The sequence below is a fragment of the Raoultella sp. T31 genome (assembly GCF_002806725.1).
Taxonomy (GTDB): Bacteria; Pseudomonadota; Gammaproteobacteria; order Enterobacterales; family Enterobacteriaceae; genus Klebsiella; species Klebsiella electrica.
On the sequence record NZ_PIBO01000004.1, the window covers coordinates 1 to 56,740 of the forward strand.

General features: G+C 52.8%; 52 protein-coding genes, 1 tRNA gene and 2 pseudogenes (1 of these 55 cut by a window edge). 27 read left to right on the forward strand and 28 right to left on the reverse strand.

What is annotated here, in order from left to right; translation table 11 throughout:
• Positions 1-210 precede the first annotated feature (210 nt).
• The 5 genes from CWM52_RS03720 to CWM52_RS03740 form a co-directional block, all read right to left on the reverse strand.
• Positions 211-741: a hypothetical protein gene (locus CWM52_RS03720; protein ID WP_100682855.1), complete on the reverse strand. Its 531-nt coding sequence runs from the start codon at positions 739-741 to the stop codon at positions 211-213.
• Positions 742-865: 124 nt separating this feature from the next.
• The gene (locus CWM52_RS03725; RefSeq protein ID WP_100682856.1) at positions 866-2,590 is read right to left on the reverse strand and encodes a hypothetical protein; all 1,725 of its coding nucleotides are present in this window, start codon (positions 2,588-2,590) and stop codon (positions 866-868) included.
• Entirely contained in the window at positions 2,574-4,319 is a 1,746-nt protein-coding gene (locus tag CWM52_RS03730) for a phage head-tail adapter protein (RefSeq protein ID WP_100682857.1), read from the reverse strand. Before CWM52_RS03730 ends, CWM52_RS03725 begins: the two co-directional genes overlap by 17 nt.
• A 97-nt stretch (positions 4,320-4,416) precedes the next feature.
• Entirely contained in the window at positions 4,417-5,601 is a 1,185-nt protein-coding gene (locus CWM52_RS03735) for a tyrosine-type recombinase/integrase (RefSeq protein WP_100682858.1), read from the reverse strand.
• A gap of 160 nt (positions 5,602-5,761) precedes the next feature.
• A tRNA-Sec gene (locus CWM52_RS03740) sits at positions 5,762-5,856 on the reverse strand.
• A 192-nt stretch (positions 5,857-6,048) separates the two neighbouring features.
• On the opposite strand from CWM52_RS03740, the gene CWM52_RS26245 reads away from it, so the two are divergent.
• From CWM52_RS26245 to CWM52_RS03785, 10 genes are all read left to right on the forward strand, one after another.
• The gene (locus CWM52_RS26245) at positions 6,049-6,210 is read left to right on the forward strand and encodes a hypothetical protein (RefSeq protein WP_165785336.1); all 162 of its coding nucleotides are present in this window, start codon (positions 6,049-6,051) and stop codon (positions 6,208-6,210) included.
• Positions 6,211-6,548: 338 nt separating this feature from the next.
• On the forward strand, positions 6,549-8,120 hold the full coding sequence (locus CWM52_RS03745; protein ID WP_100682859.1) for a BglG family transcription antiterminator: 1,572 nt from the start codon (positions 6,549-6,551) through the stop codon (positions 8,118-8,120).
• A 10-nt stretch (positions 8,121-8,130) separates the two neighbouring features.
• Entirely contained in the window at positions 8,131-8,601 is a 471-nt protein-coding gene (locus CWM52_RS03750) for a PTS sugar transporter subunit IIA (RefSeq protein WP_100682860.1), read from the forward strand.
• 21 nt (positions 8,602-8,622) lie between these two features.
• The gene (locus tag CWM52_RS03755) at positions 8,623-8,937 is read left to right on the forward strand and encodes a PTS fructose transporter subunit IIB (protein ID WP_100682861.1); all 315 of its coding nucleotides are present in this window, start codon (positions 8,623-8,625) and stop codon (positions 8,935-8,937) included.
• Between the two features lie 23 nt (positions 8,938-8,960).
• Positions 8,961-10,052 (forward strand): PTS fructose transporter subunit IIC, encoded by a 1,092-nt coding sequence (locus CWM52_RS03760; protein WP_100682862.1) that lies wholly within the window; start codon positions 8,961-8,963, stop codon positions 10,050-10,052.
• A gap of 11 nt (positions 10,053-10,063) precedes the next feature.
• Entirely contained in the window at positions 10,064-10,915 is an 852-nt protein-coding gene (locus CWM52_RS03765; RefSeq protein ID WP_100682863.1) for a class II fructose-bisphosphate aldolase, read from the forward strand.
• An 80-nt stretch (positions 10,916-10,995) separates the two neighbouring features.
• Positions 10,996-11,856, forward strand: coding sequence for a ketose-bisphosphate aldolase (locus tag CWM52_RS03770; RefSeq protein ID WP_100682864.1), 861 nt, complete (start codon positions 10,996-10,998; stop codon positions 11,854-11,856).
• A gap of 48 nt (positions 11,857-11,904) precedes the next feature.
• A complete protein-coding gene (locus CWM52_RS03775; RefSeq protein WP_100682865.1) occupies positions 11,905-12,822 on the forward strand; it encodes an ROK family protein in 918 nt (305 codons plus the stop codon).
• On the forward strand, positions 12,819-13,499 hold the full coding sequence (locus tag CWM52_RS03780) for a D-lyxose/D-mannose family sugar isomerase (protein ID WP_100682866.1): 681 nt from the start codon (positions 12,819-12,821) through the stop codon (positions 13,497-13,499). The genes CWM52_RS03775 and CWM52_RS03780 overlap by 4 nt, the downstream gene beginning before the upstream one ends.
• Positions 13,500-13,584: 85 nt before the next feature.
• On the forward strand, positions 13,585-14,316 hold the full coding sequence (locus CWM52_RS03785) for a MurR/RpiR family transcriptional regulator (protein ID WP_100682867.1): 732 nt from the start codon (positions 13,585-13,587) through the stop codon (positions 14,314-14,316).
• Positions 14,317-14,408: 92 nt separating this feature from the next.
• On the opposite strand, the gene CWM52_RS03790 is transcribed toward CWM52_RS03785, so the two are convergent.
• The 4 genes from CWM52_RS03790 to CWM52_RS03805 all read right to left on the reverse strand — a co-directional run bounded on the left by CWM52_RS03790 (position 14,409) and on the right by CWM52_RS03805 (position 20,863).
• Positions 14,409-15,788, reverse strand: coding sequence for a glycoside hydrolase (locus CWM52_RS03790; RefSeq protein WP_100682868.1), 1,380 nt, complete (start codon positions 15,786-15,788; stop codon positions 14,409-14,411).
• A gap of 13 nt (positions 15,789-15,801) precedes the next feature.
• Positions 15,802-17,361 carry a PTS transporter subunit EIIC gene (locus CWM52_RS03795; RefSeq protein WP_100682869.1) on the reverse strand — a complete coding sequence of 520 codons (1,560 nt, stop codon included), beginning with the start codon at positions 17,359-17,361 and terminating at the stop codon, positions 15,802-15,804.
• 240 nt (positions 17,362-17,601) lie between these two features.
• A complete protein-coding gene (locus CWM52_RS03800) occupies positions 17,602-19,314 on the reverse strand; it encodes an AsmA family protein (protein WP_100682870.1) in 1,713 nt (570 codons plus the stop codon).
• 157 nt (positions 19,315-19,471) lie between these two features.
• Positions 19,472-20,863 carry a nucleobase:cation symporter-2 family protein gene (locus tag CWM52_RS03805; RefSeq protein WP_100682871.1) on the reverse strand — a complete coding sequence of 464 codons (1,392 nt, stop codon included), beginning with the start codon at positions 20,861-20,863 and terminating at the stop codon, positions 19,472-19,474.
• 187 nt (positions 20,864-21,050) lie between these two features.
• On the opposite strand from CWM52_RS03805, the pseudogene CWM52_RS26650 reads away from it, so the two are divergent.
• A pseudogene (locus CWM52_RS26650) lies at positions 21,051-21,152 on the forward strand (hypothetical protein); the annotation flags it as partial.
• A gap of 272 nt (positions 21,153-21,424) precedes the next feature.
• Here CWM52_RS26650 and glpK read toward each other — a convergent pair.
• Positions 21,425-22,936, reverse strand: coding sequence for a glycerol kinase GlpK (glpK, locus tag CWM52_RS03810; protein ID WP_100682872.1), 1,512 nt, complete (start codon positions 22,934-22,936; stop codon positions 21,425-21,427).
• Between the two features lie 21 nt (positions 22,937-22,957).
• Positions 22,958-23,803 carry an MIP/aquaporin family protein gene (locus CWM52_RS03815; protein WP_100682873.1) on the reverse strand — a complete coding sequence of 282 codons (846 nt, stop codon included), beginning with the start codon at positions 23,801-23,803 and terminating at the stop codon, positions 22,958-22,960.
• 557 nt (positions 23,804-24,360) lie between these two features.
• On the opposite strand from CWM52_RS03815, the gene zapB reads away from it, so the two are divergent.
• The 4 genes from zapB (at position 24,361) to CWM52_RS03840 (ending at position 28,018) form a co-directional block, all read left to right on the forward strand.
• A complete protein-coding gene (gene zapB / locus CWM52_RS03825; RefSeq protein WP_086815662.1) occupies positions 24,361-24,606 on the forward strand; it encodes a septal ring assembly protein ZapB in 246 nt (81 codons plus the stop codon).
• 161 nt (positions 24,607-24,767) lie between these two features.
• On the forward strand, positions 24,768-25,757 hold the full coding sequence (locus tag CWM52_RS03830; RefSeq protein WP_100682875.1) for a sulfate ABC transporter substrate-binding protein: 990 nt from the start codon (positions 24,768-24,770) through the stop codon (positions 25,755-25,757).
• 91 nt (positions 25,758-25,848) lie between these two features.
• The gene (locus CWM52_RS03835; RefSeq protein WP_100682876.1) at positions 25,849-26,604 is read left to right on the forward strand and encodes a CDP-diacylglycerol diphosphatase; all 756 of its coding nucleotides are present in this window, start codon (positions 25,849-25,851) and stop codon (positions 26,602-26,604) included.
• Positions 26,605-26,713: 109 nt separating this feature from the next.
• Positions 26,714-28,018, forward strand: a complete 1,305-nt coding sequence (locus CWM52_RS03840; protein ID WP_100682877.1) for an SLC13 family permease — start codon at positions 26,714-26,716, stop codon at positions 28,016-28,018.
• Between the two features lie 108 nt (positions 28,019-28,126).
• Here the strand turns inward: CWM52_RS03840 and tpiA are convergent, their stop codons facing one another.
• Both tpiA and CWM52_RS03850 read right to left on the reverse strand, forming a co-directional pair.
• Positions 28,127-28,894 carry a triose-phosphate isomerase gene (gene tpiA / locus CWM52_RS03845; RefSeq protein WP_100682878.1) on the reverse strand — a complete coding sequence of 256 codons (768 nt, stop codon included), beginning with the start codon at positions 28,892-28,894 and terminating at the stop codon, positions 28,127-28,129.
• Positions 28,895-29,004: 110 nt separating this feature from the next.
• Positions 29,005-29,604, reverse strand: a complete 600-nt coding sequence (locus CWM52_RS03850) for a DUF1454 family protein (protein ID WP_100682879.1) — start codon at positions 29,602-29,604, stop codon at positions 29,005-29,007.
• Between the two features lie 112 nt (positions 29,605-29,716).
• Between CWM52_RS03850 and CWM52_RS03855 the strand changes: the two genes are divergently transcribed.
• A complete protein-coding gene (locus CWM52_RS03855; protein ID WP_100682880.1) occupies positions 29,717-30,145 on the forward strand; it encodes a DUF805 domain-containing protein in 429 nt (142 codons plus the stop codon).
• Here CWM52_RS03855 and fpr read toward each other — a convergent pair whose 3' ends face one another.
• From fpr to gmk, 7 genes are all read right to left on the reverse strand, one after another.
• The gene (fpr, locus tag CWM52_RS03860; RefSeq protein ID WP_100682881.1) at positions 30,146-30,892 is read right to left on the reverse strand and encodes a ferredoxin--NADP(+) reductase; all 747 of its coding nucleotides are present in this window, start codon (positions 30,890-30,892) and stop codon (positions 30,146-30,148) included.
• Positions 30,893-31,065: 173 nt separating this feature from the next.
• Positions 31,066-32,076, reverse strand: coding sequence for a class II fructose-bisphosphatase (glpX, locus tag CWM52_RS03865; RefSeq protein ID WP_100682882.1), 1,011 nt, complete (start codon positions 32,074-32,076; stop codon positions 31,066-31,068).
• A gap of 67 nt (positions 32,077-32,143) precedes the next feature.
• Positions 32,144-34,225, reverse strand: coding sequence for an ATP-dependent DNA helicase RecG (gene recG, locus CWM52_RS03870; RefSeq protein ID WP_100682883.1), 2,082 nt, complete (start codon positions 34,223-34,225; stop codon positions 32,144-32,146).
• Entirely contained in the window at positions 34,226-34,987 is a 762-nt protein-coding gene (gene trmH / locus CWM52_RS03875; protein WP_100682884.1) for a tRNA (guanosine(18)-2'-O)-methyltransferase TrmH, read from the reverse strand.
• Between the two features lie 163 nt (positions 34,988-35,150).
• Positions 35,151-37,271, reverse strand: a complete 2,121-nt coding sequence (gene spoT / locus CWM52_RS03880) for a bifunctional GTP diphosphokinase/guanosine-3',5'-bis pyrophosphate 3'-pyrophosphohydrolase (protein WP_100682885.1) — start codon at positions 37,269-37,271, stop codon at positions 35,151-35,153.
• 18 nt (positions 37,272-37,289) lie between these two features.
• Positions 37,290-37,565 carry a DNA-directed RNA polymerase subunit omega gene (rpoZ, locus tag CWM52_RS03885; RefSeq protein WP_006817787.1) on the reverse strand — a complete coding sequence of 92 codons (276 nt, stop codon included), beginning with the start codon at positions 37,563-37,565 and terminating at the stop codon, positions 37,290-37,292.
• 54 nt (positions 37,566-37,619) lie between these two features.
• Positions 37,620-38,243: a guanylate kinase gene (gene gmk / locus CWM52_RS03890; protein WP_032690256.1), complete on the reverse strand. Its 624-nt coding sequence runs from the start codon at positions 38,241-38,243 to the stop codon at positions 37,620-37,622.
• A gap of 256 nt (positions 38,244-38,499) precedes the next feature.
• On the opposite strand from gmk, the gene ligB reads away from it, so the two are divergent.
• On the forward strand, positions 38,500-40,179 hold the full coding sequence (gene ligB / locus CWM52_RS03895; protein ID WP_100682886.1) for an NAD-dependent DNA ligase LigB: 1,680 nt from the start codon (positions 38,500-38,502) through the stop codon (positions 40,177-40,179).
• A gap of 5 nt (positions 40,180-40,184) precedes the next feature.
• Here ligB and CWM52_RS03900 read toward each other — a convergent pair whose 3' ends face one another.
• Positions 40,185-40,802, reverse strand: coding sequence for a trimeric intracellular cation channel family protein (locus CWM52_RS03900; protein WP_100682887.1), 618 nt, complete (start codon positions 40,800-40,802; stop codon positions 40,185-40,187).
• Between the two features lie 230 nt (positions 40,803-41,032).
• Between CWM52_RS03900 and CWM52_RS26655 the strand changes: the two are divergent.
• Positions 41,033-41,178 (forward strand): annotated as a pseudogene (locus CWM52_RS26655) (chloride channel protein); the annotation flags it as partial.
• Positions 41,179-41,442: 264 nt separating this feature from the next.
• The gene (locus CWM52_RS03910; RefSeq protein WP_100682888.1) at positions 41,443-42,606 is read left to right on the forward strand and encodes a lipase family protein; all 1,164 of its coding nucleotides are present in this window, start codon (positions 41,443-41,445) and stop codon (positions 42,604-42,606) included.
• A 735-nt stretch (positions 42,607-43,341) separates the two neighbouring features.
• Here the strand turns inward: CWM52_RS03910 and CWM52_RS03915 are convergent.
• The gene (locus CWM52_RS03915; protein ID WP_100682889.1) at positions 43,342-45,156 is read right to left on the reverse strand and encodes an SgrR family transcriptional regulator; all 1,815 of its coding nucleotides are present in this window, start codon (positions 45,154-45,156) and stop codon (positions 43,342-43,344) included.
• Positions 45,157-45,409: 253 nt separating this feature from the next.
• Here CWM52_RS03915 and CWM52_RS03920 point away from each other — a divergent pair, with 253 nt between their 5' ends.
• Both CWM52_RS03920 and CWM52_RS03925 read left to right on the forward strand, forming a co-directional pair.
• Positions 45,410-46,228: a shikimate 5-dehydrogenase gene (locus CWM52_RS03920; protein ID WP_100682890.1), complete on the forward strand. Its 819-nt coding sequence runs from the start codon at positions 45,410-45,412 to the stop codon at positions 46,226-46,228.
• A gap of 89 nt (positions 46,229-46,317) precedes the next feature.
• Positions 46,318-47,700 (forward strand): fructose-specific PTS transporter subunit EIIC, encoded by a 1,383-nt coding sequence (locus tag CWM52_RS03925; RefSeq protein ID WP_100682891.1) that lies wholly within the window; start codon positions 46,318-46,320, stop codon positions 47,698-47,700.
• 248 nt (positions 47,701-47,948) lie between these two features.
• Here CWM52_RS03925 and CWM52_RS03930 read toward each other — a convergent pair whose 3' ends face one another.
• Positions 47,949-48,812, reverse strand: coding sequence for a YicC/YloC family endoribonuclease (locus CWM52_RS03930; RefSeq protein WP_100682892.1), 864 nt, complete (start codon positions 48,810-48,812; stop codon positions 47,949-47,951).
• Positions 48,813-49,051: 239 nt separating this feature from the next.
• Here CWM52_RS03930 and rph point away from each other — a divergent pair, with 239 nt between their 5' ends.
• Positions 49,052-49,768: a ribonuclease PH gene (gene rph, locus CWM52_RS03935; RefSeq protein WP_004868954.1), complete on the forward strand. Its 717-nt coding sequence runs from the start codon at positions 49,052-49,054 to the stop codon at positions 49,766-49,768.
• Positions 49,769-49,943: 175 nt separating this feature from the next.
• The gene (gene pyrE, locus CWM52_RS03940; protein WP_100682893.1) at positions 49,944-50,585 is read left to right on the forward strand and encodes an orotate phosphoribosyltransferase; all 642 of its coding nucleotides are present in this window, start codon (positions 49,944-49,946) and stop codon (positions 50,583-50,585) included.
• A gap of 38 nt (positions 50,586-50,623) precedes the next feature.
• Here pyrE and slmA read toward each other — a convergent pair whose 3' ends face one another.
• The 3 genes from slmA to coaBC form a co-directional block, all read right to left on the reverse strand.
• The gene (gene slmA / locus CWM52_RS03945) at positions 50,624-51,220 is read right to left on the reverse strand and encodes a nucleoid occlusion factor SlmA (RefSeq protein WP_004868952.1); all 597 of its coding nucleotides are present in this window, start codon (positions 51,218-51,220) and stop codon (positions 50,624-50,626) included.
• A 125-nt stretch (positions 51,221-51,345) separates the two neighbouring features.
• A complete protein-coding gene (dut, locus tag CWM52_RS03950) occupies positions 51,346-51,804 on the reverse strand; it encodes a dUTP diphosphatase (RefSeq protein WP_004868951.1) in 459 nt (152 codons plus the stop codon).
• Positions 51,782-52,993, reverse strand: a complete 1,212-nt coding sequence (gene coaBC / locus CWM52_RS03955; RefSeq protein WP_100683040.1) for a bifunctional phosphopantothenoylcysteine decarboxylase/phosphopantothenate--cysteine ligase CoaBC — start codon at positions 52,991-52,993, stop codon at positions 51,782-51,784. The genes dut and coaBC overlap by 23 nt, the downstream gene beginning before the upstream one ends.
• Before the next feature lie 173 nt (positions 52,994-53,166).
• Between coaBC and radC the strand changes: the two genes are divergently transcribed.
• The 4 genes from radC to mutM all read left to right on the forward strand — a co-directional run bounded on the left by radC (position 53,167) and on the right by mutM (position 55,429).
• The gene (gene radC / locus CWM52_RS03960) at positions 53,167-53,832 is read left to right on the forward strand and encodes a RadC family protein (RefSeq protein ID WP_100682894.1); all 666 of its coding nucleotides are present in this window, start codon (positions 53,167-53,169) and stop codon (positions 53,830-53,832) included.
• Positions 53,833-54,048: 216 nt separating this feature from the next.
• Entirely contained in the window at positions 54,049-54,285 is a 237-nt protein-coding gene (gene rpmB, locus CWM52_RS03965; RefSeq protein WP_002436699.1) for a 50S ribosomal protein L28, read from the forward strand.
• A gap of 20 nt (positions 54,286-54,305) precedes the next feature.
• Complete coding sequence (gene rpmG / locus CWM52_RS03970) at positions 54,306-54,473, forward strand: 50S ribosomal protein L33 (protein WP_003024094.1); 168 nt, start codon at positions 54,306-54,308, stop codon at positions 54,471-54,473.
• A 146-nt stretch (positions 54,474-54,619) separates the two neighbouring features.
• The gene (gene mutM / locus CWM52_RS03975) at positions 54,620-55,429 is read left to right on the forward strand and encodes a bifunctional DNA-formamidopyrimidine glycosylase/DNA-(apurinic or apyrimidinic site) lyase (RefSeq protein WP_100682895.1); all 810 of its coding nucleotides are present in this window, start codon (positions 54,620-54,622) and stop codon (positions 55,427-55,429) included.
• A 120-nt stretch (positions 55,430-55,549) separates the two neighbouring features.
• On the opposite strand, the gene coaD is transcribed toward mutM, so the two are convergent.
• Both coaD and CWM52_RS03985 read right to left on the reverse strand, forming a co-directional pair.
• Complete coding sequence (gene coaD / locus CWM52_RS03980) at positions 55,550-56,026, reverse strand: pantetheine-phosphate adenylyltransferase (RefSeq protein WP_100682896.1); 477 nt, start codon at positions 56,024-56,026, stop codon at positions 55,550-55,552.
• 2 nt (positions 56,027-56,028) lie between these two features.
• A protein-coding gene (locus CWM52_RS03985) for a glycosyltransferase family 2 protein (RefSeq protein WP_100682897.1) crosses the window boundary here: on the reverse strand, positions 56,029-56,740 show its 3' portion. Its footprint extends 59 nt past the window's final position; the window shows 712 of its 771 coding nt (coding positions 60-771); the start codon falls outside the window, past its right edge; it ends in the stop codon at positions 56,029-56,031.

Genomic DNA, 56,740 nt, shown 5'->3' on the forward strand with positions numbered 1-56,740 from the left:
TTGTTGGAGTGAACATATCAAAAACAGGCAATTACACAATTTAAATTACAGTCTCGTCGATATTCATAAAGTACCGATCATTAAGTATCTAAAAGAAATTTGCGATCATTAAATCATCAGTTATCACCTTTCTTGTTGAAATATAGCCTGTAAATTTTGCTTTTCAGGCTATAGTACACCTATTCAACTTATCACTCACTATTAACTCATTCATTCTATTTCAGTGATGATTTTTCCATTTTGAGTGCGCATAACATGCATTGATGACGGATAATTTTTCCCTACACTTCTAAAAATATCTACAATGTCAAACAAAGTTATAAAATATAGACCTGTTGCCCGTTTATAGTCAGAGCAGAAGAATACACCAATGAAATTTTTTCCGTTAGGAATAAATGGTACGAAGTGATAACTGTGAATAAATTGATTGCATAATGATGCTATACTTATTTTTGTTGTGTTTGCTTTATTGAAAGAATAATCTGTTAATTTATAAGGATCAATAATAGAGTCATGATTTCCACTATATGGAAATTCTTTAAGTTCATATGTCTTTGATTTTATAGAGTCAGATACTTTTTGGGATTCTATCAATTTGCGGATGGAATAAAAACCAATAAATATTTCTTTTTCTATTGTATAAAAATTCTTTTCCCCCCATCTGGTCTGAATCAATCTTAGCTCTAATCGATTGGCTAGTTTTAAAAGATCATTCTTCCAATAACTTGACTCGTGGATCATAAACTCTCCTTATCATTCAGTTCGGAACAGATCTATCAATATAAGTTTAATTTTATATAGTTTGAGTGTTAAAAGCCGCCAACGTATGACAATTGTGCGGCTTACTAAAGTGAAAATGAGTCTGTTACAATTTATTGGAATCCAGAGAATCTTCAATAATAGCGGTAAAAAAATGAAGTGGAACAGGGTATCGATAATGTCTGGAGGCGACGAGTAATAGTGGGGCATACCCATGCTTTATTGCAGATAAGTTATCAATTGAACTGTTTTTACATTCCACTAGGATGTCTGGGATGGAAAAATACTGTGTTTCCGTAATCTCTGAAAAGGCGGAGCCATGTATTTCTTTATTATTATAATAATAGCTTTCTGAGGTGTGATTTGGAAACCAATATTGTAACGTGCAATGTTTAAGGTTTTCAGTACAAAACTCAACTAAGTCTGCTTTGAGTTCTGAATTTTCTAATGTTTCGGCAAGAATCATCAATGTGGGATATAGGATACTTCCCTGCGTATATTTCTCACGTAGTAACTCATGGTTATCATCATTTTTATATTCTAAAATTTCTTCATAATTTCTAAGTGTAGTTGTGTGCATATAAATTGATGGTATATGGGTTTTGTATGCAAACATTATTCTGTCAGCCAGGTTTTTTATCCAATCTTGCAGGAACACATCATTATTTGAATTCTGTAATAAAATGTGCGCTGCCAGACTTATATCTATAGCTTGATCATCTTTGTAGGGTGATAACAATAAAGGATTGTTAGAAACAAGTTCTTGAATTGTTTTTGAAATCCTTTCAATTTGATTTCTAATCTCAAGTTGCTCTTGATTTTCACCTTCAGAAGGAGGAAATTCAATATGAGATTTCTGTAATCTATAGAGTAACCATTCAGCATGCATAGCAACTCTACCAAGAATGTCGAATAGTTTTATGTTTAGATCGATAGAACATCGGGTATTAATGGCTCTGGATATGGCATGCAGATTTTTGCAAAATGGTAGTATGCATTTTTGTACATACTCTTCTGATATTTTTTGATATGTTGAGATTAATTCATCGAAAGAATTTTTTTGCTTTAAAGTAAAATTTTTATTGATCGCATCCCAAACATAAAGTATTGCAGACTCGGCAGATATATATGCGGACTCAATATTATTTTCATCTCTGCACCATGAATATAAAATCCATAAACAAATATTGATCGTATTAATAAACCTTACTTGTGATTTATCATCTTCTCCGATAGTTTTAGATATTTCTAAAACTAACTTCCTAAAATTCTGATGAGATGAAGTAGGTTCATCAAGCAATGCTATTGATTTTCTAAGTAACGATTGCCAATTTTTGGGTAATAAGTCCTCATTCAAGAGATATTCTATAATCAGGTCTGATAATTTGTCGCCATTCCATTCTTCAAAAAAAATATTATCAGTAGTATATTTATTGGTAAATCCAGTTACTTCTTTCCTAACATTTGTTTGGATATCACCACCAAAGCACAAACAGATTACGACAGGTTTGTTTTTATGTTCAGGGGGAAGACGGTGTGGAATGTACGAATCTAAAATACTTTCTAATGAGGGGCGCAAAGTTTGATCAGTTGCACCACTATGCCAAGTAGATCGTGTTAAATTACCTGATTTCACAGAGAATAAATAAACGCATTCTTTATCCTGATTAATTTTACCAACGGCAGCAATATCAACTCCATATTCATTAGTGCCGCGAATTGGCCTTGCAAAGACATTAAGCCCCATTTGGCTCAATAGACTTGGTAGTATAACGTCAAGTTCACTGCGTTCTTTTAGTGAAGAAAGATATTGTTTAATTATTAATTTCATCTTCGATCCTTTCAATTCTGAATCTAAGCAAACGATAATTAAAGTTAAATGGATCGATTATATCCATATTTGGCATTTCAGATGAATAAGAGAACGTGTGCATAGGGGCTTCTGCCCTATGCGGTTTTTCATCTGGTGAGCTATACATATAGTAAATTGAGCTATTTCCATAAAGAATGTGTATGGTGTTAAACATATCTTCAAATATTGATTTAGGACCATTTTCTTTTGCCTTCTGCATTACTCTATCTGACATTTTCCAGTATAGATGTCTATTAATATCCGTGGTTTTAAATTCTTTTATAGAGTAAACTTGATCAAAGCCACTGACATAGTTCTTCATTCTAATTTCTAGATTGTGGATCAAGGTTATCAAAGAATTATCACCCTCTTTTTCTTTCCTGATTTCTAAATATTCTCCTAAATCACTTGGATAATTAATAAATAAGGGGTCGAATAAAAGATCCTCAAGTTTATTTTTTAATTGATTTGATGAGGTTAAGTAAATAGATGATATAAGTGTAAACACATCAATTGGTCTGGTAATTAACCAGCCAGTAATTTTTCTTGCAAGGAAAAGTTTGATATTTTCAGATAGATCGGCACATGATTCTTTATCTACATGTGATTCTAGTATTTCATCATGAATACTATTAAATAAATCTAATACGCTTCGACATAAATGATTGTTTCCTGATAACAACCATTTAGTTATCAACTTACAAAAAATATTATTGTTTTCTTTGATAAGATAATGTACAAAGGAGTCAAATTTTGTAATTTTGATATTGTCATTTTTCTCTAAAATATCTTCCAATAAGGTTATTGCTAAATCGTGCTCATTATTTTTAATTAAATCGATGAATACCAAGTCGATGCTATCTAATGCTCCAGATTTTAGTGATGATTTTTTGACAGCATCAAGCAATAAGTGAAAGATATCTTTAGGGATTTTTTGAAATTCCCAATGACATTGTTGTGCTGCAATAGTTATGATGTCATCATCATTTTTATCTAAAATATGTGAAATGCTATTCTTTATATCAGGCCAAGATTGGCTATGGTTTTTACCAAAATTAATCAATGCTCTGAATAAGTTTGTATTGGCAATGTTGTTACCTCCGTTCTCACTTGAGGAGTTAAGTAACGATTTGGCCAAAATAATATCACATTCATTTGTTAACTGTAGTCTGCCTATTGTCCAATACGCTTGAGATCTAATAGAGTGGTCACTACTGCTTATCAATTGTTCTGTCTGAGAAAGACACCATGTTGGATCATGGCTATTTGCTGAGGAGATGACCGATGAGATGTACGATATTAAATTCTCAGGGTTTTTTTTAATATAAAAGAGTCCCTGTTGAGCATGGAGCAAATCATGTCTACAAAAGTTGTAAATGCCATCGTGAATATCAATGGGAGATTTCTTTCCCTTACTTAATTTTTCTGTTGTTATTAATATATCTTCAATTGAGCATGACATCATTGGTAATGCTAATGAATAAACATTGAATAAAATAAAAAGATCCCGTTCATTGCTTTCAATATCTAGATGTTTATACAATTCATTTAAATCGAATAATTTTTCATTATGTATCTCAGCTAGTATGGTTGGTAGATTTTTAGGGTTTGATCTAATTTCATCTAAGTATATCTGGGTAATTTTTTTCCAGAGTGATTTAGACTTATATGCTTGGATTAGTTCTTCTCTATAGTTATTTTTCTCCATATGGTCATCCTATTTTTTAATGGTTTTCAATAATGGAATGTACATTTTTTCATGGCCTGTTGATCTTATAATAAATGCTGTTTTTGAATATAAAATATTAGTTAACTTTATCTTTTTGACTGCCTAGGAAATCCGCATACCATTGCATCATCTCCCGGCGTTTCTCCAGATACTGCGCATGATTATACGTTCCGCGAATCGCATTCTTATCAATATGTGCGAGCTGTGTTTCAATCCATGCGCTATCAAAGTCATGTTCATGCAAGATTGTAGACATGGTATGCCGGAAACCATGCCCTGTAGCGCGTCCCTTATAACCCAGTAGCTCGATAACCTGATTTACGCTTTCCTTGCTGATTGGCTTCTTACGGCTATTGCGGCCAATAAAGATGTACGGGAAATTTTTGGTGATCGGTTCCAGTTGTTTGAGGAGTTCAATCACCTGATGTGAGAGAGGTACAAGGTGAGGACGACGCATTTTCATTCGCTCTGGTGGGATCTCCCAGAGGGCATTCTCAAAATCAATTTCATCCCATGTTGCGAAACGCATCTCTTGGGTTCTGACACCTGTAAGCATGACCAGTTTTGTTGCGTTTCTGGTAATAAGGCTCCCGGTGTACCCTTCCAAATCGCGGATAAAATAAGGCATCTCGTTCGCGGGTAGCCAGGCATAGTTTTGTTTTTTCGGTGTAGCCAGTGCCATCGCAAGATCTGGGGCTGGATTGTATTTGGCACGACCTGTGATGATGGCATAACGAAAAACTTCACCACAGCGCTGGCGTACTTTCCGCGTTTTCTCCAGTGCACCACGTTGCTCAATGCGTTTGAGAACCTGTAGCAATTCTTGCGGCGTAATGTCCCCCATAGGGCGCTGGCCGATAAAAGGAAACACGTCTTGTTCGAAGGTTTTGATGATTTCATCACGGTAGCCCAGCGTCCAGCGATCGGCTTTACTACGATGCCACTCCCTACTGACTACCTCAAAAGTCATGGCTTTAGCCTGCTCTCGCAGCGCTTTTTGTGTACGACGTTCGGCCATTGGATCTACACCAGATATGACAAGTTTGCGCGATTTGTCGCGCATTTCTCTGGCTTCGGAGAGGGAGACTAGTGGATAAGAGCCAAAGGACATCAAGCGGGCTTTGTTATCAAAACGATAGCGAAAGCGCCAACCCTTGCTCCCGTTGGGTTCAATCAGCAGCGCCAGGCCCAAACCATCGCTTAGCGAATATGCTTTTTCTTTTGGCTGAGCCCGCTTTATCTCAAGATTTGTGAGTGCCATATGTATAGCCCTGTCTTAGCCACGAAATCCTATACAGATTACTATACATTTTTTGAGCGGATTTCAGAAACCGACTATGGTCACATATGGACGATAATTATTTTAACTTGTTGTTTTTGTAATTATAAATGGACGGATATGGACTGCTATGGAAGGATTTTGGCGGAAGATCACAGGAGTTGAACCTGCCCGGGACCGCTGGCGGCCCCAACTGGATTTGAAGTCCAGCCACCTCACCGGAGATGACGATCTTCCGCGCCTCGATTGCTACATGGAGGCGGGGCGCATTATAGCTACTTTCAGGGATTTACCACATACCTAAACGCACTTTTTTACTGTTAAAACTGGACTTTGCAGAACAGTCTGAAACAATTCCGTTCAAAATCCATGGGTTACACTTTTTTACACCCTTTCAGGCAACCGCAATCGTAGAAAACAAGACAGATAATGTGTGTCACGGAAGCAGGCGGACCGGTACGCCACTGCCTGGTCGCTGAAATGTCGTACTACCCTGAAGCGGTGGATAATCACGCTTGCCAGGTGGATTACGTCAGAAACGAGGATATCGCTGCCAGCAGCGCCTGCCCGACGATGGCCGCGAGGCGGTGAGTCAGGTTCCGGCAGCGGATGACGCTGTGGCCTGCGTTTTGAAGGCGGTGATGATGAGGCTTCAGGAGATAAATCGCAGCACCAGCGGGACATCGCCAGAGTTATTCTTTCTGCGAATTGAGATCGTTATCACGTATATTTATTGCTGAAATGTGATCTGACTTATAAATATTTTTTCTTTCTCCATCCTGTTTTATTTCTGTCCGGATATCCGGACACGATTTAGTATTGTTGTTTACACCGTGCCTCCCTATATTTATCCTCAATGATTTCCGTAGAGATCGTGTCGTATAGCGATGTCTTATTGGCATTAATCTGCTATGCAAAAAGGGTAAATAATGCAAATGGTTACCTCGCGACAGAACAGATTATTAAAATTTCTCCTGCCGAAACGAGAATACGTTACGTTATTAAAAATAGCTGAACAGCTAAATGTTTCAGAAAAAACGGTTCAGCGTGACTTACGTTTTCTCGAACAATGGCTCTCTGACTGGAAAATCAGTATTGATAAACGGGCCGGTACTGGTGTGATGCTGCTGGCCGAAAATGTCACCGACCTGTTGCAACTAGACCAGTTGCTGGGTACCGAAGGTGATGATACCGATGCGATGATGAATAATTCACGGCGCGTGAAAATTGCTTCTCAGCTATTAAGTGAAACGCCACGAGAAACCTCGATCAATAAATTATCTGAACGCTACTTTATCAGCAGTGCCTCGATTGTTAATGATTTAAAAGTAATTGAATCATGGATTACCCCACTCGGGCTGGTATTAATTCGCAGCCAGAGTGGGACCCATATTGAAGGCAGTGAATCGCATGTCCGTCAGGCAATGGCCTCATTAATTAACGGCGTTATTAATCATAATGAGCCCGGGAGTATTATCCATTCTCGTCTCGACAGCGGCAGCTATAAAGCGCTGGTGCACTATTTTGGCGAAGAGGATGTGCTATTTGTTCAGTCACTTCTGGAAGAGATGGAACGTAAACTGAGCTGGTCGTTGGGTGAGCCTTATTACGTCAATATCTTCACCCATATCCTGATTATGATGTACCGGATCACCCGCGGAAATGCGTTACCGCGCCGGGAACAGGGCCACCCGCTGTTTGATGAGTCTGTTTTTAGTATCGCGCAAAACATGCTGCAAAAAATAGAGGCGCGCATTGCCCATCCGTTACCGGAAGATGAAAGCTGGTTTATTTATCAATACATTATCTCATCGGGCGTGGTGGTGGAGGAACGTGATGATGTCAGCATGCTGCGTAATCTCCACTCCAGCGATGAGGCCAGGAAAATAACCTCCCGGCTGATCGCGCTTTTTTCCACGTTGGTTGATATCGACCTTGCGCATGACACCGCGTTATATGAAGGGTTGCTCATTCATATAAAACCACTGCTTAACCGATTGAATTATCATATTTATATCCGTAATCCGCTGCTGGAGGATATCAAAGGCGAACTTACGGATGTGTGGCCGCTAACCCTCCGGGTGGTGAATCAGGTATTTGCTGCCTGGGGTGATAAGGCGGTCTCGGAAGATGAAGTCGGTTATTTAACCGTCCATTTTCAGGCGGCGATGGAGAGGCAGGTTGCCAGAAAGCGGGTGCTGCTGGTGTGTTCTACGGGAATCGGCACCTCGCATCTGTTGAAAAGCCGGGTGCTCAGAGCTTTTCCCGACTGGACCATCGTTGGCGTGTTGCCCGCAGGAAGTCTGCATACGTTTCAGGACCAGGACAATATTGAGCTGGTGATCTCGACGATTCATTTGCCGGAAATTGCGCTACCGGTGGTTTATGTCAGCGCATTTTTTAACGATGCCGATATCAAGCGGGTTACTGAAAAAGTGATTACTGAGAAATTACACCACGCGGCAGCGTCAACTGCCAGCAATGAAATTTTATATCCATGAGGTAAATAATATGGACATCACCCGAATTTTAAATACTAAACGTGTTTTGCTGGATATGCAGGCCCGGAATAAAGCGGAAGCTATCGAAGAGTTAACCGATCTGCTTCAGAAAGATGGTGCGATTAGCTGTCGTGAAACTTTTATTCGGGATGTCTGGCAGCGCGAATCGGAAGGTTCGACGGGGTTTGAGAATCATATTGCCATTCCTCATGGAAAATCATCCGCCGTTGTCAATACCACGCTGGCGATTGGCCGCACCCGTCAGGATATTGCCTGGGAAACGCTGGATGGGAGTCATGTTCGCTGTATTATTTTATTTGCCGTTCGCCTGGAAGACCAAAATACCACCCATATTCGCTTGTTGTCCCAGGTCGCCGGGGCGCTGGCTGATGATGACATCATTGCGCAATTGCTCGAAGAAACCAGTCCGCAGAAGATTATTGATTTATTTAGTCAGTATGCTGAGTCGGATGTTTACTAACTATAAATATTGGAGTCTGAGATGAATATTGTCTGTGTTGCCGCTTGTACCGCAGGTATTGCTCATACTTATATCGCACGTGAGAAGTTAATTAAAGGCGCCAGGGCGCTGGGCCACAATGTTAAAGTTGAAACTCAAGGCACGATTGGTACTGAGAATGAGCTTGCAGCAGAAGATATCGCTGCTGCTGACGTTGTTATTCTCGCTATAGATGTAAAAATCAAAGGTGAAGAACGCTTTAAAAACAAACGGATTGTTCGCGTGAAAACGGAAGTCGTTATTAAGTCACCGATTCAGTTTATCGAAAAGGTTGAGAAATCCTTAGCTAATGCCTGATCCTTATTCTGGAGGGATCTACCATGAGTGAAAATAAAACGCCTGTCTCGCAGGAAATTAAAAAACATTTATTAACCGGTATTTCATGGATGATACCGCTGATTGTTGCCGCCGGGATTTGTATTGCCCTCGGTCAGGTATTGGGCGGTACTGATGTCGCGGAGAAAGTGGGGACCATCCCCTGGATGCTAAACCAAATCGGCGGCTGGGGTATGGGGCTTATTGTCCCGCTGATCTGCGCGGCAATCGCCTACTCGATTGCTGACAGGCCGGGTTTTGCGCCAGGGCTTATTGTTGGGTTCGTCTGCGGACAGATTCATACCGGCTTTATCGGTGGGATGCTTGGCGGTTTCCTGGTGGGCTACACGGTACTGCTTTTGAAGCATTACATACGTTTGCCAAAGTCGATGCAGGGGCTGATGCCAATCATGGTGCTACCGGTATTAAGCACCATTATCAGCGGCCTGTTGATGATGACCTTAATAGGCAAGCCCATCGCCTGGCTGCAGGAGGCATTGATTCACATGCTGGAGTCGATGCAGGGCGGCTCGCGATTTTTGCTGGGGGCTATCCTGGGAGCGATGGCCACCTTCGACTTCGGCGGACCCGTCAATAAAACCATGTCGCTCTTTGCCGACGGCTTGCTGGTCAGCGGGGTTTATGGTCCGGAGGCCGTGAAGTTCGTCGGATCGATGATTCCTCCCTTCGGCATTACGCTGTCTTTCCTGTTAACCCGCCACAAATATACCCGCGCCGAAACCGAAGCGCTGAAGGCCGCTTTCCCGATGGGCATTTGCATGATTACGGAGGGCGTGATCCCTATTGCGGCGCGCGATCTCCTTCGCGTGGTGGGCTCCTGTGTGGTGGCCTCGGCGGTGGCGGGCGGATTGATTATGACCTGGGGTGTGGAAAGCCCGGTTCCACACGGCGGGATGTTTGTCGTACCGCTGTTCACCCATCCGCTGCTGTTTTGCCTGGCGCTGGCGATTGGGACGGTTATCTGCGGCGTGATGCTGTCGCTGTGGAAAAAGCCGGTCACCGAACGCGACGAAGAGTTTGATGAACTGAGCGACCAAAAGGTCGCCGACGATGAAATCACCTTCACCCTTGAGTAAACGGAGGCCCTATGTTTGCTGATATGAAGCAGATGGTAGCGAAAGCCTGGCGTGAACAATATGCCCTGCTGGCGATTAACTGTATGAATCTGGAGAGCGCTCGTGCCGCAGTACGCATGGCGGAAAAATATCGGGCGCCGATTATTCTCAATCTGTACCAGGGGCATCTGTCGCATTTCCCGCCAGCAATGGCGCTGGCGGTGGCCAGAACGTTGGCCGAAGCGGCCAGCGTTCCCGTCACGCTAAGCCTCGATCACGGTAAAGACCCGGTGAAGATCCGCCAGGCCTTCCGCGCCGGATTTAGCGGGTTGATGATTGACGCCTCGGCGTTCCCGCTCGCGGAGAATATTCGCCAGACCCGTGAGGTCACCGTGCTGGCCGCCAGCGTCGGGCTTTGTGTGGAAGGCGAATTGGGTCATCTGGCGGATGCCCCGCGCTATGACCATATGACTAATGCCGATCTGATGACGCAGCCGGCGGATGTTGCCCCTTTTATTGCCCAAACCGGCATTGACCTGCTGGCGGTTTCCGTCGGCACAGCCCATGGGATGTATGCTCCGGGGGTCACGCCAGCGCTGGATTTTGACCGCCTGGCGGAGGTGCAACGAGCCTCTTCGGTGCCATTAGCCCTGCACGGCGGCAGCGGTACGCCATTCGAACAGCTTGCACGCTGCCCGGCGTTTGGCGTTGCGAAAATCAACGTCGGCGCGGCGGTATTTGAAGCCGGGAAGGCCGCGCTACTGCATACCTTGTGTCACGACAGCACCCTCGAGCTGGCCGATGCCATGGCCGTGATGGAGCATGCCAGCGCTGAAGCTATCGTCCCTTACTTACACGCGTCCGGCGCAATAGACCGGGCCTGATTCACTTATCAGTCATGCCTTTCATGCCAGCGCATATCCGCCCTGGCAGGGCTAACTACACCCTGAAACTGGAGAAAACCATGTTAGTTTCCATGCAAGAGTTACTGAAACCGACCCGTGAGCATGGCTTTGCCATTGGCGCGTTTAATGTTGCCGATAGCTGCTTTATTCGCGCTGTTGTGGAAGAAGCGGAAGCCACCAATACGCCAGCCATTATTTCCATTCACCCTAGCGAGCATGATTTTGTCGGTGATTCCTTTTTTAGCTACGTGCGCGACATTACGCGGCGTAGCCGGGTGCCCTTTACTTTGCATCTCGATCATGGTGCCTCTGTCGAGCATGTACTGCGCGCGATTCAGTGTGGCTTTACCTCGGTGATGATCGATGGATCTCTGCTGCCCTATGAGGAGAACGTCGCCTTAACCGAGGAAGTGGTCAGGTTGGCGCATGCGGTCGGTGTCTCCGTCGAAGGGGAATTAGGAACTATTGGCCAGACGGGGACCTCCGTGGAGGGCGGGGTGTCGAAAGTTACCTATACCGACCCGGCGCAGGCGCAGGATTTCGTTGCCCGGACAGGCGTCGACACTCTGGCGGTGGCGATTGGTACCGCGCACGGCATCTATCCAAAAGGGATGCAGCCTGAACTACAGATGAACATTCTGCGTGATATCGCCGGACGTGTATCGATTCCGCTGGTGCTGCACGGCGGCTCCGCCAATCCGGATGCGGAAATTGCCGAGTCGGTGACCCTTGGCGTCGGGAAAATCAATATTTCCAGCGATATGAAATATGCCTACTTCCGGAAGGTGCGTGAAATTTTGGCTAAAGAGAGCTGGTGGGATCCGAACGTGATTTATCCGGAGCCGATCAACGCCGCGCGCGAAGTGATTCGCCACAAAATGAAGCTGTTTGGTTCCACCGGTAAAGCAAACCTGTATTAACGGGGTAAAAGGCGGGGGAACCCGCCTTCTGACGGGCAGGAGGCAACGATGAATTACCTTGGTCTGGATGTCGGCGGGACGAAAATCGCCGCCGTCGTTATGGATGAGCGGGGAGAGGAAGTCGGGCGTTTTCGCTGCGCCACGCGTAAAGAAAGTCGTCAGGCATTTGTGTCGGCAATGGTGGAGTTCATTGCCGCTATCCGCGCGGAGACAGGGGCGCCGATGGCTATTGGCATCGCGCTGCCGGGCAGCGTTTCGCCGCAGCATGGCGCCATTCGTAATGCCAATATCCAGGTGATTAACGGTTATCGTTTACAAGATGCGCTCGAGCAGCAACTCGGACAACCGGTGGTGTTAGCTAACGATGGCAACTGCTTCGCCTTATCAGAGGCATGCGATGGCGCAGGGGCGGGCGTTTCGTTGGTTTTCGGGATGACGTTGGGCACCGGATGCGGCGGCGGTATTGCCTTCGAACGCCAGCCTGTCGTGGGATCTTCGGGAATTGCCGCAGAGTGTGGGCACATCACGCTGCCGGGTTATTCCGGCGCCGAGGATGGGCCTCCGACACGCTGTTACTGCGGCAGGCTCAACTGCGTGGAGTCTTTTATTTCCGCAACGGGGCTGAGCGAGCGCTACCGCCTGCTGACCGGCGACAGCCTGTCGAGTGAGCAGATTATCGCCCGTGCGCAGGCGGGAGAATCCGCTGCCTGCCAGCAGGTCTACCGTTTTCGTCAACAGCTCGCGCGGACGCTGGCGACTATCGTCAATATCCTTGACCCCGGCGTGATTGTACTGGGCGGCGGTTTATCCAATGCGACGTTGCTGGTAGCGGATTTACAACTGGAGGTCGCGCCACACGTCTTCACTGACCATTTTATCACCCCCATTATTTCTGCGCGGCATGGCGACAGTAGCGGCATGCGTGGCGCCGCCTGGCTGGCCGTGCGAAGCGGAGTCCGATCATGAAACGTTCACAGATTAACTATGCGATAGATAAAGCGCTGGCGATGGCCGAAACCTTCCGCATTAGCCTGCCGGAATTTGCCCGCGTTACGGCGCCGTGCTGGCCGCAAAAGCGGAAAGAAGGTTGGCAAGAGATCCACGATTTGCGGCTCGGATGGGATATCACGGATTTCGGCAGCGGCTGTTTTAACGACACCGGCCTGACGCTGCTGACGTTGCGCAACGGCTCGCTATCCGATCCGCGTTATGCTAAACCTTATGCGGAAAAAATGTTGCAGATTCAACAAGATCAGCAAACTCCCTGGCATTTCCACTACCACAAGATGGAAGACATCATCAACCGCGGCGGCGGCAACCTGTGTATGCAGCTGGCCTGGGCGACGGAAGACCAACAGCTGGATAATCAGCGCCGCGTCAGCGTGGCTGTTGATGGTTGCCCACGCACGCTGAAACCCGGCGAGACGCTGGTACTGCATCCTGGGCAGAGCGTCTGCCTGCCTGTGCGCCTTTATCACCGTTTCTGGGCCGAAAAGAGGGGCGTAATGGGTTGGGAAATCTCGATGGTCAATGACGATCGTACGGATAACCGCTTTCTCGATGCGGACGGGCGCTTCCCGTCGATTGAGGAGGATGAACCCGCAAGATGGTTGTTATGCAGTGAATATGAACAAATGCGCTGAGAGCCTGAGCGGCACACAGTGATTCGTCCTACAGACATATTTTCCCTCCGGTGGTAGCGTAATCTGCCGCTGAGAGGTGCCCGCCATGGACTTAGAAAATATCTTTCGTGACGTCAAGCTGAGCAAAACGGAAATGACCGTGCTGCGCTTTATCCAGAATGACCCTGAGCAGTGTGTGCGGGAAGGTATCCGCAGCGTCGCTGAGCGCTGCTATAGCAACCCCTCCTCGCTGGTGCGGCTGGCGAAGAAGCTGAAGTTCAGCGGCTGGCTGGAGCTGGTCTATTTTATTAAATTCAATATCACCATGCCGAAACTCGATGTCACCAACGACATCGACTATATGAGTATTCAGCCGACAGAGCGGCTGACGCCGCTGCTGGAAAGCCTGCGGCATCAGCGGATCCTGATCCACGGCAGCGGCTTTTCGCAGCTGATTGCGCAATATATTTATAATAAGTTCCTGGTGACCGGCGTTAACGCCAGTCTCGCGCTGTGGCCAGATTACGAAATCCTGGAGCAGAAGAACACGGCGAAATTCGACTCCATCTGGATAGTCTCAAAATCCGGGCGCAGCAGCTCGGCCCTGAACTGGGTGAAGGCGCTGGAAGGGAAGGCGATTAATCTGGTCTGCTTTACCGGCGATTATCAAAGCCCGCTGGCGCAGGCGGCGGATACCGCATTTATTATTCATGACCCGCAGAAGTTCGACGATGATATTTACTGGAGTAACCCGTTTTTCGGTTACTGCATACTCGGGTTTGAGCGGCTGTTGAAGATGTGGTTTATACAGACGCAGAACCCCGGAGGCGGCGTGTGACGCGCCTGTCCGGGCGACAAAACCGGCCAATCATGCCTTATCCGGTAGCCCGGATGAGGCGTTAGCCGCCATCCGGGGATCGAACCGGGCGTTTATTGCCAGTCGGCGAACTGCGCGTCGTCGAGATAGGCCTCGACCAGGGTTTTAGCCAGCGAAAAAGAGCCGATCAGCGGATGCGCCATCAATGCGCGTATCGCCAGGGATTTGTCACGCTGTAAAATGGCCGCCACCGCCAGCCGCTCATACTCTTTCACGCTGGCAATCATGTTTTTCTGCGCCGTGGGCACGTGCGCTGGCGTCACCGGTTTTAAGCCGTCTTTGCTCAGGTCGCAGCTTACCTCAATCACATCGTCAGGACGCAAGAAATCGAGAGTGCCGTTATTGGGGATGGAGACCACGATTCGTTTGGTGGTGCGGCTGTTGACCGCCTCCAGAATGTCCAGCGCCACCCCGGCATAGCCGCCGGTATCCGGCTCCTCGATAAACTGGCGCAGGGTTAACGGTTCGCGGGTATGGAATTTCTCCTGCCGCGATTCACTCTGCATGTAGCTATTTTCCCGGCGCAGATAGTGCTTCATCCACAGGGAAAACGCCGTCTGCGGATCGGCTTTCACATCAATGCCGCGCAGCGCGTCCCGCATATCGCGATTGATACGGGCAATCTGCTCGCCGCGCGTTTCGTCCGCTTCCTGAATCGCTTTTAACGCCACCTCGCGATAATAGTAATAATAGAGATACTCGTTGAGTAATTGCTTATCACACAGCTGAACCAGCTGCGGCGAAAAATACTGCATTGCCGTTTTACGGTATAAATCCGGGTTGGCGATCAGGCGTTCGGTCACCTCTTCCCCGCGCACGGTAATGTGGGTAAACCACGAGAAATGGTTCAGCCCGTAGCACTCGACGCTGAGATCGCGCTCATCGCAGCCGAGAATCTCCGGCAGTTCGCGAATCAGCTCCGACGGCGCATCGCAAATGCCATACACGCGGCGCTTAAAGCCAGACTTGATGATTGCCTCGGTCACCAGCCCCGACGGGTTGGTAAAGTTAAACAGGATCGCATCCTCGGCGGCATGCTCTTCGATCAGGCGACAGTAGTTGAGGATCGCCGGGATCGAGCGCATCGCCATGGCAAACCCCCCGGCGCCGGTGGTCTCCTGGCCTAAGGTATTATGCTCAAGCGCAATGCGCTCATCGCGAATCCGGCTCTCATCGCCGCCAACTCGCAGGGTGGTAATCACATAATTTGTGCCTTTCAGCGCAGCGACCGGCTCGGTAGTTGAACTGAACGCAATATCAGGACGAATCGTATTAAATACGTAACGGGCAATTTCACCAAACAGGGCCAGATTATCTTCCGAGCTATCCAGAAATACCACTTCCGTTAAACCAATGCGGTGGGCGTTATAAGCCAGAGATTTCGCCAGAAATGCAGAGCGAACGCCGCCCCCGCCTAATACGGTTAATTTCATACATCACTCCCAATTAATTTTCTGCCAGCCAGCTATCAACCTGAGAACGAACCTGTCCCACTTTGACGCCATAAATAACCTGAACTTCATTACGATTGCGTACGACGCCATTAGCACCGGTACTTTTTAATATGAGATCATCAACCAAATCCATATTTTTAATCACCACGCGCAGGCGCGTGAAACAGTTGTCGACGGAAATAATATTTTCTTTTCCGCCGAGGCCATTAATAATCTCATCGGTCACCGACTGCGTATTACCAACCTTTTTACGATAATCCGCTTTGCTGTAGAGTTTCACGTTGTCGTCATCTTCGCGGCCCGGCGTTTTCAAATTCAGCTTCACCACCAGGGTGCGGAAAATAACGTAATAAACGGCGAACTGACCGAGACCGATAAGAACATACCCAGGCCAGCGTGTGAGTGAGACCGGCAGCGGCAGGTTATAAATCAGAAATTCGATAAGCCCGGATGCGCCCCATGGCCGAACGGTAAAGAGGTCACAAATCGCCTGTGACGCGGCGGTCAGGGTGGCGTGAATCACCCAGAGCAGCGGCGACACGAACAGGAAGGTGAACTCAATCGGCTCCGTAATCCCGGTGAGCATTGAGGTAATAATGGCGGGCAGCAGAATCGCCTTCGCCATCATCTTTTTCTCCGGTTTCGCCGTGTGATAAAAGGCCAGCGATGCGCCGGCGAGGCCGAAAATCGTGGTCATCCCCTGTTGCGAGAAACGTAGCGCATCATTCATGACCGGCGTCAGGTCCGGGTGGCGCATATAGGCAAGGAAAATCGCCTGGGTACCGGAAACCACCTGCCCGTCGACGTTTAGCGTGCCGCCGATTTGCGTGAGCTGGAACGGCGACCAGACGAAATGGTGCAGGCCGGTGGGGATGAGGAATTTTTCAAAGAAGCCATAAACGAAAACTCCCGCCACGCCGGCATTTTTCATAAATCCGGTTAATGCCCCGATACCGTGGGTCATAAACGGCCAGATCCAGGTGAAGGCGATGGCATAGAAAATCACCACCGGGGTCATGGCCACCAGGGTCAGCTTGGCGCCGCCGTACATTGACAGCGCGCCGGGCAGTTCGATGTTCGAGACTTTGTTATGCACCCAGGCGATGGTGCAGCCGAGAATAATGCCGAGGAACACCCCCATATCGACGACCACAAAACCTAGCAGTTGCGTCTGGCCGGTGCCGTAATACTCGCCATTAATTTTTTCGGCGATGCCGTGGATATGTTCCAGCCACGAATGGTTGGCGCCCAGAAACATAATAAAACACATGACGGAAACCAGGGCGACTTCTGTTTTTTTATCTTTCGCCAGTCCATAACTAATACCGACGCAAAAAAGTAATCCAAGATTGCCAAACAGCGGCCAGAACGTATCACCGAGTAATTGTCCTGACTGATGTAAAAAACTGGTTTCAGAAATTAATGTCGGGTTGGTTAAGACAGAACTGAGTGCCAGAATCAGGCCAATGACGGGCAAGAACAAGACTGCACCGATCATTGCTCTGGAGAATTTTTGCATATTCTCCAGAATACGTTGACGTATTGCGGACATAGTCGTTCCTTTATTTTTATATTTACATAGGGTTTTTCATTGTTATCTCTACTTCCAGTATTTTGTTTATAGCAACTCCGAACTTTTAAAGAAACATGTTGCGGGAAATAGGTACAGATAGCCGCAAAATGCACACAGGTTTCGCAGAGAGAAAGGAGTGCCTGAGGGGGCGGAACGAGAAGCGGATGGCCGAAGACCCGAGCGATGCCCTCTCTCAGGCGGAGAGAGGGCGACGGGAGATTAGGGTGCTGGGGAGGGGAGCGGCTGCGCCGGCCCGCTGTTCAGTTGGCCGTTGCGCAGCACTTGCGCAACCTGCTGCTTCTCCATATTTATCGCGCTGAGCTGGCCGTTAACCGTCGGTTTCAGCGGCGCATTGGCCTGCACGCTGCCGCTGGCGGTCAGCTGGAAATTACCATCGCCGGAAACCGGCAGGGCGGGCCAGCCCCAGGCCTGCAGAAGATTCAGCGGTACGCCGCGACCGTTCAGGCTGAGCGTGACCTGGCGCTGGGGAAGCTGCGACACCGCAGCGGTGGCCTGCAGAATACCGCGTTCGGTAAAGGCGCTTAGCTCGGTGATATTGACCGTTGAGGTGTTGGCGTTAAGCTTCAGCGATGGTCGGCGAACGTCAACGCGATTAAAGGTGGCGGCGGCGGCGTTTAGCGTAGCGCTACCGCTCCATACGCCCCAGCGATGATCTTTCACCAGCTGCAGTTCGCCACCGTAGCCGTCAAGGGCGGTTAGCTGCCACGGAAATGTGGGGTCGATATCGATAACCAGGTTACGGCTGGCGCTGAATTTCTTCAGCGTCAGGCTTTCCAGCCACGTCGGCAGCGACGCCATCCATAGCTGTTTCCAGTTGGCCGGGAGGGTATATTCCAGCCCGGCAAAGGCGGTGTCGTCCAGCACCAGCGCGTTACCCGCGCGCAGCCAGTTGCCGGAAGTCCGTACCATTCCGCCTTCCCAGCGCGAGGTGAACTGGCGCAGCGCGATGCCCTGAGGTGAGAATTCCGCATTGGCGATGGGATCCAGCAGATGCAGCGACCCGTTAATAAATTCGCTGGCGTTCATCGACAGGGTGCCGTCATCACTTTGCCATCCGCCCTGGCTCAGGGTCAGGTTGCGCAGATTAAGGTCGAGATCGGTCACCGCCCAGTCCGGTCCCTGCAGGCGGGCATCGGTCATGTCGAGACGACCAATGTGCAGAGAAGGGACGTGGGTCAGCGGGGTAAAGAATTCCGCCAGCGATTTATCGCTCTGCAGGCGAATTTCGTTGAGCTGCAGATTGTCTACCAGCCAGCTGCCGTCGGCGTTGCGCCTGGCGTTGCCGGTCAGCGTCCCGCGCGCAATATCGGCGCCCAGCGTGGATAGCGTCACTTCGCCATTATCCAGGCTTCCCTGAATCAGCACGTTACTGGCTGCAACGCCGTTCAGGGTCAGCGAGCCTGCGCTCATCTGAATCTGGGCCTTTTTGCCCAACACATTGCCCGCTTCCGGCGCCCAGGGGCTGACGCCGCCGTCGACGCGCTGCGCGCTCAGCGCCCAGCCGGTTTCCGGGCTGTTAAACGCCATATTGCGCAACTGCAAACGGTCGGCGGCAAAGGGTAAAGAAGCGGAAGACGGTGAGAGATTTAACGTCCCGTCGCTCAGCACAATCTCGTCGGCGTGCAGCGGATCGCTGAACTGGCGGGTACTGAAGCCAATATCCACCGTTTTAGCGACCAGCGTCGGCGGTTTGCCGTCGCGCCCGAAAGTGACATTTTGCAGCTGCAGGTGGAGAGGTGAAGAGAAGCTGTGATCCATCGCATCGAAGGAGACCTGCCAGCCGGTACCTTTACTCAGCCAGGCGCTGGCCTGGCGTGAACCCCAGTGGGTCTGTAGCAGGAACCAGGCAGCAACGATGGCGGCCAGCAGGACGATCGTGAGCCAGAGGACCAGCTTTCCAGGAAATTTCATGATCTTACATCCTGAGCGAGTACGTAAGGCTGTTATGCCCGAATTATGCGCAATCCTCAAGACAGGAATTGTTTAATGGGATGATGTGAGATTGCCGATACCCATAAGACGTCAGGATTTCCCCGGTCAGCATCGCGTGACCGGGGGGCAGGCAGGCTTAGTTTTTCTCTGGCGGGAAGACTAAATTCAGAACAATCGCGGTGATGCCGCCGGCGGCAATCCCCGAGGAGAGCAGGTTCTTCAGCCAGTCAGGGGCAAACTGCAGAATCAGCGGCTGCTGGGAGACACCGAGGCCCACTGCCAGCGACAGGGCGATAATCAGAATCGCGCGGCGGTTCAGCGGTTCGCGGGAGACGATGCGTACCCCGGATGCGGCGATAGTACCGAACATCACCAGCGTTGCGCCACCGAGCACCGGTTCCGGAATATGCTGGACAAAGCCGCTGACCGCCGGGAACAGGCCCAGTACGATCAGCATCAGCGCCACCACGAAGCCGACGTAGCGGCTGGCGACGCCGGTCAACTGAATCACGCCGTTATTCTGGCCGAAACAGGAGTTAGGGAAGGTATTGAAGACGGCGGAAACAAAGGAGTTCAGGCCGTTAGCCAGCACGCCGCCTTTCAGGCGCTTCATATACAGCGGACCGGAGACCGGCTGTTCCGAGACGTCAGAGGTGGCGGTGATATCGCCGATGGTTTCCAGCGAGGTTATCATAAACACCAGCATCAGCGGCAGCAGCAGGCTCCAGTCGATGCCCAGGCCATAGTAGAGCGGCGTCGGGACTGTAATCAGGCTATCGTTGGCGGGCGCGGTATTTGCCGGCAGCATATCGAGCAGCCAGGCCGCCAGATAACCTGCCGCCATGGCGATAACCAGGGAAGCGATACGCAGATATGGGTTGCGCTGGCGGTTAAGAATAATGATCAGCGCCAGAACGGTACCCGCCAGCAGCAGGTTTTTCGGCGCGCCGAAGGTATGGTCGGCCATCGCCGAGTAGCCGCCGCCGATGGAGGTCAGCCCGACCTGAATCAGCGACAGGCCGATAATCATCACCACCACCCCGGAGACCAGCGGCGTAATCACCCGGCGGGCCAGGTGCAGGACGCGCGAGATGACCATTTCCGTGCAGCTTGCCAGCATCAGGGTGCCGAACAGCGCGGCCATCATCGTTGGCACGTCGGCACCGCCGGTTTTCAGCGCGGTACCGCCCATAATCAACGGAGCGACGAAGTTAAAGCTGGTGCCCTGAATAGAGAGCAGGCCGGATCCAACCGGTCCCCAGGCTTTAATCTGAATGATGGATGCCACACCGGATGCGAACAGAGACATACTGATGATGTGCTGTGTGTCCTGAGCCGGAAGGCCCAACGCCTGACAGATTAACAACGCCGGCGTGATGACCGCGACAAACATCGCCAGCAGATGCTGAAAGGCGGCGAACAGAGTTTGCGGCAGCGGCGGGCGGTCTTCGAGGCGGTAGATTAATTCACTGGTTGTTTTATGCGCAACCGGTTGCGCAGCTTCTGAATCGGCGGTGTTAACGGACATCACAAACAATCCCAAGGTGGCAAAGCGGGAATTTTATCGGACTGTCGTGCAAAAGCAAACGTTTGCCAGCGTTTGCTGAGAAATATTTATACAATAAACCGCGGGTGGTTATTCATTAACGTTTTGCATGATTGGTAGTATCAATATCAAAACAAAGTATCTGTTTATGGTATTTTTTTGCGCTATTCATAGGGCGTTTCTGGCGGCGCCGATGGTCGGTGCGTTCTTTATTAATATTGTAAATGCGCTGGTGATTAAGCGATATCTGCCGTTGCCGGTATTCGGCTAATAAAAAACCAGAGGTGGTACATACCTGCGGGAGATTCCCCGGTGGCGCTGCGCTTACCGGGGCTACGATTCTGTGCGGTTTTGGCTGTTGTCGCACGGACGAGGGGCGATGCGCGCCGTTTGCGGGATATCCCCCGGTGGCGCTGCGCTTACCGGGGCTACGGGATTCCCCGGTGGCGCTGTGCTTACCGGGGCGACGGTTCTGTGCGGTTTTGGCTTTTTGTAGCCCGGACAAGGCGCGATAAGCGCCGCCTCCGGGATGAAGCCCAGACCTTATGCTTCGTCGTGTTCTTCCCACGCCAGCGCGCGTTTCACCGCTTTTTTCCAGCCGTTGTAGCGATAGTTACGCTCGGTGGTTTCGATACCCGGGCGGAACTCGCGCTCAATCACCGCTTTCTCCTGCAGCTCATCCAGATTTTGCCAGAAGCCGACGGCAAGACCGGCGAGGTAAGCGGCGCCCAGTGCCGTCACTTCACGCACTTCCGGGCGCTCGACGCGAGTGCCCAGAATATCGGACTGGAACTGCATCAGGAAGTTGTTGGCAACGGCACCGCCGTCGACGCGCAGGGCGTGCAGACGAATCCCTGAATCAGCCTGCATGGCCTCCAGCACATCGCGCGTCTGATAGGCGATAGACTCCAGCGTGGCGCGAATAATATGGTTGGCGTTCACCCCGCGGGTCAGACCGAAGATGGCGCCGCGCGCATACGGGTCCCAGTATGGCGCCCCGAGACCGGTAAAGGCCGGAACCACATACACGCCGTTGGTGTCTTTCACTTTCGTCGCAAAATACTCGGAATCGAAGGCGTCGTTGATCAGCTTCATTTCATCGCGCAGCCATTGAATGGAGGCGCCGGCCATGAATACCGCGCCTTCCAGCGCATAGTTCACTTCCCCGCGTGGACCGCAGCCGATAGTGGTCAGCAGGCCATGCGTTGAGGTGACCGCTTTTTCCCCGGTATTCATCAGCATAAAGCAGCCGGTGCCGTAGGTGTTTTTTGCCATCCCCTCTTTGACGCACAGCTGGCCAAACAGCGCCGCCTGCTGGTCACCGGCGATACCGGCGATAGGAATACGCGTGCCGCCTTTACCGCCGATATTGGTTTGACCGTATACCTCGGAAGACTTGCGCACTTCCGGCAGCATCGCGCGCGGAATATCCAGCGCCTCCAGCATTTTGTCGTCCCAGTCCAGATCGTGGATGTTGAACAGCATGGTTCGCGAGGCGTTGGTGTAGTCGGTCACGTGGACGCGGCCCTGGGTCATTTTCCACACCAGCCAGGTGTCCACGGTTCCGAACAGCAGTTCGCCGCGTTTTGCCCGCTCGCGGGCGCCTTCCACGTGATCGAGAATCCATTTCACTTTGGTGCCGGAGAAGTACGGGTCAACCACCAGGCCGGTGGCCTTGCGAATGTACTCTTCCATGCCGTCGCGTTTGAGCTGCTCACAGATATCTGCGGTACGGCGGCACTGCCAGACGATAGCGTTATAGATCGGTTTACCGGTTTCCCGCTCCCACACAATGGCGGTTTCACGTTGGTTGGTGATCCCGATAGCGGCTATCTCATCGGAGCTAATATCGGCTTTTGCCAGCACTTCAACCAGCGTGGAACTTTGTGACGCCCAGATCTCCATCGGGTCATGTTCAACCCAGCCTGGACGCGGATAAATTTGTTCAAATTCACGCTGAGATACGCTGACGATATTGGCATCGTGATCCATCACAACGGCTCGGGAGCTGGTGGTGCCCTGGTCGAGCGCAACGATATATTTTTTGTCGGTCATAGTATGAGTCCCGTAGTCAGATTACAGCGAAGCGTTGTGTTGGGTCGTCGAGGAGCTCTTTTTCTCTTCCACGACGCAGGTGTCGCAAGGCAGATGGCGGCCGATCAACTTACGATAGCTGAACGCGCCCAGCGCGGCGCCCACTATCGGTGCGCACAGCGGCACCAGGAAATAAGGAATATCTTTACCGCCGGTGAAGGCCACGTCGCCCCAGCCGGCAAGCCAGGCGAACGTTTTGGGTCCGAGGTCGCGCGCCGGGTTCATCGCAAATCCGGTCAGCGGTCCCATGGAGGCGCCGATAACCGCAATCAACAGGCCGATCAGCAGCGGCGCCAGCGGACCGCGCGGAATACCATTGCCGTCATCGGTCAGGGCCAGGATAACGCCCATCAGGATAGCGGTAATCACCATTTCTACCGCGAAAGCCTGCACAAAATTGATATGTGGGTTCGGGTAAGTAGAGAAAATACCGGCCAGTTCAAGACTTTCGACGCTACCGCGCACCATATTGTGGCTGTGTTCGAAATCGAAGAAAAGATTGTAGTAAAGCCCGTAAACTAACGCCGCGGCGCAAAAGGCGCCTGCGAATTGAGAAATGATAAAAGGAACAACTTTACGCCCGTCGAAGCAGGCAAACAGCCACAATGCGATTGTGACCGCCGGATTAAGGTGCGCACCGGATACGCCTGCGGTCAGGTAGATAGCCATGGCTACCCCCAGACCCCAGATGATGCTGATTTCCCACTGACCGAAGCTGGCTCCTGCAACTTTGAGCGCCGCGACGCACCCAACGCCGAAAAAGATCAACAACCCGGTACCGAGGAACTCTGCGATGCACTGGCCTTTTAATGTTGATGTTTGGCTCATATAGAATCCTGAAGCGAAGTGGTGGTTATTGCATGTATGAAGGTCGTCTACGACCACGCTGCCTTGTAGGCATAGTGTTAATTTATCGTTAACGAACAAAAACGAGAAATATCGAAATATAAATGTGTGTGCTGCGTCAAGAAAATGAGCGTTTTCGCGCCATAAACGCGTGTTGTGACACATTTAACCCGCTTTTCCGGCGGATTTCGTTAACCCATTGATTAACAATTGCCGGATAACTTACGCAGAAACGCGCCGACGACGCCAGGTAAAGACTGAAAAGTGTGGCAAACCGCAATCTGCGCGGGTTGTCGCTGGACAGGGAAGGCGGGGATTCATACAATCGACTGCATGACCACTGTAGTGCGCTTATTTTCGTTAAGGCGTCACCGCGTAGGTACACAACATCATTCGGGATGTGTCAAAACGGCAAGCGAATGAATCCTCGCCGCTTACTTCGGTAAGTGGTCGGGAAGACCCCGCTAACGCAGAAGCAGCTTGAAGGACGACGTGTACGGGATAGTACTCTATCAACGCCTTGCAAGTTCAGGAGAGGTATGACGATGTCATTAGAAGTGTTTGAGAAATTAGAATCAAAAGTACAGCAGGCGATTGATACCATCACTCTGTTGCAGATGGAAATCGAAGAGCTGAAAGAAAAAAACAACACGCTGGCGCAGGAAGTTCAGGGCGCACAGCACGGTCGTGAAGAGCTGGAGCGTGAAAACGGCCAGCTGAGAGAACAGCTGCAGGGCTGGCAGGATCGTCTGCAGGCGCTGCTGGGTCGCATGGAAGAAGTGTAACCCTCTCGCCCTCACCCTCTCCTCTCCTGGAGGGGGTAAGCATTTCCCCCTCCGTTTACATATACTCACAAGTTATAGCCAATCTTTTTTTATTCTTTAATCATTGTTTCGCTTTCTGGCACGCTTAACTCATCACAACACGACATAAAGAGAGCGGTGCGATGAATAAGTGGGGCGTTGGGTTAACTCTGTTGCTGGCATCCGCCAGCGTTTTGGCTAAAGACATTCAGTTATTAAACGTATCTTATGATCCGACGCGCGAGCTGTACGAACAGTACAACAAGGCATTCAGCGCGCACTGGAAGCAAGAAACCGGCGACAATGTGGTGATCCGCCAGTCGCATGGTGGCTCCGGCAAACAGGCGACGTCGGTGATCAACGGTATCGAAGCCGATGTCGTGACCCTGGCGCTGGCCTACGATGTTGATGCGATCGCCGAACGCGGCCGTATTGATAAAAACTGGCTGAAACGCCTGCCGGATAACTCGGCGCCGTATACCTCCACCATCGTGTTTCTTGTGCGTAAAGGCAACCCCAAACAGATCCATGACTGGAACGACCTGATTAAACCGGGCGTGTCGGTGATTACGCCAAACCCGAAAAGCTCCGGCGGCGCACGCTGGAACTACCTGGCCGCCTGGGGTTATGCCCTGCACCAGAATCACGGCGACCAGGCAAAAGCCCAGGAGTTTGTGAAGGCGCTGTATAAAAACGTCGAAGTGCTGGACTCCGGCGCGCGCGGTTCGACCAATACCTTTGTTGAACGCGGGATCGGCGATGTGCTGATTGCGTGGGAGAACGAAGCGCTGCTGGCGACGAACGAACTGGGTAAAGATAAGTTTGAAATTGTCACCCCGAGCGAATCGATTCTTGCCGAGCCGACCGTCTCGGTGGTGGACAAAGTGGTCGATAAAAAAGGCACTCGCCAGGTGGCTGACGCCTACCTGAAATATCTCTACTCGCCGGAAGGCCAGGAGATTGCGGCGAAGAACTTCTATCGCCCGCGTGACCCGGCAATCGCCAAAAAATATGCCGATGAATTCCCGAAACTGAAACTGTTCACCATCGACCAGGAATTTGGTGGCTGGACTAAGGCGCAGAAAGAGCACTTCTCAAACGGCGGCACTTTCGACCAAATCAGTCAGCGTTAATTTCCATGAACGCCCGGTTAAATGACCGGGCGTTTTCATTTGGTCATCAAACTACGCTACTCTTCCGTTTCTGGCTGGACAGGAAAAGATGATGAGAAGAGTACGATACCTTGTATGGCTGCTGTTAGCGCTTGTGCTGGCAGCGGCGGCCGGCGGATGGTACTGGCTGCATTCCGGTAACCCTGACGCGCTGCGACAGATTGTTTTGCAACAATGCGTTGCTAATCAACAGCAGCATCAAACCCCATCGCCGTGTGCCGACGTCAATCTGAAGGGCGGCTACGTGCTGTTTAAAGATCGTAACGGGCCCTTGCAGTATTTGCTGATGCCGACATACCGCATTAACGGCACCGAGAGCCCGCTGCTGCTTAACCCGTTAACGCCGAACTTCTTCTGGCAGGCGTGGCAGGGGCGCGACATCATGAGCGAGCGCCGCGGTTCGGCGGTAGCGGACAGCGCCGTGTCGCTAGCCATTAACTCCCGTAGCGGGCGCACGCAAAACCATTTTCATATTCATATCTCCTGCTTACGCGAAGATGTGCGCGCCCGTCTGGATAGCCATGTCACCGCGATCAGCAGCCGTTGGCTGCCGTTTCCCGGCGGTTTACTCGGCCATGAATATCTCGCGCGGCGAGTCACCGAGTCCGAACTGGCCCAGCGTAGCCCGTTTCTGATGCTGGCGGAGGAGGTACCAGAGGCGCGTGAACATATGGGGCGCTTTGCCCTGGCGCTGGCGAAACAGAGCGATGGCTCGCTGGTGCTGCTGGCGACCGAACGTAACCTGCTGACCCTGAATCGCGCTTCCGCTGAAGAGCTCCAGGATCATCGCTGCGCGATCCTGAATTAGCCTTTATTGCTGAGCCATGCAGGTTTCTGCATGGCTTTCTGTTTTTTGATAGGTTTACCTGCCTCGTTCCCGATCGTATTCTTGCTGAAAAAAACGACAGGAGACAGGTATGTCGCTCTGGTTTTCTCACCCTCTGTTCCTTCCCTCGCTGATTGTCGCGCTAACCATTGTGCTGTGGGCGACTTCGCTGTTGCCGGAGTTTATGACCGCGCTGCTGTTTTTCGCGGTGGCGATGATGGTCAAAATTGCGCCGCCGGACGTTATCTTTGGCGGATTTGCCTCGTCGGCGTTCTGGCTGGTATTTAGCGGCTTCGTCCTCGGGATTGCGATTCGTAAAACCGGGCTGGCGGACCGGGCGGCGCAAGCGCTATCGGCGCGACTGACGGACTCCTGGCCGTTGATGGTGGGTAGCGTCGTGCTACTGAGCTATGCGCTGGCCTTCGTGATGCCGTCGAATATGGGGCGCATCGCGCTGCTGATGCCCATCGTGGCGGCGATGGCGAAACGGGCCGGTATCGCCGACGGCACGCGGGCCTGGTATGGGCTGGCGCTGGCGGTGGGCTTTGGGACCTTTCAGCTGTCGGCGACCATTCTGCCCGCCAACGTCCCAAACCTGGTGATGAGCGGCGCGGCCGAAGGTTCGTACGGGATTCACCTTAATTACCTGCCGTATTTGCTGCTGCACACGCCGGTGCTGGGCTGGCTGAAGGGGGGGATCTTAATCGTTTTGATTTGCTGGCTGTTCCCCGGCAAGCCTCATCCGCCGCGTGAGCTGACGCCGCTCCCGCCGATGAGCCGGGACGAGAAGCGCCTGGCCTGGTTGCTGGCCGTGGTGCTGGTGCTGTGGGTGAGCGAGAGCTGGCACGGTATCGGACCCGCCTGGACGGGGCTGGCCGCCGCGGTCGTCACGCTGTTGCCGCGGGTTGGCTTTATTAGCGGGGAGGAGTTTGCCAGCGGGGTGAATATTCGCACCTGTATTTACGTCGCCGGGATCCTCGGACTGGCGATTACCGTGACCCAAACCGGAACAGGCGAGATGGTCGGCAATGCGCTGCTGCAGGTGGTGCCGCTCGACAAAGAGAGTCCGTTCGCCAGCTTCCTCGCCTTAACCGGCATAACCAGCGCGCTGAACTTTATTATGACGGCCAACGGCGTACCCGCGCTGTACACCACTTTTGCGCAGAGCTTTTCCGATGCCACCGGTTTCCCGCTGCTGAGCGTGATTATGATTCAGGTATTGGGCTATTCCACGCCGCTGCTGCCGTATCAGGCGTCGCCGATTGTGGTGGCGATGGGGCTAGGAAAAGTGCCGGCGCGGGCGGGGATGCTGCTGTGTATTACGCTGGCGGCGGTGAGCTATTTGATTCTGCTGCCGCTGGACTATCTGTGGTATCAGGCGTTGGGGAAATTATAGCGGCATAAAAAAGCCCGGATGCGGCGCCTGCGCGCGTTGTCCGGGCTTTCGTTACCCCGTCGCCCCGGTTAAGCGCGATGCTACCGGGAGGCTGGGGGTTAAAGCAGATTATGCTTTTTTCGCTGCTTCAGCTGCTTTAACGATTACCGCGAAAGCGTCTGCTTTCAGGGAAGCGCCGCCAACCAGCGCGCCGTCGATGTCCGGCTGGGTGAACAGTTCTGCGGCGTTAGAAGCGTTAACGGAACCGCCGTACTGAATGATGACCTGTTCAGCGACTTTCGCGTCTGCTTTCGCAATGTGATCGCGAATGAATTTGTGCACGGCCTGAGCCTGTGCCGGAGTCGCTGATTTGCCGGTGCCGATTGCCCAGACAGGTTCGTAAGCGATAACCACGCCTTCGAATGCCGCAGCGCCCTGAGTTTTCAGAACGGCGTCGATCTGACGTGCGCACACTTCTTCCGTTTTGCCCGCTTCGTTTTCTGCTTCAGTTTCGCCGATGCACAGAACCGGAATCAGACCCTGTTCTTTCAGCACCGCGAATTTCTTAGCAATGAACTCGTCAGACTCGTTGTGGTAAGTACGACGCTCAGAGTGACCGATGATGATGTATTCAGCACCGACATCTTTCAGCATTTGAGCAGAGGTTTCACCGGTGAATGCGCCGGACAGGTTCAGGTCAACGTTCTGCGCGCCCAGGTGAATGTGGCTACCTTCTGCCACATGCTTAGCCAGATCGATGTACATTTCTGGCGGAGCGATTGCAACGGCACAGCCAGAAACGCCAGCCAGTTCGGTACGCAGGTTAGCAACCAGTTCGTTTACCATATGGCGGCTGCCGTTCAGTTTCCAGTTACCCATCACTAAAGGATGTCGCATTTTAATTCTCCACGCTACGTTAAGCGAATTAAGGAATATAGCCACCCGTCAGGGCAGCATGGTCTGTGAAACAGTATAGAGATTCATCGTTGGAAAGGCTTTGCTTTTTGTCATTTATTATTGCTCTCCAGCGTTTCAGATAGCGCCAGCTTAATCGGTTCAACAGCGAAGGTCAGTCCTTTTTCACCGTTGTCTGCGACAACATAACGTATCGCCCCTTCCGTTTCAGCGAAGTAACGCTTTCCCTTGCCGGCGGCGAGCATTTTCTGCAGTTTTTGCTGGCTCTGAGCCCCGCTTAAGGTGGGCACGAACATGCGTAACACGGCGCTCATATACTCCTGCGCTTTGGCCTTAGCCGCCTTCTGTTCGGGTCCCTGAATCGGCAGCCAGGTCACCTGCATCGATTTTATTTTGAGGGTACCGCGCTCCAGCGCCGTGGAGGCGTAGAGGTTTTCATTAATTTTGCTCGCCGCTCGCGTCAGATTTTCCCTGTCGCGGCTGGAGGTAATGGCGCGAAATTCATTCAGCTGAAGCTTAGGATTCTCCGCATTGAATTTTTCCCGAAAGTCGCTGATTGACATATCAAAGGTGGGGGCGCCCGCCAGCAGATAAGAGGCCGTGGCGGAGGATTCGGATACCGCGGACAACGCCTTCGGGCCGACGGATAAGGCCGTCAGCCCAATCAAACATACAGTCATCCACGTCTTCATGCCGGTCTTTCCTTTTTTTGCCTGCAGACGATTAAAACGGGAACCGTCGCGCTTGTCAAAAAGTGACGGCTTCAGGGTAAACTACGCGAATGATGATGATAAGGAATAAAACATGACCCTACAGCAGTGGATGTTCTCAATTAAGGGACGTATCGGGCGCCGTGATTTTTGGATCTGGATAGCCATCTGGATCCTCGCCATGAGCGCGCTCTTTACCCTGGCCGGCACCAGCTTGCTCAATGTGCAGACCGCCGCATTTATCCTGGTGTGTCTGCTGTGGCCGACGGCGGCGGTGACGATCAAACGCCTGCACGATCGCGGCAAATCGGGGCTCTGGGCGCTGCTGATGATTCTGGCGTGGATGCTGCTGGCGGGGAACTGGTCGGTGCTGCCGGGCGCCTGGCAATGGGTAGTCGGGCGGTTTGTGCCAACGCTGATTATCGTCATGATGTTCATCGACCTGGGCGCGTTTGTCGGCACCCAGGGCGAGAATAAATTTGGTAAAGATACGCAGGATGTTCGCTGGAAGGCGGAGTCCTGATTACCAGTATTGCTCGGCGGTCATGTGGCCCGGACGGCGACGCAGATGTTTGGTCATCTGCCGGGTTTCTTTCAACAACTGCTGGGTATCACGCACCATCTGCGGGTTTCCACACAGCATCACGTGGCTGTTATCGGCGTTCATCGGCAGGCCAACGGCCTCCTCGAGGGCGCCGGTTTCGATAAGAAACGGAATCCGCCCGGTCAGCGAACCAGGGGCGGTTTCGCGGCTCACGACGGTCTGGATGCGCAGTTTTCCGCCGTAGCGCTGTTCTAATTCGCGCATCAGCGGCAGGTAGCTTAAATCGGCCTCATAGCGCACGGCATGGATCAGCACCAGGTTTTTGAAGCGCGCGAGGTCTTTACCTTCCTGCAGAATGGACAGATACGGGCCGAGCGCGGTGCCGGTCGCCAGCATCCATAAGGTTTCGCAGTCCGGCACCTCTTCGAGGACGAAAAAGCCCGCGGCTTCGCTGACCAGATGAACGTCATCGCCCGGTTTGAGCGCCGCAAGGCGCGGGCTGAGCTTACCGTCCGGGACGGTGACCAGATAGAACTCCAGATCGGAATTGCCCGGAGCGTTAACGTAGGAATAGGCGCGCTGAACGCGCTCACCGTCAATTTCCAACCCGAGCTTGGTAAATTGCCCGGCGGTAAACGGGTGAACAGGCGCGTGGACGTACAGACTGAACAGCGTGTCGGTCCAGAACTCTATTTTTTTTACTTTACCGTTAACCCAGTCCGCCATCATCTTCTCCCGTTGCGCGAAGCGTTGCTCTATCTTCGTTGTACGCGGCAAAGATTTCCAGCCTGACGGCGACGAAAAGCTCTATTGATCAAATATTCTCGTCATACTTCAATTGCCTGTGCGCTGACGGCATCCGTTTTCGGCCCGTCCATGGGCCTGGCGCCAGCGAACAATCACAGAATATGCAGCTGAATATCCGGGTCTTTACGGTCGAGATAATGAATGGACTGAATGCGGCGAATGGTACGGGATTTACCGCGAATCAGCAGCGTTTCGGTGGTGGCCATATTGCCTTTACGGGTAATGCCATCCAGCAGATCGCCTTTGGTGATACCGGTTGCGGAGAACACCACATTATCGCTGCGGGCCATTTCGTCCAGGCGCAGCACTTTGCCCGCCTCGATGCCCATCTCTTTGCAGCGCGCCAGCTCGTTCTCACCGATACGACGGTTTTCTGCGCTATCGCCTTTGACATCGTGGCGAGCCAGCAGGCGACCCTGCATGTCGCCGTCCAGAGCGCGAATAACGGCGGCAGAAACCACCCCTTCCGGCGCGCCGCCGATGCCGTACAGCACGTCGACTTCGCTGTCCGGCATGCAGGTCAGAATCGACGCCGCTACATCGCCATCCGGAATGGCGAAGACGCGAACGCCCGCCCGCTGGAGTTCGGCAATCACCGCATCATGACGCGGTTTGGCCAGAATGGTGACGGTCAGCTCGGCCAGCGGTTTATTCAGCGCCGCAGCGATATTACGCAGGTTCTCCGCCAGCGGCAGATTGAGGTCAATCGCCCCTTTTGCCCCTGGGCCGACAATCAGTTTTTCCATGTACATGTCCGGCGCGTTCAGGAAGCAGCCTTTATCGCCGACCGCCATCACCGCCAGCGCATTGGCCTGGCCCATGGCCGTCATGCGCGTTCCTTCGATTGGGTCAACGGCGATATCCACCGCATCACCGTTGCCGGTGCCGACCTTCTCGCCGATATACAGCATCGGCGCTTCATCGATTTCACCTTCGCCAATCACGATGGTGCCATCGATATTAATCAGGTTGAGCATAATACGCATGGCGTTGACGGCGGCGCCGTCGGCAGTATTTTTATCACCGCGGCCCAGCCACTTATAGCCCGCCAGCGCGGCGGCCTCGGTGACACGGGAAAATTCGATGGCCAGTTCTCGTTTCATAATCCACTCGTTGTGAAGATAAATTGCGCGAAGCGTCCGGGTCTGACCCAGCGGGGCAGATCGGGTGCTAGGCGTTGGAATAGCGTTCGGTTTCCGGCATCCAGCGTTCAATAAGCGCCTGGGCCTGCTGAGAATAACGTTCGTGAATATGGCGAGCGATGCGCTGAACGTCCGGGATCATGGCCTGATCGCGCAGCAGATCGGCGACTTTAAACTCGGCGGTGCCGGTTTGTCGGGTGCCGAGCAGCTCGCCGGGGCCGCGGATTTCCAGGTCTTTCTGGGCAATGACGAAACCGTCGTTGCTGTCGCGCAGAACCTGCAGGCGTTTCTGCGCCGTTTTTGACAGCGGCGACTTATAGAGCAGTACGCAGTGGGATGCGACCGCGCCGCGCCCGACGCGTCCTCTGAGCTGGTGCAGCTGCGCCAGCCCCAGGCGTTCCGGGTTTTCGATAATCATCAGGCTGGCATTCGGTACGTCTACCCCAACTTCAATCACCGTGGTGGCGATCAGCAGGTGCAGTTCGCCCTGCTTAAAGGCCTGCATAACCGCCTGCTTATCTGCCGGTTTCATCCGACCATGCACCAGGCCGATATTCAGCTCCGGCAGCGCGAGCTTAAGCTCTTCCCATGTCGCTTCTGCCGCCTGCGCCTCCAGCAGCTCGGACTCTTCAATCAGGGTACAGACCCAGTAGGCCTGGCGCCCTTCCTGAGTACAGGCGTTGCGCACCCTATCAATAATATCGTGGCGGCGAGTATCGGGGATGGCCACCGTAGTGACCGGCGTCCGCCCCGGCGGCAGTTCATCGATAACCGAGGTATCAAGGTCGGCGTAAGCGGTCATTGCCAGGGTTCGGGGGATCGGGGTGGCGGTCATGATCAACTGATGGGGATGGAAGCCCTGCTGCTGGCCTTTTTCCCATAGCGCCAGACGCTGGTGGACACCGAAGCGGTGCTGCTCATCAATAATCACCAGCGCCAGGCCGTTGAACTGCACCTGTTCCTGAAAAATGGCGTGGGTACCGACTATCATCTGCACCTGACCGCTGGCGATGGCCTCCTGCTGTGCCTGGCGGGCTTTCCCTTTCTGTTTGCCGGCCAGCCAGCCCACTTCGATACCCAGCGGCGCGAACCACTGACGGAAGTTATTGGCGTGTTGCTCCGCCAGCAGTTCGGTCGGCGCCATTAGCGCCACCTGCTTGCCGTGAGCAATAGCCCGCAGCGCTGCGAGGGCGGCAACCAGCGTTTTACCTGAGCCGACGTCGCCCTGCACCAGACGCATCATCGGCACATCGAGCGCCATATCGCGTTCAATTTCGGCGGTGACTCGCTGTTGTGCGCCGGTCGGCTTAAAGGGCAGGGAGGCCAGCAGCTGGTTTTTGAATGTGTCGTTCGCGCTGAGCGCCAGGGCATGATAACGCTGGGCGCCAGCGCGCAGCGCCAGCATGCTCAGGTTATGCGCCAGCAGTTCTTCCAGAATTAAGCGCTGTTGCGCCGGATGCTTGCCGCTTTCCAGGTCGCTGAGCTGCAGCGATGGCGGCGGGCGGTGTAATGTGCGTAGCGCCTCCGGCAGGCTCATCATTCCCTGCGCCAGTTCGGGCGGCAACAGCTCGGCGATGGCACAGGTATCCAGTAATTCCAGCGCCTGATCGGTGAGCTTGCGCAGCGTCGCCTGCTTGATGCCTTCGGTGGTGGGATAAACCGGCGTCAGCGTTTCCTGTAGGTCGGGTGTGCTCATGTCACCCTGTACGCGGTATTCCGGGTGAATCATCTCCGCCCCGTATTTTCCCCGTTTGGCTTCTCCGTAGGCCAGCACGCGCCGGCCGGTCGCCAGGCTGTTTTTCATGGCGGCATTGAAGTTGAAAAAGCGCATGGTGAGAATACCGGAGCCGTCGCTGATCTGGCAGGTCATCATTCGGCGGCCGCCGAAGGTGATGTTGCTACTGAGAACTTCACCTTCAACGGTGGCGTAAACGCCCGGTAGCAGATCGCCTATCTGATAAAGATGGGTGCGGTCCTCATAGCGTAGCGGCAGGTGCAGAAGGAGATCCTGCACGGTATGCAGGCCGATTTTCGCCAGTTTGTTGCTTTGTGCCGCCCCAACGCCGGTGAGCGAATTGAGCGGGACCGCGTCTAACAGGCGACCGGACATTTACCCTTCATCCTTCAGACTGCGTCTTGTCTGGCCAGCGTCTGCGCGGTTGTCGCGCGAGCTGCTGTGAGCGGAACCGGAAGCCTGCATGGTTGCCCACCATGCATCATCGGCTTCGACTTCGCCCTGCGCATTCACGTAGGGGTAAGGCAGACCTTTTTGTTTTGCCACTCTGGCCAGTACCGGGTACCCGCCTTCAAACAGCAGGCGCTGCTGCTCTTCTTGCGGCAGCATGCTGTTCTCACGCTGATACATCCCTGCATTTTGCCGCTGGCGCTGGGCTTCATACAGAATCAGAGCCGAGGCGACGGAGACATTCAGCGACTGCACCATGCCAGTCATCGGAATGATGATCTCCCGATCGGCCAGCGCCAGCGCTTCCTGAGTAATGCCGGTTTTTTCCTGTCCCATCAGGATGCAGGTAGGGCGGGTATAGTCGATTTCACGGAAATCGACGGCTTTATCAGAGAGATGGGTAGCCAGGATCTGCATGCCCTGGCCCTTTAAATGGCTGACGGCATCGCCAATCGAGCGGTGGGTTCTCACCTGAACCCAGCTGTTACTGCCAGCGGCGGCAGAGACCATCGTGCGCATGTGGTTACTGGGCCAGATGGCGTGGACTTCGTGCACGCCAACGGCGTCTGCGGTACGAATCACCGCAGAGACGTTATGAGGTTTATGGACCTGCTCCATGCAGACCGTCAGGTCAGGCTGGCGCCTGGCGAGCATCTCGCAGATACGCGCATAACGCTGTGGATTCATAAACACGTCATCCTTCAAATTGCCTCGGCGTTAGCCGTACTCATTACCCACGGTTACCTACTCCTGTACGAGCCGGGTAATTCATTCGCTGGCCGCGTGACTGCCCGGCCCTTCTGGGCCGGTACCCGTGCGGCGCAAAACGCGAATGATTTAGTGCACAGAGCTAGTTTCGGTTACGGGTGACTTTTATGACATCCGGCATAACGCGAATTTTTCGCATAATATTCGCCAGATGCACGCGATCACGCGCCGTCAGGCGGATAAACGCGCTGTACACGCGCCCATCTTTCTCTTCGGTAGTCAGATTCTGAATATTGGAAGAGGCGGTGTTAATGGCCGCGGTGAGGTTCGCCAGCGCACCCTGGTGGTTAAACATATCCACCTTAATTTCGGTGATAAATTCCTGGGCGGTCTCTTTATCCCACTCGACGGCCATAAACTTCTCTGGCTCTTTCTGATAGCCACGAATGTTACGGCAGGACTCATGGTGAATGACCAGGCCCTTGCCGGGGCTGACGTGGGCGATAATCGGGTCGCCGGGAATCGGACGGCAGCACTTCGCAAAGGTAATCAGAACGCCGTCAGCACCCTTAATCGGCAGATGACCGTGACCTGAAGAGGCGCCTTGCGTCGTGGCGGCGACGGTTTCGCCTTGTTGCAGGTTTTTAGCTACCACGACGCTCATTGCGTTGCCGAGGCCAATTTCCGCCAGCAGATCGTCAAGGCTGGCCAGCTTCATGCGTTCCAGTTCGCGCTGAATGCTCTCCTGCGGGATTTCAGCCAGTTTACGGCTGCCGCCGAGGGCATGGTTGAGCAGACGGCGGCCCAGGCTGACGGAGTCATCGCGCTTAAGGTTTTTCAACAGCTGGCGAATTTTGGCGCGCGCTTTTGAGCTGACGACAAAGTTCAGCCACGCGGCATTCGGACGTGCGCCCGGCGCGGTGATGATTTCCACCGTCTGGCCGCTGGAAAGCGACTGCGACAAGGGGTATGGCTGGCGGTCGACGCGCGCGCCGACGCAGGCATGGCCGATATCGGTATGCACCGCGTAGGCGAAGTCCACCGGCGTGGCGCCAGCGGGGAGTTCGACAATACGCCCTTCAGGGGTGAAAACGTAAATCTCATCCGGGAACAGATCGGATTTGACGCTCTCGATAAATTCAAACGAACTGCCTGCGCTTTGCTGCAACTCCAGCAGGCTCTGCATCCAGCGCTGGGCGCGGATTTGCGCGGTGGTGCTGCTTTCGCCGCCGTGCTCTTTATAGGCCCAGTGCGCCGCAACCCCCATTTCCGCCATCTGGTCCATGTCTTCGGTACGAATTTGTACTTCAACCGGGACGCCGTGCGGGCCGATCATTGAGGTGTGCAAAGATTGATAGCCGTTCGCCTTGGGAATGGCGATGTAATCTTTCATCCGGCCAGGACGAGGCTTGTAAAGGCTGTGCATCTGGCCAAGCACGCGGTAGCAGGTGTCAGAATCCTGCACAATCACGCGAAAGGCGTAGATATCCATAATCGAGTGAAAACGCTGCTCTTTCAGCACCATCTTGCAGTAAATGGAGTACAGATGCTTCTCGCGACCGCTGACGCGACAGGGGATTCCCGCTTCCTGTAAACGTCCTTCGATTTCAGAGAGGATCTTTTGAATCATCTCTTTACGGTTGCCGCGCGCCGCTTTGACGACTTCTTTGATGACGCGATAGCGGTTAGGGTACAGCGCTTCAAAGCCCAGCTCTTCGAGCTCGGTTTTGATGTGGTGAATACCTAAACGGTGGGCCAGCGGGCTGTAGATCTCCAGCGTTTCGCGGGCAATGCGGCGGCGTTTATCCGGGCGAAGCGAGCCCAGCGTGCGCATGTTGTGCGTGCGGTCGGCAAGTTTGATCAGGATGACGCGGATATCCTGCACCATCGCCATAATCATTTTGCGAAAGTTTTCGGCCTGCGCCTCTTTCTTATCGCGGAAGTTGAGCTTATCAAGCTTCGATACCCCCTCTACCAGCTCAGCAACGCTTTTGCCAAAGAGCTGCTCCATATCCTGGTAGGTGGCAGGGGTATCTTCAATCACGTCATGCAGTAGCGCAGCCATCAACGTTTCATGGTCGAGTTTCATCTCGGCCAGAATGCAGGCTACCGCTACCGGGTGCGTGATATAGGGTTCGCCGCTTGAACGTGTCTGGCCCTCGTGAGCGTCACGTGCAACGAGATATGCCTGCCGAAGACGCTTAATTTGCTCTTCCGGCAGGTAATTTTGAATCAGCTGATTCAGGCTTTCAAACAGATACAAGGGCTACCCACTGCGTGATTAACGACGGCCTTCGGCAATAGCGGTAACGGCTTGTAATTCAGCGGCTTCCTGCTCTTGCTGTTCTTGACGATCGCGAACGTCGAGGATCTGGTTGTTGATCAGACCTTCTTCGATTTCGCGCAGCGCAATAACGGTAGTTTTATCGTTTTCTTCCGCTACCAGCGGATCTTTTCCGCCAACCTGCATCTGACGAGCGCGACGCGCGGCGACCAGTACCAGGTCAAAACGGTTACCAATTTTCTCTACAGCGTCCTGAACAGTTACGCGTGCCATACTTAAAATGCTCCACAGATGAAGAAATGACTGGGCATGATACTGAATGTGGGTTCAGTCTGCCAACAGTTTGGTGATTAAAGCGCCATGTCGCTGCTTTTGGCGGCTCATGCGCAGACGTTCGGCGCGAATAATGTTTTTCAGATCGCTCAGCGCGGTATCAAAATCATCATTCACAATAAGGTAATCATATTCCGCGTAATGGCTCATTTCTGCAACAGCCTGAGCCATACGTTTTGCGATCACCTCTTCGCTGTCCTGGCCGCGGCCACGCAGGCGACGGTCAAGCTCATCTTTTGACGGCGGCAGAATAAAGATACTGCGCGCGCCAGGCATTTTTTGACGGATTTGCTGAGCACCCTGCCAGTCGATATCGAGGAAGACATCGACGCCGGTTGCCAGTACCTGCTCGATGGTTTCGCGCGAGGTGCCGTAATAGTTGCCAAAAACTTCCGCGTGCTCAAGAAATGCGTCTCTGCTAATCATCGCCCTGAAATCGTCGTGATTAACGAAGAAATAGTGTTCGCCGTGCACTTCACCCGGACGCGGCGCGCGCGTGGTATGTGAAACAGAGACCTGGGTGTCGTACAGCGGTTGGGTTTTCAATAAAGCCTGAATCAGGCTGGATTTACCCGCGCCACTTGGGGCGGAAACAATATAAAGCGTGCCTTGAGCCATGAGAGTCTTTTGTATGTGATTGTCGAAAGAGATACTACATACGAGCCTATTATACACGGCGCCGCACCGTGACGCAGTCCCTGTCACACTTTTTGCTTCTGTTTCTTTCATTTTGCCAGCCGTTTCCCTGATTTCGCCGTGTATTGCGCAGCAGGCAAACAAAGTCTGGAAGCCCGATCGCAGCGTGATAAATCCGTCGTCGCCGAAAAAAACCGCCTTCCTGCAGAATGTTCGTGGGTAAACAGGAGGTGGAACCATGCATAAATGGATCTGGGTGATTGGCGCGTGGGCGGTGGCTGGATACGGGCAGGCTGCCTGTCCTGAATGGCCGCAGGCGCAGGCCATTCAGGAGGTATATCGTCTGAACCAACAGGTGACTGCCTGGAACAATGCGTACTGGCGACAGGGAAGCAGCGGGGTCAGTGATGAGGTATACGACCAGCTTTCGGCGCGACTCATGCAGTGGCGGCGCTGTTTTTCGCTGGTATCGCCCGCAGATAGCGATGATGTGCCGCCTGCAAGCGGAGAGGTCAGGCATCCGGTCGCCCATACCGGCGTGCGTAAACTGGCCGATAAATCGGATGTTGCGCGGTGGATGCACGGTAAAAAGGATCTCTGGGTGCAGCCGAAGGTGGACGGTGTCGCCGTGACGCTGGTGTATCGTCGCGGGCGGCTGGTACAGGCCATTAGTCGGGGAGATGGGCGAGCCGGGGAGGCGTGGACCGCAAAGGTACAGCAGATTCCCGCAGTGCCTAAGGTAACGGAGGGGGAACTGGCGAACAGCGTGCTGCAGGGGGAGCTTTTCCTGCAGCGCGACGGACATGTGCAGAAGCAGATGGGAGGAATGAATGCCCGGGCGAAAGTGGCCGGTGCTCTGCTGCGCCTCGATACCCCGGCGCAGCTCGCGGAGTTGGGGATTTTTATCTGGGCATGGCCAGATGGTCCTCAGGACATGGGCCAGCGCCTGGCCCTGTTGCGCAAGAGTGGTTTTCTCCACAGCGCATATTTTACCCAGCCCGTTACGGATGCGCAGCAGGTGGCACAGTGGCGAGAGCGCTGGCTAACCTCGCCTCTGCCTTTTGCTACCGATGGCGTGGTCGTCCGCCGTGGTCAGGAGCCTGCCGGGCGATTGTGGTCGCCTGGGCAGGGTGAATGGGTCGTTGCATGGAAATATCCGCCGGCGTCGCGGTTAATGGAGGTGCGCGGCATCCACTTTCGGGTCGGGCGCAGCGGCAAAATTTCCGTCGTTGCTCTGCTGGATCCGCAGCGCCTCGACGACAAGCGGGTTAAGCAAGTCAGTATCGGGTCGGTTTCCCGCTGGAGGCGCCTGGATATTGGCCTCGGCGATCAGCTACAAATCAGTCTGGCCGGTCAGGGCATTCCGCGCCTCGACAGCGTAGTGTGGCGGTCGGCGCAGCGTACGAAACCGCAGCCTCCCCCGGAACGGTTTACCCCGCTGACCTGCTATTTCGTCACGCCGGGGTGTGATGCGCAGTTTCTCTCACGGCTTATCTGGCTGTCGTCAAAACCGATTCTGAATCTTGATGGCGTGGGCGAGTCAGTGTGGCGCACGCTACAAGATGCGCGGCCGCTGGATCACCTGTTCTCGTGGCTGGCATTAACGCCAGCGCAGTTGCAGGAGATTCCGGGGATAACCTCCGGGCGAGGGCAGCGGCTGTGGCACCAGTTTAATCTGGCGCGCGAGCGGCCTTTTTTGCGCTGGATCCAGGCGATTGGCGTACCGATACCCCGGGTGGCGCTTGCTGGCCTGGCGGGGGAAAACTGGCAGCAGCTACAAGAACGTACCGAGGAACAGTGGCAGCGTCTGCCGGGCATGGGGGCCGGGAGAGCGAGACGGCTGGTTGCCTTTCTCCGGCACCCGGATGTTGCCGCGCTGGCGCAGTGGCTCAGCGGGCAACATATACCCGGGTTTTGAGGGGATCAGTGGGCGTTATGGTTGTAGTGAAAGACGGGCAGCCCCAGCTTCCAGCGCAGTGCCAGCAGGCGAGCGGTAAAGCCAAACAGCAAGGTGGAGACAACCACCACATCGTGGCTACTGACGTAATGCTGCAGGGCAATATAGAGAATAGCGGCCGCAAACGAAATGCCGGCATACAGCTCCTTCTGGAAAACCAACGGGATGCGCTTACAGAACATGTCCCGCAGTACGCCGCCAAATACGCCGGTAATCACTGCGGCGATGGAGGCGATCACCGGCCCTTCTCCCATATCCAGCGCGATTTGCGCGCCGATAATGGAGAACACCACCAGACCCAGGGCATCCAGGACCAGGAACAGACGGCGCAGATGGGGCATGACCGGCGCAGCAATGGTCGTTAACACTGCCGCGACGGCAACGATAATGACGTATTCCGGATGTTTTACCCAGCCCAGAGGGTAGTGGCCCAGCAGGATATCCCGGACTGAGCCGCCGCCCAGCGCGGTAGCGGTCGCAATGATGATGACGCCAAAAGTGTCCATCCGCCGGCGACCGGCTGCCAGAGCGCCAGTCATAGCCTCTGCCGTAATACCGATAAGATAAAGAATATGAAGCAGCATAGAAGATCTCCCGGATGATGGCGCGGAGATTAGCGATTTGTGCGACAGATCACGATTGAAATTTTCTAAGGTGAGTCATTTTGACCAAGATAAAGTAATGAATTTAATCTCTTCATATCAGCTATAAAAGGTTTTTTTCTAAATTTTTCATCTTCATTCATTAGAAAAAATAATGATTTCTATTCCCTGGCGAGTTTTATTCAATGCGCTATTAATACTCAATATTTAACCTCCGGGCTTTATCATTTTATTGTCCCCAGCTTCCCGGCAACGGTAAAGGTCCGATGCAGTTGGCTACCAGCGATGGTCTGGGCTGGCATACGGTGGTAATGCTGCTGGTGTTAAAATTGTTGTTATCCTGGTTGTGTTGCGGGGGCATTTATCGCCTGTAGGGCACTGGATAGAAAGTATTTTTTCTGCGCGATATGTGCAAATGACAATGGACGGAGAATCCGTCCTTTTAAACGGTAGTGCTCAGGGAGTTTTGAGCGACAGGATTACAACGTTATTGGTCGTTACTGGCGATCCGCCATGATCAACAGGTTGAAATCAGGATCGCCAGTTTCATTAAGCTAATATTAAGCTTTCGGCATTTACACTAAAGCGCTCAAGCACTAGTGATTAACAGGAACAGGACGTTATGAATCATTCACTCTCGAAATATCTGGCTTCCGCTACATCTGCATTAATGTTTTTTGCCATGAGTTCTTTACCTGCGATGGCGGAACAGAAAACGACTGCTAAATCCGATATTGTCTCTGTTCTGGCGGCAGATCATGGGTTAAGCGAAGCGGCTCAGCAGTATTTGCTGCATTATAAATCAGTCAGTGGAGTGGATGGGAAGACGATTCGCACTGATACCGCTGCGGTGTTTATTCCATTCGGTTCAACTCCGGAAGGGGGATGGCCTGTTGTCGTGTGGGCCCACGGAACCGTTGGTGTGGCTAATGCCTGCGCCCCTTCATTAAATGTGCGCAGCGTTCGGGATAAACAGTATCTTAATACCTGGCTGTCACTGGGTTTTGCTATTGTGGCGCCCGATTATCCAGGACTGGGCTCCAGCGGATTACACCATTATCTTAATGCCAGAGGAGAAGCCTGGAGCATTCTCGATGGCGTTCGCGAGTCTCTCAAAGAATTTCCATTGAAGAACGAAATTATTCTTGTGGGGCAATCTCAGGGGGCACATGCGGCGTTTTCAGCGGCAGGGTATCAGCCACAGTACGCGCCTGACCTTAATATCCGCGCAACGATACTCACAGGTACACCCTATTTTTCCAAAGGCACGAAGGCGAGCGATATTCTGCATTCCGTTGATGGTAAAGCGGTGCAGGGGGGCGATCCAAAAATTCCTTATCTGTTCTATATCTTTTTGTCGGCAGCGGATCTGCATCCGGAGTTAAAATCCTCTGATTATTTCCAGGATAAGGCGCTACCTGTACTCGAACAGGCTAATCATTTGTGCATCACGGCACTAACAGAGCAGGTGATGGAGCAAGGACTCAATGCCGGGAATTCGCTGAAACCAGCCGTTGAGTCACTGCTTGAAACCAGTATTGACGCTATGATTTACCCGACGCTCAGGATTGACCATCCGGTCTTTATTGGGATGGGTAGTGTTGATGTGAATGTCCCTACCATGATGCAGGAACGTTTTGCCAGAGCGGTAAAACAGGCAGGGACACAGGCGGAGGTTCATGTTTATCAAGGGTTGGATCATAGCGGAACCGTTAACCCATCATTGCGTAATTCGCTGCCTTTTGTCCTGAATGTACTAAAGGAAAAGCACCATCATATAAATTAGATGTTGGTGAGAAGAATATGGCGGGTAGGGGCTGATATCAAAATAGCTATTCTTATCTGCCAGCCTCGCCGATAAATAAACCGCAGCCCTCTTTTGTGAGAGCTGCCATGCTCAGGATACTCTTCCCTCGTGTGGCAAGGCATGGGGAGCCCGGATCAGCAGAAAAAGTTCGCTATGACACGGGCTTCCTGATTTTTCGACGGTAGCTGGATCAGATGTTGAGTTGTATTTTATTGTATTTGATTTAAGTGAATTTTTTATAATTACCTTTTTTGGACAGTTTATCAGAGGAAGAAATCATTACTTTCCTGAGTGAGCGATATCCGTCGCCGCTGGCTATCGGAAGACGTAAAACAGAAATTAGTGGAAAAAATTGGCGTCATAAACAGGTTGAACGACTATCTGATTTTCGTTGGCCGATACAAACGATAGAAATAATTGACGGCAAAGAACGGGGCGCATGGCAATATCGGTAAAAAGAGATAAAATTTGCCTGGAATAAATATTCTGCATGCGCCTGCAGAGAGCGAGAGAATCAGGATGACTTTGTGAAAAATGCCGGCGTAATGATCTGTCAGGGTTAAACAGGGATTTTATTCATCACAACCCATTTCAGATGGGATTAACAGATGAGGAGTAATCCCATGAAGTATTACTGAATTCTGCACTACGCTGAACGTGGGACTGATACGTCAGGAGGGCATCGTTACCGTTGGGTAAAAATTTTTTCCATTTTTATTCTGGCTCCATCCAGGTAGTACTAAAATCAAACCAGCCCAGATTATTCAGATGAATGCCCACAGCCTGGTCTGGTCCTTTCAGTCGCATCCAGTGATGAAATAAAGGTTGCAGCCATCCTTTACTGACTACATTCTGCATCAATTGTTCAGAATCGAGCACCCCGGCACGCCAGTGCTGTAACCAGTCATTGAACAACGGAGTATCCCCACCTGATATTGAATGTTTTAATAATGGCATCCCCAGCAGCCACACACCCACATTCCAGGTTTCCGGTACAGCAAAATTTACCGTACCCAGCCAGAGATCGGCCTCTGCTTCTCCTCTGGCCCAGCGATCATAGTCCAGTTGTATGATATCTAAGTGGATCCCCTCAACAGCCAGCATTTTTTTCATTTCAGCAGCCAGCATCGGATATTCCGGATGCTGTTGATGATATGCGAGACGTAACCTCAATGCGGGACTATCCGTCCCGGTGGCAAAAGGCATCAGAGTCGGGCCATTGTCCATACAGTGGAACCAGGTCGGTAGCAAGCTCCCGGTAGGCACCCAAAAGGGACGGATCTTTTCATCCAGTCGTTGGGCCAGCGAATAGGGATTTAGTTTTTCTCTGATCCAGCGCCTGCGCTCCAGAGCGCCCCAATGGGGTGAGCGACTGTCACACAGTAAAAAATACCCGCCCCGCTCAAGAAACATTTCCTGGAATAAATCAGAAGGTTTCCCTGTTAAACCCACCGCGAGACCAGAGGCGAAGTCGATGTCACTGATACTGGAGCTTAACCAGGCGGACGAGTTCACATCCAGGATTGGTCCACCACCTGTGTCATTTCCCACGGACGGCCGGGAGACAGCATCGCTCGTCAGATGTTCCCGGTTAGCGGGCTGCCCCAGGTCAGGCCATACAATCACCTCGATCTCATCAAGTAACCCCCGGAAACCAAAATAATGATCAAAAGCCCGCATAAGTAAATGCCATTCATCATTCTCACAAACCATATAGGGGCCGGTGCCGACAGGTTGGGCAGCAAAATTATCCCGTATAGCGTGGTCGGCAGGTAAAATCATGGCTGCCGGATCGGCTAATAGTTGCGGCAATAAATGATCCGGTTGGGTCAGTTCAATAGTGACGCTTAATACACCATGCTCATCAATTTTTTTTAGATGTGAAAACAGCGGCAATTGAGCACAGCGGGTTAATGAGACCACCACATCCTGGCTGGTGAGCTCACGTCCATCGTGAAATCGCACGCCAGGCCTCAAGAAAAAGCGCCAGTGCAAAGGATCAAGCATGCGCCAGTAATGGGCCAGATCTTTTTCAACTACCCCACTTTCGTCATTAATACGGGTGAGTCCATTAAATATTTGTCTGGCCAGATGGAGTTCCGAACGACGAAGTGGCGTACCCGGATAGAGATTGGGCATAGTGCGATAATAGGGAATACGTAACGACTGGTAATCATCACGGATGTTATATCCTAATCTGGCCCGCAGCAACGGTGCGATGAGGTGCTTTTCAGCCCCAAGTAGCTCAAGAGCAGCACCAAAGTTACCGGATTTCAACAGATGTTCAGCTTTTTCCATCCGCAATTGCTGTTCGCTGCACAACAGCCGTAGCCGGGCTTGATGGCCACGTCCCGGACTGGCATGCCACTCCAGCCAATGACGGGCTTGCATATCGACCAGCAGTGAACGCATGTGGCGCTTGCTGCAACAGAGCTTATCCGCCAGGCCCTGTAGCGTGATGTTCTCTTCTCTGTGGGGAAACAGAGTCAGCAGGCGTAAATACTGATGTTCAAGCCGTTGACCATACATAAAAGAGGAACCTTAAAGGGAAAAAGACAGCAATTTTTAATCTCATCGTTTTAGTCCATTATTTTTTCGACAGCAAGGAATACTGATCGAGATGCCACAAATAATGGATGTACCCTGCTGCCAGGACACATATCGGAGCCGGATGCATCAGATGGTTACTGAACCGATGGACATGGTTTAGTTTCGCAATCACCGATACTTTTCACCGCTGTGCCGGTAAAAGTGGCGAACTACTTTAGCTCAGGAATATGAAATGACCCTACATCTGAATAAAGACACTACTGTCTGCATGTCTCTCGCCGCAAGACCCAGTAATTTCGGGACGCGTTTTCATAATTATCTGTATGACGCCCTGGGACTTGATTATCTCTACAAAGCGTTTACCACCACCGATTTGGCGAGTGCTATCGCCGGCGTTCGGGCTCTGGGTATTCGCGGTTGCGCCATCTCCATGCCGTTTAAACAGGACTGTATCGCCCTTGTGGATGAATTAGACGCGTCTGCTAAAGCCATTAATTCAGTGAATACCATTGTGAATACTCACGGTTATCTGAAAGCCTATAACACGGATTATATTGCTATCACCACGTTGCTAAGGCAATTTCGGGTGCCAACCAGTCTGGTCTTCGCGCTGCGCGGTAGTGGTGGAATGGCCAAAGCAGTGGCTTGTGCTCTGCGAGATACTGGATTCAAAAAGGGATATATCGTCGCGATTGACGAAGAGAGTGGCCGCAGTCTGGCTGAATTATGCGGTTATGAATGGCGTCCGGATATGGAAGGGTTACAGCCAGGGTTATTGATTAACGCAACGCCGATTGGCATGACCGGCAGCGAAGACGCCGACAAAATGTCTTATACCCCAGACGAAGTCGATGCAGCCGACATTATATTCGATGTGGTCGCAATGCCGGAACAAACACCGCTGATACAATACGCCAGAGCAAAAAATAAAGTCGTTATAACCGGTTCCGAAGTATTTGCTATTCAGGCGGTAGAACAATTTGCCTTGTACACGGGGATTCGGCCCGACAAGGAGTTATTCCGTCAGGCCGCCGCATATTCCCGACAATAAATAATGAAATAACACTATTTCCCTGTGACGATAAAGCAATAAAAAAAGCCTTAATCCTTAATAGAATCATCGAAAAGAAGGCGTACCCTATGAACAAACGTATTATTGCCATCACTGCTTGTCCCACTGGCGTGGCGCATACCTTTATGGCCGCAGAAGCCCTGACTGTTGCGGCCACGAAGCAAGGATATTGGGTCAAAGTAGAAACACATGGATCGGTGGGAGCAAAAAATGAATTAACCACTGCTGAGATTGCATCTGCCGATGTGGTCATTATCGCCGCCGATATCGACGTCGATTTGTCCCGTTTCACGGATAAACGACTTTATCGCACCAGTACTGGCGCAGCACTGAAAAAACCTGCCCAGGAAATTGCTCAGGCCCTTGCCTCGGCAACGCTCTATGGTGGTAGGGATGCGAAAAAACCAGCACCGTCGCTAAAAGCGGAACTGCCGGGAGTATACAAACATTTGATGACTGGTGTATCTCATATGTTGCCGCTGGTGGTGGCTGGCGGCCTGTGTATTGCGCTCTCGTTTGTTTTTGGCATTCAGGCTTTCAAAGAGCCAGGCACGCTGGCAGCGGCTCTGATGCAAATCGGCGGGAAGGCGGCTTTCGCACTGATGGTGCCGGTACTGGCCGGTTTTATTGCATTTTCTATCGCTGATCGCCCCGGACTGGCACCTGGACTGATTGGAGGTATGCTTGCCAGCAATAGCGGTGCGGGTTTTCTAGGCGGTATAGTGGCTGGTTTTCTGGCGGGTTATGTTGCTAAGTATCTGGCAGAGAAAATTCGCCTGCCGCAGGCAATGGATGCGTTAAAGCCTGTACTGGTGATTCCATTGTTGGCGACACTGATTACCGGACTGGTGATGATTTATGTGGTGGGAGGCCCGGTTTCCGCCGCTATGTTGGGATTGACCACGTTCCTGGCCGGTATGACGACCGCCAATGCCGTGCTACTCGGAATTTTGCTGGGGGCGATGCAATGCTTCGATCTTGGTGGGCCGGTCAATAAAGCTGCATACACTTTCGGCGTTGGGTTGCTGGCGTCCCAGTCTTATCAACCTATGGCGGCGATCATGGCTGCCGGTATGGTGCCAGCATTGGGAATGGGCGTCACTACCTGGCTGGCAAAAGCTAAATTCTCCCAACAGGAGCGTGAGGCTGGCAAAGCATCTTTTGTGCTGGGCCTGTGCTTTATCTCCGAGGGGGCCATTCCCTTTGCTGCCCGAGACCCAATGCGCGTGATCCCGTCGACGATGGCTGGCGGTGCACTGGCCGGTGGTTTGTCGATGTTTTTCGGCTGCACGCTGATGGCTCCTCACGGTGGGCTGTTTGTGCTGGCGATCCCTCATGCTGTGGGGCATGTTGCAATGTATCTGGTTTCTATCATCGCCGGTACAGTGCTGACTGGTATTATGTATGCTGTACTTAAACCGACAGCGCAGCTACAAATAGCGGAATCCTGAGGGCTGAACGGGGACCTCACTCTTTCAGAGAGCCCAGGAAGGAATCCTTGAGTGGCATACCCGTTATAAAAGAATCAGATGCAGTTCACTTTCAACCTGGATCGATACTCTCTCGCCGTTTTGTCGTCACGGATGGCAGCGCGGGGATGCAATCATGTGAAATTCTCTGGCATAAAAAAAGCCCGTTATTACGCGGGCTTGGTGCTGCCGGTGAGATATTGCGAGACTTGATGAGTTCGACCAGCAATTTACTCGATATTCTGGATCTGCTCGCGCATTTGCTCGATCAGGACTTTCAGTTCGATGGCGGAATTGGTCACTTCGGCATTAATGGATTTCGATGCCAGTGTGTTCGACTCGCGGTTAAATTCCTGCATCATAAAGTCAAGACGGCGGCCAACGGCTTCTTTCTTCTTCAGGATGTTCCAGGTCTCTTTTACGTGCGCTTCCAGGCGATCCAGCTCTTCGGCGACGTCGATACGCTGCGCCATCAGCACCAGCTCTTGTTCGAGACGGTTGTTTTCCAGCTGTACTTCCGCATCTTCCAGTCGGGAAACCAGGCGCTCGCGCTGCCACTGTAAGATTTCCGGCATATGAGCGCGCACTTTGGCGACTTCGGCGGTGACGCCTTCCAGACGCTGCTCAATAAGCGCTTTCAGCGCCTGACCTTCGGTCTCGCGGGCAATGATAAAATCATCCAGCGCACCGTTCAGGGCCGACAGAATATCGGCGGCAATCGCATCGAGATCCTGTTCCTGAGCGGCCATCACGCCAGGCCAGCGCAGAATATCAACCGGGTTGATTTCGCCTTCGTCGCTCTGCATCTTGACCCAGTTGGCGGCATTGACCAGCTGTTTTGCAAGGCTTTCGTTCAGAATCAGCTCGCCCTGGGCGCTGGGATCCTGCTCAAAACGTAAGGTACATTCAACTTTGCCACGGGTCAGACGTGAACGAATACGCTCACGCACGACAGGCTCCAGGCTACGGAACTGCTCCGGCAGACGGAAATAAGTTTCCAGATATCGTTGGTTTACCGAGCGCAGTTCCCATGCGGCGCTGCCCCATTCACCCTTGATTTCACGCCGGGCATAGGCGGTCATACTGCGGATCATAGACGTTCCTGTTTTTAAAGGAGAGTGAGGTGGATTATAGCTTTCAGGGCCTTATCAGGATAGGAATAAGCGAGCATTATCCGTATAGACGCGTTATCCTTCTGGCAGCCCCTCTGTTGGCGGCATCGCGGCGCCCTGAGCGCCAGTCATCGATGCTGTCAGGGGCGCGTCACCTCATGCATCCCGCATGATTTTGTGTATAATGCGCGCCACATTCGTTTCAAGCCGGAGAGATCATTATGCGTCCAGCAGGTCGTAGCGCTAATCAGGTGCGTCCCGTCACCCTGACCCGTAACTATACAATACACGCAGAAGGCTCCGTGCTGGTCGAATTTGGTGACACCAAAGTGTTGTGCACCGCATCGATCGATGAAGGCGTACCGCGCTTCCTGAAAGGCCAGGGCCAGGGGTGGATCACGGCAGAATACGGCATGCTGCCACGTGCAACCCATACCCGTAACGCGCGTGAAGCCGCGAAAGGGAAACAGGGCGGCCGCACCATGGAAATCCAGCGCCTGATTGCCCGTGCGCTGCGTGCGGCGGTCGATCTGAAAGCGCTGGGTGAATTTACCATTACCCTCGATTGTGATGTTTTGCAGGCAGACGGTGGCACCCGTACCGCATCCATTACCGGCGCCTGCGTGGCGCTGGCCGATGCGCTGAATAAGCTGGTGGCGGCCGGCAAGCTGAAAAGCAATCCAATGAAAGGGATGGTCGCCGCAGTTTCCGTTGGTATCGTCAATGGCGAAGCGCTGTGCGATCTGGAATATGTCGAGGATTCAGCGGCGGAAACCGATATGAACGTGGTGATGACCGAAGATGGCCGCATCATTGAGGTACAGGGCACCGCGGAAGGCGAGCCGTTTACCCACGAAGAGCTACTCACCTTGCTGGCCCTGGCCCGCGGGGGTATCGAATCCATTGTCGCGACGCAGAAAGCGGCATTAGAAAATTAATTTTAAGGGCGGCTGATGAGTCGCCCTTTTTTTTACGTTTTATCCTTCATGCGGTCTTTCTCGGCTGCCATACGCGACCAGCTCACAGCGTTATCGACGTTTCTGTGCCGCCTGATGACGCGTGAAGAATTTGGCGTAAACCTAAATAATGAAAAGTAAGATGAGGAGCGAATCCATGAAACCGTATCAGCGCCAGTTTATTGAGTTTGCGCTTAACAAGCAGGTACTTAAGTTTGGCGAATTTACGCTGAAATCCGGGCGTAAGAGCCCCTATTTCTTCAACGCCGGCCTGTTTAATACCGGGCGCGATCTGGCACTGTTAGGCCGTTTCTACGCCGAAGCGCTGGTCGATTCCGGAATTGATTTCGATCTGCTGTTTGGGCCGGCTTATAAAGGGATTCCTATCGCGACGACTACCGCGGTTGCGCTGGCGGAGCACCATGACCTGGATTTGCCTTACTGCTTTAACCGCAAAGAAGCCAAAACCCACGGCGAGGGGGGCAACCTGGTCGGCAGCGCTCTGCAGGGGCGCGTCATGCTGGTTGACGATGTGATTACCGCAGGCACCGCGATTCGCGAGTCGATGGAAATTATCCAGGCGCACGGCGCGGAACTGGCTGGCGTACTGATCTCTCTGGACCGCCAGGAACGCGGCCGCGGCGAAATCTCCGCGATTCAGGAAGTCGAGCGCGACTACGGCTGCAAAGTGATTTCTATCGTGACGCTGAAAGACCTGATTGCCTATCTGGAAGAGAAGCCTGAGATGGCTGAGCATCTGGCGACGGTACGCGCTTACCGCGAAGAGTTTGGCGTATAAGTCAAAAACCCGGAGGCGACAGGCCCCCGGGCTTTCAGTTATTGCAGCTGTGCGGCGACCAGCGGCCAGCGGGCGTCAAAATCATCCGTCGGACGATATTTAAACTCGCTGCGCACAAAACGCGACAGCATGCCTTCGCAGAATGCCAGCAGTTGGCTGGCCAGCAGCGCCTCATCGATGGTGTAGCCTTCACCTTCACGCATTTTCTTCTCACGCATGACCTGACGCAACTGAACCTCAATACGCTCAAACAGCTGGTTAATTCGCCCCTGAAGGCGATCCTGTTCAAACATCAGCGCATGGCCGGTCAGAATTCGCGTCAGCCCAGGATTACGCTCACCAAACCCAAGAATCAGCAGCACAATCAGACGCAGACGCGCCGATGTGTCTTTTTCATCTTTTAAAATCAAATTGATGCGCGTAATCAGACTGTCTTCGATAAACTCAATCAGGCTATCGAACATGCGGGTTTTACTGGGAAAATGACGGTACAACGCCGCTTCGGACACGCCGACAGACGCCGCCAGTTTCGCTGTGGTAATGCGTTGACTACCATCGCTGGATTCAAGCATCAGGGCCAGAGACTGAAGTATTTCTTCGCGACGATTCCTTTTCGCAGTTTGTTTTTCTGCCATGTTTTAAAATACCCCTGAAAATAAGCACTTGTCAGGCAGACATCCACAAAGCGACCGCAAACGGTCGTTTGCGGCGATGTTATTGCATTAGTGCACTTTGGGATGCGTATTCGATGTGGTCGGGCTTATGCGCGCCCTGAGTGACCAAAGCCACCTTCGCCACGTTCGGTGGCGTCAAAATCTTCCACCAGGTTAAATTCCGCTTGTACGACGGGTACAAAGACCATTTGAGCGATGCGCTCGCCGGGCTCAATCGTAAAGCTCTGCTGGCCGCGGTTCCAGACGGAAACCATCAGCTGCCCCTGGTAGTCGGAGTCGATAAGGCCAACCAGGTTGCCCAGAACCACGCCGTGCTTATGACCCAGCCCTGAACGCGGCAGAATCACCGCCGCCAGAGACGGATCGGCGATATGAATAGCCAGGCCGGTCGGCAACAGCGTGGTTGCACCCGGAGCCAGCTCTACGGCGTCGTCGAGACAGGCTCGCAGGTCAAGTCCGGCGGAGCCGGAGGTGGCATAGGTCGGCAGCGGAAATTGCTGGCCGACACGCGGGTCCAGAATCTTAACGTCGATTTTTTTCATCATAACGGGTCACGATCTCGTCGAGTAATAATTGGCCAAGGAGTTCTTTACGCTCAAGTGGTAAGCGCTTATCTCCATCCTGCCAGAAAAGGTGTAATGCGTTGCTGTCGCTGTTAAATCCTTGATCAGGCTGCGAAACATCGTTAGCGCAAATCAGGTCGAGATTTTTGCGCGCGCGTTTTTGCCTCGCGTATTCTTCCACATTATTCGTTTCGGCGGCAAACCCTACGACAAAAGGCCGATTGGCCGCGAGTGCTGCCACCCCGGCAACAATATCCGGATTCTTAACCATTCTGAGGGTGAGCTCATCACCTTGCTTTTTAATTTTTTCTTCAGCGATGGCGATGGCACGGTAATCGGCTACGGCGGCGCAGCCAATAAAAATCTGCTGCTGCTGAGCGCTTTGCTGGACCGCAGCTTCCATTTCCAGCGCGGTCGTGACATCGATACGCCGGACAAACGGCGGCGTCGGTAATGCGACCGGCCCGCTCACCAGCGTGACGTTCGCCCCGCGGCTGGCGGCCGAGGCGGCAATGGCAAACCCCATCTTGCCGGAGCTGTGGTTAGTAATATAACGCACCGGATCCAGCGGTTCACGCGTCGGGCCCGCGGTAATCATGATGTTGAGATGTTGCAAATCTTTGACAGGCGAAAAATGCGCGGCGGCTAAATCTACAATCGTCATCGGATCCAGCATACGGCCAGGGCCAATGTCGCCGCAGGCCTGGCTACCGCTGTCCGGACCCCAGAGCAGCAGGCCGCGTGAGGCGAGTACCTCGAGGTTATGCTGCGTGGCCGCTGCGCGGTACATTTGCTGATTCATCGCCGGGACAACGGCAACCGGGGAAGGGGTCGCGAGGCAGATAGTAGAAACCAGATCGTTGGCCATACCGGCCGCAACGCGGGCGATCAGATCGGCGGTTGCCGGGGCGAGGATAACCAGGTCCGCCCATTTGCCCAGCTCAATATGACCCATCGCCGCTTCCGCTGCCGGATCGAGCAGACTATCGGAGACCGGATAACCAGACACCGCCTGCAGGCTCAGTGGCGTAATGAAGGCTTTGGCGGCCTCCGTCATGGCGACGCGCACATCCGCGCCACGGTCACGCAGGCGGCGCACCAGTTCCGGCGTTTTATAAGCAGCAATGCCGCCGCTCACGCCAAGAACGATCTTTTTACCAGCCAGACTCATCATGATTCTTTCCTGTTGCAGTACACCAGAATCCGCGCATCTTACCACAATCCCGTCGTCGTCGCGTGGCTGCCAGGCATTCACTTTGCGAGGCGCTACGCAAGAGGTAGATGCGCCAGTCGGCAGCGCCATCGGGCTGTGCCAGGATGGGGACACGAGAAAGGAGAGGCCCTATGGATGCACCGGAACCCCTGATGCCACGGGAAAAAATGTGGCTTTACGGCATTGAAACGTTGTCGGATATCGAGCTGCTGGCGCTGTTTTTACGCACCGGGACGCGGGACAAAGATGTCATGACGTATTCGCATGACCTGTTACAGCGTTTTGGTTCGCTGTATGGCCTGCTGTCAGCGAATAAAGCGCAGTTTGAGACGGTCGAGGGGATTGGCCTGGCGAAATATGCTCAGCTAAAGGGGGTTGCCGAACTGGCGCGGCGTTATTTTAGCCTGCGGCTGGTTGAAGAGCCTTCCCTGGTCACGCCGATGATGACGCTGGAGTTTTTGCAAAGCCATCTCTGCGATGAGGAGCGGGAGATCTTCATCGTGATCTTTTTAGATAATCAGAACCGGGTATTGAAACATAGCCGGCTTTTTTCTGGTACTCTTAGCCACGTAGAGGTGCATCCACGAGAAATTGTACGTGAAGCCATCAAAGTGAACGCCGCTGCGGTGATCCTTGCACATAATCATCCGTCCGGCAGTCCCGAGCCGAGTAAGGCCGACAGACTGATGACCGAACGTGTGGTAAAGTGTTGTGGTTTCATGGATATACGAGTACTCGATCATCTCGTAATCGGCCGCGGTGCGTATGTATCTTTTGCCGAACGCGGCTGGATTTAGCCCCGATCACGCGATCCAGCGGGATCTTTGTCTGTTCGGGACTTGAGCACATCGCCGAGTCAGCGTATACTACGCCACCTTTGAGAATCTCGGGTTTGGCATTTGGGCCTGGCAATCGATGGTTCACTTAGAACTGCGATGACCGGGCTGTAAAGCCTGACGAGGCGCCGATACCCCATACGAAGCTCGAGCTAATTTGATTTTTGGAGAATAGACATGTCCCGAGTCTGCCAAGTTACTGGCAAGCGTCCGGTGACCGGTAACAACCGTTCCCACGCACTGAACGCGACCAAACGCCGTTTCCTGCCGAACCTGCACTCTCACCGTTTCTGGGTTGAGAGCGAAAAGCGTTTTGTCACCCTGCGTGTATCTGCTAAAGGTATGCGTGTTATTGATAAGAAAGGCATCGATACAGTTCTGTCTGAACTGCGTGCCCGTGGCGAAAAGTACTAAGTACTAAGAGGAAATAAATCATGGCTAAAGGTATTCGTGAGAAAATCAAGCTGGTTTCTTCTGCTGGTACTGGTCACTTCTATACCACCACGAAGAACAAACGTACTAAGCCGGAAAAACTGGAACTGAAAAAATTCGATCCAGTTGTCCGTCAGCACGTTTTATACAAAGAAGCTAAAATCAAATAATTTTAGTTTCCTTGTAAAGAAAACCCCGCTCCGGCGGGGTTTTTTGTTTTTGTCCGGCAGAAACCGTCGGATAAACCCTGCCGGGAATTTGCTTCCCTACCGTCTGTTGCTGCAGCACAATACTCTGGGTTAACGGAGGAAAACGAATGCCTGAATTACCTGAGGTAGAAACCAGTCGTCGCGGCATCGAACCACACCTGGTGGGCGCGACCATTCTGCATGCTGTTATTCGCAACGGGCGCCTGCGCTGGCCGGTCAGTGAAGAAATCTATCGTCTGAGCGACATACCGGTGCTGAGCGTGCAGCGGCGTGCCAAATATCTGCTGCTGGAGCTTCCCGGCGGCTGGATTATCATCCACCTTGGGATGTCGGGCAGTCTGCGTATCCTGATTGAAGAGCTGCCGGCAGAAAAGCACGATCATGTTGACCTCGTGATGAGTAATGGCAAGGTCCTGCGCTATACCGACCCACGCCGCTTTGGCGCCTGGCTGTGGACCCGCAGTCTGGAAGGGCATCCTGCGCTGGCGCACCTTGGCCCAGAGCCCTTGAGCGATGAGTTTACTGCCGACTATTTGCAGCAGAAGTGCGCGAAAAAGAAAACCGCCATTAAGCCCTGGCTGATGGATAACAAGCTGGTGGTCGGGGTAGGCAATATCTACGCCAGCGAATCGCTGTTTTCGGCCGGGATCCATCCCGATCGGTTAGCGTCTTCGCTCTCGCGCGAAGAGTGCGAGCTGCTGGTCAAAGTGATTAAAGCGGTGCTGCTACGCTCGATTGAGCAGGGGGGCACGACGCTGAAGGATTTCCTGCAAAGCGATGGCAAGCCGGGCTACTTCGCCCAGGAGCTGCAGGTTTATGGCCGCAAGGGCGAACATTGTCGCGTTTGTGGTACGCCGATTACGGCCAGCAAACATGCGCAGCGGGCAACGTTTTATTGCCGCCAGTGCCAGAAGTAAAGCGTGGTGGTTGCGTTGAGCCCGGCTCGCGCTGTGCTTAGCCAGGCTGCAGGTTTTCAGCCGTCTGCGGACGGATAGCCCGGACAAGGCGCGTCAAGCGCCGCCTCCGGGAAGCGGGTCCTACAGCTTTTTCAGCAGCGCCTGGTGTACGTTGGCCGGCAGGAAGTGGGACACATCCCCCTGGTGACGCGCCACTTCTTTCACCAGCGATGAAGAGATAAACGACCACTCTTTGCAGGGCATCAGGAAGACGCTTTCCAGCGTTGGCATCAGGTGGCGATTCATATGCGCCAGCTGCATCTCATATTCGAAGTCGGCTACCGCGCGTAACCCGCGAATCAGGATATTCGCCTGCTGCGCGCGGGCAAAATTCGCCATCAGATCGCTGAAACCAATCACCTCGACGTTAACCAGATGCGCCGTTGCCTGCTCCGCCAGCGCAATACGCTCATCGAGCGTGAACATCGGTTTTTTACTCGGGCTGGCGGCAATAGCCAGCAGCACCTTGTCAAACATGCTGGCGGCACGCGTGACGATATCGATATGCCCGTTGGTAATGGGGTCGAAGGTGCCCGGATAGATCGCTTTTGTGCTCATAATTACACTTTCTCTGAATAGCCGCGGCTCAGCGCCCACAGCTCGGTGTATTTATTAAACGTATACTGCGCGTTGACCACGGCGAGTAGCCAGCCCTGTTTACCATCCAGCACGCCGCCACGCAGCAGCAGCGTTTTGACAAAAGCACCCAGCGTATGGCCGAAAATGCTCGCCAGAGAGGTCTTCTTTCCCTTCTGATGGCGCTCTCGCGCCCATGCAGAGGCATAGGCCAGCTGCTTTTGCTGGAAGCCGGAGAAGTCGCGGCAGGTCAGATGCAGTAAATCGCCCGGTAGTTCGATAACCTGCGCGCCTTTGGCATCGAGCGATTCGTGCACCAGATTATTGTTATAGCGGAAACGCCTGCGTTCGTACAAACGCATGACGCGGTCGGGATACCAGCCGCTATGGCGCATAAAGCGGCCAAGGAAATAGTTACGTCGGGCGATACTGTAGACGGCGCCGCTCTGAGGGGCCTCCAGGACGCGGCGAAGCGAGTCGGCCAGCTCCGGCGTCACGCGTTCATCGGTGTCAATCATCAGCACATAGTCGCCGCTCGCGTAGTCCTGGGCGCGCTGACGCTGAATACCGTAGCCTTGCCAGTCGCTGTTGACGTAGACCGTCGCGCCGAGGCTGCGGGCCAGCTCGACGGTGTTATCGCTACTGCCGGAGTCCAGCAGTACGATTTCATCGGCCCAGTCGACGGAGGCCAGGCAA

Bases quoted from the DNA above. Each gene is read 5' to 3' on its own strand.
- CWM52_RS03720 (WP_100682855.1), bottom strand. From the start codon at position 741: ATGATCCACGAGTCAAGTTATTGGAAGAATGATCTTTTAAAACTAGCC.
- CWM52_RS03725 (WP_100682856.1), bottom strand. From the start codon at position 2,590: ATGAAATTAATAATTAAACAATATCTTTCTTCACTAAAAGAACGCAGT.
- CWM52_RS03730 (WP_100682857.1), bottom strand. From the start codon at position 4,319: ATGGAGAAAAATAACTATAGAGAAGAACTAATCCAAGCATATAAGTCT.
- CWM52_RS03735 (WP_100682858.1), bottom strand. From the start codon at position 5,601: ATGGCACTCACAAATCTTGAGATAAAGCGGGCTCAGCCAAAAGAAAAA.
- CWM52_RS26245 (WP_165785336.1), top strand. From the start codon at position 6,049: ATGTGTGTCACGGAAGCAGGCGGACCGGTACGCCACTGCCTGGTCGCT.
- CWM52_RS03745 (WP_100682859.1), top strand. From the start codon at position 6,549: ATGCAAATGGTTACCTCGCGACAGAACAGATTATTAAAATTTCTCCTG.
- CWM52_RS03750 (WP_100682860.1), top strand. From the start codon at position 8,131: ATGGACATCACCCGAATTTTAAATACTAAACGTGTTTTGCTGGATATG.
- CWM52_RS03755 (WP_100682861.1), top strand. From the start codon at position 8,623: ATGAATATTGTCTGTGTTGCCGCTTGTACCGCAGGTATTGCTCATACT.
- CWM52_RS03760 (WP_100682862.1), top strand. From the start codon at position 8,961: ATGAGTGAAAATAAAACGCCTGTCTCGCAGGAAATTAAAAAACATTTA.
- CWM52_RS03765 (WP_100682863.1), top strand. From the start codon at position 10,064: ATGTTTGCTGATATGAAGCAGATGGTAGCGAAAGCCTGGCGTGAACAA.
- CWM52_RS03770 (WP_100682864.1), top strand. From the start codon at position 10,996: ATGTTAGTTTCCATGCAAGAGTTACTGAAACCGACCCGTGAGCATGGC.
- CWM52_RS03775 (WP_100682865.1), top strand. From the start codon at position 11,905: ATGAATTACCTTGGTCTGGATGTCGGCGGGACGAAAATCGCCGCCGTC.
- CWM52_RS03780 (WP_100682866.1), top strand. From the start codon at position 12,819: ATGAAACGTTCACAGATTAACTATGCGATAGATAAAGCGCTGGCGATG.
- CWM52_RS03785 (WP_100682867.1), top strand. From the start codon at position 13,585: ATGGACTTAGAAAATATCTTTCGTGACGTCAAGCTGAGCAAAACGGAA.
- CWM52_RS03790 (WP_100682868.1), bottom strand. From the start codon at position 15,788: ATGAAATTAACCGTATTAGGCGGGGGCGGCGTTCGCTCTGCATTTCTG.
- CWM52_RS03795 (WP_100682869.1), bottom strand. From the start codon at position 17,361: ATGTCCGCAATACGTCAACGTATTCTGGAGAATATGCAAAAATTCTCC.
- CWM52_RS03800 (WP_100682870.1), bottom strand. From the start codon at position 19,314: ATGAAATTTCCTGGAAAGCTGGTCCTCTGGCTCACGATCGTCCTGCTG.
- CWM52_RS03805 (WP_100682871.1), bottom strand. From the start codon at position 20,863: ATGTCCGTTAACACCGCCGATTCAGAAGCTGCGCAACCGGTTGCGCAT.
- glpK (WP_100682872.1), bottom strand. From the start codon at position 22,936: ATGACCGACAAAAAATATATCGTTGCGCTCGACCAGGGCACCACCAGC.
- CWM52_RS03815 (WP_100682873.1), bottom strand. From the start codon at position 23,803: ATGAGCCAAACATCAACATTAAAAGGCCAGTGCATCGCAGAGTTCCTC.
- zapB (WP_086815662.1), top strand. From the start codon at position 24,361: ATGACGATGTCATTAGAAGTGTTTGAGAAATTAGAATCAAAAGTACAG.
- CWM52_RS03830 (WP_100682875.1), top strand. From the start codon at position 24,768: ATGAATAAGTGGGGCGTTGGGTTAACTCTGTTGCTGGCATCCGCCAGC.
- CWM52_RS03835 (WP_100682876.1), top strand. From the start codon at position 25,849: ATGAGAAGAGTACGATACCTTGTATGGCTGCTGTTAGCGCTTGTGCTG.
- CWM52_RS03840 (WP_100682877.1), top strand. From the start codon at position 26,714: ATGTCGCTCTGGTTTTCTCACCCTCTGTTCCTTCCCTCGCTGATTGTC.
- tpiA (WP_100682878.1), bottom strand. From the start codon at position 28,894: ATGCGACATCCTTTAGTGATGGGTAACTGGAAACTGAACGGCAGCCGC.
- CWM52_RS03850 (WP_100682879.1), bottom strand. From the start codon at position 29,604: ATGAAGACGTGGATGACTGTATGTTTGATTGGGCTGACGGCCTTATCC.
- CWM52_RS03855 (WP_100682880.1), top strand. From the start codon at position 29,717: ATGACCCTACAGCAGTGGATGTTCTCAATTAAGGGACGTATCGGGCGC.
- fpr (WP_100682881.1), bottom strand. From the start codon at position 30,892: ATGGCGGACTGGGTTAACGGTAAAGTAAAAAAAATAGAGTTCTGGACC.
- glpX (WP_100682882.1), bottom strand. From the start codon at position 32,076: ATGAAACGAGAACTGGCCATCGAATTTTCCCGTGTCACCGAGGCCGCC.
- recG (WP_100682883.1), bottom strand. From the start codon at position 34,225: ATGTCCGGTCGCCTGTTAGACGCGGTCCCGCTCAATTCGCTCACCGGC.
- trmH (WP_100682884.1), bottom strand. From the start codon at position 34,987: ATGAATCCACAGCGTTATGCGCGTATCTGCGAGATGCTCGCCAGGCGC.
- rpoZ (WP_006817787.1), bottom strand. From the start codon at position 37,565: ATGGCACGCGTAACTGTTCAGGACGCTGTAGAGAAAATTGGTAACCGT.
- gmk (WP_032690256.1), bottom strand. From the start codon at position 38,243: ATGGCTCAAGGCACGCTTTATATTGTTTCCGCCCCAAGTGGCGCGGGT.
- ligB (WP_100682886.1), top strand. From the start codon at position 38,500: ATGCATAAATGGATCTGGGTGATTGGCGCGTGGGCGGTGGCTGGATAC.
- CWM52_RS03900 (WP_100682887.1), bottom strand. From the start codon at position 40,802: ATGCTGCTTCATATTCTTTATCTTATCGGTATTACGGCAGAGGCTATG.
- CWM52_RS03910 (WP_100682888.1), top strand. From the start codon at position 41,443: ATGAATCATTCACTCTCGAAATATCTGGCTTCCGCTACATCTGCATTA.
- CWM52_RS03915 (WP_100682889.1), bottom strand. From the start codon at position 45,156: ATGTATGGTCAACGGCTTGAACATCAGTATTTACGCCTGCTGACTCTG.
- CWM52_RS03920 (WP_100682890.1), top strand. From the start codon at position 45,410: ATGACCCTACATCTGAATAAAGACACTACTGTCTGCATGTCTCTCGCC.
- CWM52_RS03925 (WP_100682891.1), top strand. From the start codon at position 46,318: ATGAACAAACGTATTATTGCCATCACTGCTTGTCCCACTGGCGTGGCG.
- CWM52_RS03930 (WP_100682892.1), bottom strand. From the start codon at position 48,812: ATGATCCGCAGTATGACCGCCTATGCCCGGCGTGAAATCAAGGGTGAA.
- rph (WP_004868954.1), top strand. From the start codon at position 49,052: ATGCGTCCAGCAGGTCGTAGCGCTAATCAGGTGCGTCCCGTCACCCTG.
- pyrE (WP_100682893.1), top strand. From the start codon at position 49,944: ATGAAACCGTATCAGCGCCAGTTTATTGAGTTTGCGCTTAACAAGCAG.
- slmA (WP_004868952.1), bottom strand. From the start codon at position 51,220: ATGGCAGAAAAACAAACTGCGAAAAGGAATCGTCGCGAAGAAATACTT.
- dut (WP_004868951.1), bottom strand. From the start codon at position 51,804: ATGATGAAAAAAATCGACGTTAAGATTCTGGACCCGCGTGTCGGCCAG.
- coaBC (WP_100683040.1), bottom strand. From the start codon at position 52,993: ATGAGTCTGGCTGGTAAAAAGATCGTTCTTGGCGTGAGCGGCGGCATT.
- radC (WP_100682894.1), top strand. From the start codon at position 53,167: ATGGATGCACCGGAACCCCTGATGCCACGGGAAAAAATGTGGCTTTAC.
- rpmB (WP_002436699.1), top strand. From the start codon at position 54,049: ATGTCCCGAGTCTGCCAAGTTACTGGCAAGCGTCCGGTGACCGGTAAC.
- rpmG (WP_003024094.1), top strand. From the start codon at position 54,306: ATGGCTAAAGGTATTCGTGAGAAAATCAAGCTGGTTTCTTCTGCTGGT.
- mutM (WP_100682895.1), top strand. From the start codon at position 54,620: ATGCCTGAATTACCTGAGGTAGAAACCAGTCGTCGCGGCATCGAACCA.
- coaD (WP_100682896.1), bottom strand. From the start codon at position 56,026: ATGAGCACAAAAGCGATCTATCCGGGCACCTTCGACCCCATTACCAAC.